The following is a 57671-nucleotide window of genomic DNA, read 5'->3' as shown; positions in this document are numbered from 1 at the left end:
AATTTATAAGAATTTTTCTTTTTTAGGTATTGATACCTTGATTATAACAAAATTTGATGAAACAAAGGTTTTTGGTAATATTTTTTCATTGATTTATGAAACAAATATTCCTATGAGTTTTTTCTCTATAGGTCAAGAAGTACCAGATGATATAGAAGTAGCCAATAGTGATTTTTTGGTCCGTTGTATCTTAGAGGGCTTTCATAAAGGAAAAATAGATGAGCAATCAAGCAAATAGATTAAAAAATTTAATGAGTGAGTCAAAAAATAAAAATACTAAAAATACCCATTTTATCGCTATTACAAGTGGCAAGGGTGGGGTTGGAAAAAGTACTATTAGTGCAAATTTAGGCAATGTCTTAGCAAACAATGGCTACAAAGTAGGACTATTTGATGCAGATATTGGTTTGGCAAATTTAGATGTTATCTTAAATGTTCGCATAGGCAAAAATCTTTTGCATGTGTTAAGAGGTGAGTGTTCACTTGGGGATATTTTAATAGAAGTAAGGCCAAATTTATGGTTAATTCCCGGTGAAAGTGGAGATGAAATTTTAAAATACAATGATAAAAATATTTATGAAAGATTCTTAAATCAAGCAAGTGTTTTAGATGAACTTGATTTTTTAATCATAGATACAGGGGCTGGAATAGGAGGAAATATCTTAAATTTCTTAGAAATGTCTGATGAGGTCGTGGTTGTAACGGTGCCTGACCCTGCTGCTATTACCGATGCTTATGCGACCATTAAAACCACTTCAAAGACAAAGGAAAATTTATTAATGATTTTTAATGTGGTTAAAAATGAAACAGAGGCCTTAAAGGTATTTGAAAATATCAAAAAAGTAGCCGATGCTAATATTAAAAATCCTTTAAATTTAGAATTTTTAGGTTTTTTAAGTGCGTCAAAGGAAGTAAGTTTAAGCATTAAAAAAAGAACCCTATTTAGCGATGAAAATACAGCTTCAAGCGATGAGTTAAAAGCCCTAACTTCTAGGCTTTTGTATAGATTGGAACAGAAAGTGCTTGATAATACGCAGTCTCGTAGTTTTTCTAGCTTTTTTAGAAAAATTATAGAGAGATTTTAATAAAAGAAGTGTGTATGAGACCAGAAAATTATGTAGCATTTTTTACAGCTTGTGGCTTTTTTGTAGGCATTATTTTTAGTGTTGCAAGTCTTGATGATGCCTTTGATATTTTAATGTTTACCTTGTTTATAACCTTTATGTTTTATGTCTTTGTTCATATTTCTATTATGAATTTTGTGGATATGAAGAGGATAAGTGGACGTATTTTTGATAAGCATGATTATGAAAAGACAAATAATTCTATTATAAATGACCTAGTTTTACGCGAAAAAAGAATGGATATAATCTTAGAAAAATTAAACGAAGAACGTGAAGAATTAAAGAAAAATGAGCTTAGGGAAAGAAGGAAGAATGCAAAACGAAACGCCTCATAATCCTTATACACAAATCATTAAAAAGCAGCAAGATGACCTTGTTTTAGCTTATATGCCAGCCCTTAGGGCTATGGCCTTTCGTTTAAAAGAACGTTTGCCATCAAACATAGATGTTAATGATTTAATAAGCGTGGGTGTTGAGGAAATGATAAAATTATCGAGACGTTATGATAAAGAACAAAATGATAATTTTTGGGGTTTTGCAAGAAAAAGGGTTAATGGTTCTATGCTTGATTATTTGCGTAGCCTTGATGTAATGAGTAGAAATAATAGAAAGATTATAAAGGATATTGATAATTTAATAAATGAGTATTACCAAGAACATGAATGTGAGCCCGATGATGAGTATTTAGCTAAAAAGCTAGACTTAGAACTTGATAAGATTAAAGAGGTAAGAACAGCCCATGCGATTAGCTATACCTTGCCTATTGATGAACAAATGGAACTTTATAATGAAGATGATACTTTAGAAAAGATAGAAAAAGAAGAGCTTATAGATAAGATAAATGAAGTTTTAGATGATTTAAAAGAAAGAGATAAGTTAATTATTCAGCTTTATTATTATGAGGAGCTTAATCTTAAAGAGATAAGTGAAATTTTAGAGATAAGTGAAAGTAGAATTTCACAAATTCATAAAAAACTTCTTAAAAAGCTTAGAGAAAGGTTGTCCTAATGGCAGAAATACTCTCCCAAGAAGAAATTGACGCCCTACTTGAGGTTGTCGATGATAATTCTGACACGCCCGTTGCTTCAAAAGAAGAAAAAGATGCCAGAAATATAGTAGTATATGATTTTAAACGTCCAAATAGGGTTTCAAAAGAACAGCTTAGAACGATTAAGGGTATACACGATAAATTGGCAAGAAATCTAGCTTCTCAAATTTCATCTATGATGAGAAGTATAGTTGAGACAAAATTACATTCTGTGGACCAAATGACCTATGGTGAATTTCTTATGTCCTTGCCAAGCCCTACAAGCTTCAATGTTTTTTCTATAAAACCTCTTGATGGAAACTGTGTTTTAGAAATAAATCCAAGTATAGCCTTTCCTATGATAGATAGGCTTTTAGGAGGACAGGGTGATAGTTACGAGGCATCTAGAGAACTTACTGATATTGAGTTAAATTTATTAGATAGTATCTTGCGTATAGTTATGCAAAGATTAAAGGAAAGTTGGTCAACCGTAACTGAAATTTATCCAAGTATAGAGGCAAAAGAATCAAGTCCAAATGTTGTTCAAATCGTATCACAAAACGAAATTATTATAATGGTTGTTATGGAGATTATCATAGGAAATTCAAGTGGTATGGTTAATATTTGCTATCCTGTCGTGCACTTAGAAAGTATTTTAAGTCGTTTGGCAAATCGCGATATTATGATGGGTGAAACCTCGGCTAAAAAATCAAGAAATAAAGAATTAAAAACATTAATCGGTCGTGCAGAAATCATTTATGAGGTTATTTTAGGCAAGACTATAATAAATGTAAATGAATTTTTAGAATTGCAACAAGGAGATATTTTAAGGCTTGATAGACAAGCTGATGATAAGGCCATTGTAAGTATCGATAAAAAGGATGTTTTCTTAGCACAAATTGGACTTCATCGTTTTAGAAAGACTATTAAGATTATAGAATTAATACGTACTGACAAAGATGAGATTAAAGAAATCCTTGAACAATACGAAGAAGAAAGAAGGGCTAAGGCAAGTGGATATAACGAAGTTGATGAAAGCGAGGAAGAAGAAATATGACAAGTGATTTTTTAACATTATTTACAAATGAATGTACTAGTACTATTGAGGGATTGACCGGAAAATCGGCTGAATTTAGTGATTATAAAGAATTTGATGTATCATCGCAAGATACTTTAAAACCACCTCTTGTAAGGGCTAGTTTTAATGTAAAACCTAAGGGCAAAATGACTATTTTAGCAGGTGCTGTTTTAATGAGTGCTATAGGTGAATGGATGATGGGCGAAGAAGAAATAACTAAAAATGACAAACTTGGGGCTGATGAGATGGATGCAGCTAAGGAAGTTTTTCAAAATATAATCTCAGCCTTTACTACCTCAGTTGGTGCACAAAAAGATATTCCTAAGCTTGAATTTGAATTGATTGAATGTTCTTTTATAGAAGAACAGCCTGATTTAAAAGATTATATAAAATTATATTTTTTTGATGTAAAGGTAGAAGATTTAAACGAACAGCTTTCTTTAACGGTTGACCAAAAACTTTATAATATTATTAATAATATCCAGGAAGAAAATAGTGCACATAGCGATAAAAATGGCGATAAGGGCATAAATATAAGCGAAGAGTTAAGAAATATCGGGCTTATTATGGATGTTCGTTTGCCAGTTCGCGTTCGCATAGGCAATAAAAAAATGCTTTTAAAAGATGTGCTAACAATGGATATAGGTTCAGTTGTGGAATTAAATCAACTTGCAAACGATCCTTTAGAAATTTTAATAGGAGACAAAAGAATAGCCTATGGCGAGGTTGTTATAGTCGATGGAAACTTTGGCGTTCAAATCACAGAAATAGGTAGCAAAAAAGAAAGGCTTGAACAGCTAAGATGAGGGAATTTTACGCGGATATTGATAAATTCAAAGAAATTCCTAAATTTTCAAAAGCCGTTACTTTTTTTGGTTCTGCAAGATTATCAAAGGATAATATTTATTATATTAAATCAAAAGAACTTGCAAAAGCTTTGGCTGAGCTTGGAGTTTGCATTATTAGTGGTGGGGGTGGTGGCATTATGCAAGCTGCAAACGAGGGTGCAAATTCTAGGGATAATCACAAAGATAAAACCCTTTCTGCTGGTTTTAATATAATTTTACCCCACGAACAACATTCTAATAACTTTTTAGAATATAATATGATTTTTAAAAGCCTAACCATTCGCAAAATGGCTCTTATCGAAAAGAGTCTCGCTTTTGTGATTTTTCCCGGTGGCTTTGGAACACTTGATGAATTATGCGAAATTCTAACTTTAAAGCAGTTAAATTTCAAAAAAGATGTTCCTATTTTCTTAGTTGGGAAAGAATTTTGGCAAGGCTTTGACGCGTTTGTCAGGAATTCTTTACTTAAACTAAATACTATCTCAAAAGGAGACGAGTTAAAGTATGAAATCACTGACGACTTAGATTTTATAATAAAAACTTTAAAGGAAAAATTATGAAAATTCTAGTCGCTATGAGCGGTGGTGTGGATAGTTCTGTGAGTGCTTATAAACTTAAAAATGCAGGACATGAAGTAATAGGCTGTTATATGAGATTGCACGGCAAGCCAAATTATCACGAAGAAAATATACAAAAGGTTCAAAAAGTAGCTTCTTATTTACAAATTCCTTATCATGTATTAGATTTGCAAGATGATTTTAAAGAACTAGTCTACATGCCCTTTGTAAATACCTATAAAGAGGGCAAAACGCCTAATCCTTGTGCCTTATGCAATCGTTTTATAAAGCTTGGAAAGCTTTTGGAATTTGCAAAAAGTCTAGGTTGTGATAAACTAGCTACAGGGCATTATGCAAGGATTGAAGATGGCTTTATTAAAACTGCCTTTGATGAAAGCAAGGACCAAAGCTATTTTTTAGCAAATGCTCAAAAAGAAGCCCTTGAAAGCCTTATTTTTCCACTTGGTGAATTAAAAAAAGAAGAGGTTAAAAAATTTGCAGCTGGTATTGAGATATTAAAAAGTTTTGCTACTCAAAAGGAAAGTTCTGAAATTTGCTTTGTTGAAGATAGCTATGTAAAGGTTTTGGATGAGTTTATGGATACTAAAATTCCTGGTAAGGTTTTAAATTCAAAGGGCGAGATTATAGGAAAGCATGAAGGTTATATGCACTATACTATAGGAAAAAGAAGGGGTTTTGAAGTAAAAGGGGCACACGAACCTCATTTCGTGCTTAAAATAAATCCACATAAAAACGAACTTATAGTAGGCAATAAAGAAGAATTAAAGATAGAAAATTTCATACTTGAAAGTATTAATCTTTTTACGCCTTTAAAGGATTTTGAGTGCGAAGTTAAGATTAGATATCGTTCAAAAAGCGTTCCTTGTGTGGTTAGCGTTGATGAGAATTTAAGAGCTAAGATAGAGTTAAAAGAAGCACTTTATGGTTTAGCAAGTGGTCAAATGGCAGTATTTTATGATAAAGATAAGGTTATAGCGAGTGGTTTTATTAGTTAAAGGCAAAAGGTGACAAGTTTAGCCCTTGAATTTAGACCTAAAAATTTAGATGAAATTTTAGGACAGGAAAGCTTGGTTGAGGTTTTTGAAAAATTTATTGATATGAAAAAACTTCCTCATAGCATTTTTTTTGGTCCTGCAGGTTGTGGAAAAACTACCTTTGCTAGAGTTGTCGCTAATGCCTTTGGGCTTGATTTTTACGAATTTGATGGAGGAAATTTTAAGCTTGAAAGCCTAAGAACTATCATAAATCGTTATAGCGAAAGCCTTTATAAGCCCTTAATTTTCATAGATGAAATTCACAGACTTAGCAAAACTCAACAAGAAATGCTTTTAATCCCTATGGAAAATTATCGCTTCATTATCATAGGGGCAAGTACGGAAAATCCTTATTTTGTGCTAAGTTCAGGCATAAGAAGTAGGAGTATGCTTTTTGAATTTAAGCCCTTAAATTATACGCATTTAGAAAAACTACTTTTAAGGGTACAAAATAAATTAAATTTTAGCATGGATGAAGATGCAAGGGAATTTTTATTAAAGAGTGCAGATGCAAGGGCTGTATTGAATTTGCTTGAATTTGTGCTAGTTTTTGATGACAGGCACATAAGCCTTGCAAATCTTAAAAGATTGCGTCCTACTATGCAAAGCGAGGGTGTTTCAAGTAAGGATACGCATTATATTTTAATATCAGCTCTCATTAAAAGCATGAGAGGAAGTGATGTTGATGCGAGTTTGTATTATTTGGCTAGACTTATAAATGATGGGGAAAGTGCTGATTTTATAGCTAGACGTTTGGTAATTTTTGCAAGTGAAGACATAGGAAACGCAGATACAAACGCTTTAAATTTAGCCATTAATACCCTAATAGGCGTAAAAAATATAGGCTATCCAGAGGCTAGAATATTACTAGGTCAATGCGTGGTTTATCTTGCAAGTGCTATAAAATCAAATTCAAGTTATATGGGAATTGATGAGGCCTTAAATTTTGTAAAAAACAATAAAGCACTTGAAATTCCAGCCTATCTTGATAATAATAGCCCTCAAAAGCAAAAATACCTTTATCCTCACGATTTTGGAGGCTGGGTTAATCAAAAATACATAAGCAAGGATATTCGTTTTTATAAAAGCAAGGGCAAGGGCGATGAGTCAAGGCTTTTGGATAATTTATTTTTTATGAAAAATCAAGGCATAGATTAAATGAATTCATTGGAAATAATTACTTCGTTTTTAAAAGAAAATCCTATCCAAATTCTAAGTACTAGTAGTGATAAAAAACCTATTTCAAGACCTATTGGGAGTTTTTTATTAATAAAAAATAAGCTTTGTTATTGTATGAATAAAAATAAGGCAATGCATGAACAACTTTGTCAAAATCCCTTTATATGTATTTGTGTTTGCGCTAAGGATTTTACATGGCTTAGACTTCATGCTAAGATTAAATTTAGCGATGATTTAAGCTTAAAACAAGAATTTATCAATCAAAATAAAACTCGCTTTAAAGACCCAAAAGATATAAATTTTGCTGTTTTTTATCTAACTCACATTAAAGCCGAACTTCATAAGGGCTTAGAAATTCAAAAATTTGAGTTTTAGCTTGAAATGTGTGTATCAATATTATGTTTTTCATAAACCTTTAAAATGTCTTCTAAAAAAGCTATAAGTTTGTTATGTCCTGCTTTTTTAGCATTTTTTAACATTCTTATAAATATTTTTTTGCCAAGTTCTGTTTGTTTGTAATTTTTCTTTAAAAAATTATGTTTTGAATAAAGTGTTTGCCCATTTTCTAGTAGCGTTGTGCCACCTAAATCCTTAGCTTTAATGTAGGCTACTTGAAGTTCTACCCCTTCTTTTATGCTCATTCCACAAACCATGCATTTATAATTATCTAGTTCTAAAATTTGTTTTTTAAGTTTTGGGCTAAAATCTTTTAAATCATTACGCAAATTTATAGAATTTGGGTCATACCTATAAATTCCCTTATCAATCTTTTTTAAATATCCCTTTTGATATAAACTCCTAATTCCTCTATCAGGGTCGCGAAAAATTTTACCGGTTCGTTTTAACCACTCTTTATTAACCCAATCAACTACTTCTAGGGTATGCAAATTTTTATTTGGGTTGTTTTTAAAAAATTCCATTATTAAATCAAGTTGAGACATTTTTATTTAATTATTTGCATAGAATTTTCAAATCTTTGCTTAGATAACTTGCAACACTTCTCATCAAGTTCAATTCCTATAAATTTCCTATCGTTATTATAGGCTTCTATCATTGTAGTACCACTTCCACTAAATGGGTCGCATACTAAATCATTCTTGTATGAAAAAAAGCTTTATGCACCTTTTTGGAAGTTCTCTTGGAAAGGGTGCTGGGTGTCCTATACGTTTTTTAGATTCTCCATTAAAACACCATAAGCCATTTGTCCAAGCCATAAATTCATCCTTTGTTATAGTACTTATCCCCTTATTTTGCTTTTTCCATTCATCTTTGTAAAGTACAACTATAAGTTCTACAGGTGCTATAACATCAGGTGCACTAGCATTTAGCCAACTTCCCCAAGCCGTACGCCTTGAAATGTTTCCTTCGTTCCAAATAATGCTACTATGATATTTAAAACCTATTTTTTTAGCAATTTGAGTAAGGTCAGCTTCCACGCTTTGCTGGCCTCCTTTATTTTTATCAAGGGGTATATTGAGGCAAAATCTACCACCACTTTTTAACCAAAAATAACAATTTTTAATCCACTTGCAAGACCATTTTAAATAAGCATTATAATCCTTTGTATCATCATCTAAGCCATATTCAATGCCTACATTATAAGGTGGGGAGGTAATGATTAAATCAAGCAAATTTGGCGATATAAGATTTTTATTTAAAACATTATCATTATAAAGAAATATATTTTCAAAGCTAAAAAATGGTTTTATTACTTAATTACTCTATAATCTCAAATTCTTTAAAAATAATCTTATAATCATTTTGACAAGATAAACAAGTTTGTCTTAAAAAATTTTTATTATTAATATACTCGCTTAAACCCCTATAATAAAGCGTTTTAATCTCATCTTTTATAATAAAGGGCATGATATTATTTTTTAGACATTCTTTAAACATTAACAAACGTCCTACCCTGCCATTGCCATCTTCAAAGGGGTGTACGCGTTCGAATTTATAATGAAAATCTATTATACCATTTAAGTCTATTTGCTTTTTATTATACTCATCTAAAAGCTTTTCAAGCTCGGCTTGTACGAGTTTTACAGGGGTGGTTCTAATATTTCCCATTATATTTTCGCACTGCTTAAAATCACCTATAACCTTTGCATTGTAGCAATTTTGCTTTATTATAAAATGAAGTTCTTTTATAAATTCAATGCTTAGATTATTTGTGATATTATCTAGTATAAAATCAAAGGCTTTAAAGTGATTAATAGTTTCAAAAATATCGTTTAATTTAATAATCTGGGCATTATCACTAGTAAAAAAATCCTTATCAAAAAGCTCAGCCACCTGATAAAAATCAAGCTGACAACCCTCAATCTTATTAGAATGATAGGTAAAATTTACCTGTGTATAATCATACAAACAATTTTTTATAAAAAGCTTTTTTTCTTCTAGCAAGGTAGTTAAAACAGCTTTCATTTTTAAGCCTTTTTAGCAAATTCTTTCATAAATTCGCATAGTGTTTTTACATCTTGCAAGGTTAAGGCATTGTAAATACTAGCCCTAATGCCACCAAGCAGTCTATGTCCTTTTAATCCTATCATGTTATTATATTCTGCTTCTTTTACAAAGATTGCCTCTAAGTCTTTATTTTCTGGTATATTAAAGCTAACATTCATTAAAGACCTACTATCTTTTCTAGCATGACCCTTATAAAAGCCATTACTTTCATCTATGCAATCATAAAGCATTTTAGCCTTTTCTTCGTTGATTTTATTAATCTTATCAAGTCCACCTATTGATAAAAGCCACTTCATTTCAAGATTAAACATATAAATAGCAAAGGTTGGCGGGGTATTAAATAAGGATTGATTTTCGCTATAAGTTGAGTATTTTAACATGCTTGGTATATTTTTATTTTTACATCTTTTAATCATATCCTTTCTAATGATAACGCAAGCAAGGCCAGAAATTCCAGCGTTTTTTTGCACCCCTCCATATAAAAGACCGATATTTTTAAAATCAAGTTTTTTTGAGAAAAAGTCACTTGATGCATCTATGATTAAGGGAGCCTTTGTTTGAGGCAAGTTTTTATACTGGGTACCATATATAGTGTTATTTGAACAAATATAAGCATAATCAGCATTATCGCTAAATTTAATCTCAGGGATATAGCTAAAGTTTTCATTTTCGCTACTTGCTACTATATTGTGATTTATATTTAAAATACTTGCTTCTTTTAAGGCCTTTTTAGTCCAAATGCCAGTGTTTGCATACTCACACACGCCATTATTTGCTAAATTCATAGGCACCATGGCAAATTGTAAACTAGCACCTCCTTGTATGAAAAGCACTTCATAATCATCTCCCAAGCCATATAATTTTTTAGCCCCATGCATAGCACTAAAATGCACCTCTTCAAAGATTTTTGTCCTATGGCTAATCTCCATTATAGAAAAACCTTGTTTTTGATAATCAAATAATTCTTCTTGTGCCTGTTTTAAAATGCTAACTGGCAGGGTAGAAGGACCTGCACTAAAATTAATTTTTCTCATCTTTTCTCCTTATAAAATTTTAGCCTTTTTATGCTCATTTTGTGAGTGAAGTTCTATCTCATCGCCTGTTTTTAACTTACTTAAATTTAGCACCTTGCCATTTTTTGTAATGGATATTAAATCCTTGCTTTTTTTAAAAAAGCTTTCATATTGCAAAAAGGCATTTTCTAAGCTTTCAAGTTTAAATTCTGTTTGTTTAAGCTTGTTATTTATTGCACATTTCATTTGTTTAAATAAATTTTCATTGTAGTTTAATTGTGCTTGTATACTCTTTGGCAAAGAATTAACCTTGAAAAATTTCCATAAATTTGCAAGTTCACTTTCTCTTTTTTTAATGAAAATTTTAAAAACATTGTCTAAATTATTATACATTAAATCTAAGCCTTGTTCTAAGTCATCCCTTGAAGTAATTGCCACATTTATAGCAGCACTTGGAGTTGGTGACCTATAATCAGCTACAAAATCGCTAATCACATAGTCAATCTCATGCCCAATAGCTGAAATTATAGGTGTTTTAGCCTTAAAAATTTCTCTAGCCAAAGTTTCATCATTAAAGCAAAATAAGTCTTCCCTGCTACCTCCTCCTCTTGCTATAATGATTAAATCAAGATTAAAATTATCAGCCTTTTGAAGTGCTTTTATCAAAGAATTTGGGGCCTCGTTTCCTTGAGTTAGGGAGTTAAAAATATAAATTTTTGATAAAAAATTATTTTTTTGCCTTATGATTTTTAACATATCTTGCAATGCTGCCGAGGTCTTTGAAGTAATTATTCCTATGCTTTTTGGAAATTTTGGCAAGGCTTGTTTTTTCTCAAAAAGCCCTTCTTTTTCTAATCTTTTTTTAAGGGCTAAAAAACGAGCCTCTAACTCGCCATTGCCCGCCTTTTGTATATGTGAAACTACAAATTGATAGGTTCCACTTGCTGGATAAACACTCAATTTTCCATTAAGTTCTAATAACTCACCAATACTAGGTACAAAATCCATTTTATAATTAAGAGAACTAAACATTACGCAACTAATGCTAGATTCTTTATCTTTTAAGGTAAAATACCAGTGATTTGAAGAATGGATTGTAAACTTAGAAACCTCGCCTTGTAAATTTATGTTATTAAAATTTGATTCTAAGTAGCTTTTTGCCCTTTGATTAAGCTCACTAACTGTCATTTTTTTCTCGCTATAAACATAGAACTTATGCCAAAACTAAAATTTTTAGTTTCTAAAATTTCAAAGCCTATTGATTTAAGTTCTTCGATAAATTCATTTTCACTTAAAAATTCATCAATGGAATTTGGCAAATATTCATAAGCATTTTTATTTTTACTTATAAAAGCACCTAAATTTGGCAAAATATTTTTTAGATAAAAGTCCCTACACATAGCTATAAAGCCACCCTTTTCGCGTTTTGTAAACTCTAATACTAAAAAAATTCCATTTTTTGATAAAACCCTGGCAAATTCAGTTAAGGCCTCTTTTCTATCTACAACATTGCGAATTCCATAGCTTATACTCATAATATCAGCACTTTCGCTTTTTAAAGGTAAATTTTGTGCCATAGCCTCGATAAATTCTATATCTTCAAATTTTTTACTTGCAACACTTAACATAGCACTACTTGGGTCAACTCCACGTAAAGAACTTATTTTTTTACCTAATTTTTTTACACTTTCTTGCCAAATGGCTATCATATCCCCCGTTCCACAGGCTACATCTATGATATGTAAATCATCTTTTTCATATAATTTTAAGACCCTATTACAAGCCTTTTTTCTCCAACTTATATCAATGCCAAAACTTAAAATTCTATTTGCTTTATCATAAGTCGGTGCGATTTGATTAAACATTTGTATGATTTTATCTTGCTTTTGCATTAAAGTCCCTTGTAAATTCTTAAATATTTATTTGTTTTGCTAATGAGAGTAAAAAACTTATCTTGCCTAGTTTGCATTTTATTTAAAAATTTTTTCATACTTTTTGAAAAATATTTTTTATGCAGTTTATTTAAACTTTTTAAATCAAAAAAATAAGCAAAAAATTCAAGTAAAATTTTTAACTCACTATATTTAAATTCTAGGTCAAAATTTATATCATCCTTAAGGGTCTTTTTGAAAATAATCAATTTTTTACGAATTTGCAAGGCTATTAAATTCTTAAAAAAATAATCCTTTTTTTGTCCCTCGTAAAACAAACCCTCTTTTATAAAGGTATCAAAATCACTAAATAAGTCATTTAAATTATCAGAACTTAGCAAAAAAAGCAGGGCCTCTTCTTTTTTTTCATTTTGATTTAAAATGCTTTTTGTTTTTTGAGCTAGGTCTTTAAATTTAAGTGCTAAGTTTTGACTTAATCTTTTATCAAAGATATCATCAAAGCTTGAAAGAACGATAAAAAGCTTCTTTGCGTATAATTGCAAATTTGCAAAATCTTCTTCTTTTTTTTCTTGCAAAGAAGTACTCCAAAAAAATTTAAGCTTTTTAAAAAGGTAAAATAAAAAGATTCTAAAACCATCAAAGGCCTTAATTGAACTTGGAAAATTTAGGGTGAAATTTTGATTTTTTTCTATTATTTTAAAGCATTTGTCTATGTCAAAGTCTATAAACTCATTTCCATATAAGCTTAATTTTTTAGAACAAAACTCATTTAAGCTTAATTTCTTTTTTGCCTTAAATTCACTAGGCAAACTAAAATTTTCACTATCCTTTAAATTTGAAAAAAATACACGCAATAAACAAAGATTTAAACTCTCATAAACTTCAATAAAAGCCTTAAAAGAACAAAAATTAAACATATAGCTTATTTTATTTAAAGGCTTTGTAAGAGCATTTTTCTTAGCGTCTTTAAATTCCTTTTTTGTTATTTGGTTTCTTTCTTCTTCTAAAAAATCGCCTTCAAAGATATGTTTTTTAAAGTATTTATCATCAATCTTGTAAAATTTCAAACTTTCATTTTTAGAAATTTTTGTATAAAAAAAGTTAATATTACAAGTTTTAAAGTTAATTCCATCTTTATTTAAATTTGTAATCAAAGAAAAATCATTAAGCAAAAAAATCTTTTGAATTTCATAAACCATTAAAATAACCTAAAATAAATTGCGTTATTTTAACCTTTTTTCCTTAAAGCTTATTGACATTTTTTGCAAGTTTTCACATAGGCACAAAGTCCTAAGTGTTCTATAAAATTTCCTATTTTTTTCTCTAATTTTTCTTGATAAGCATCAAGTTGAGCCTCTTCAAAACTCATATCGCTAATATGCCCACAACTTTGGCAAATGATATGTATGTGCTTTTCTTCATAAATATCATAGCAAGTTTTTTGATTGGCTACATTTATCTCAACTACTAAGCCTTGTTCTTGCAGGGTATTAAGATTTTTATAAACAGTGGCTAAGGAAATAGACGGATACTCTTTTTTAATCTCACTATAAAGTTCATCTATATTTGGGTGTTCGTGCCTTTTTAAAATCTTTAAAACGCAAAGACGTTGAGGCGTTGCCTTTAGCTCACAAGACTTTAAAATTTGTAATAATTCCATAATTTTTACCTTTTTTTTAATTTTAAAATGATATAGAAAAAATATTAAAATAAGTTTATATTAAAAGATATTTTTTATCCTTTAATAAATTTTTATTAAGAATGATTAAATTTTTGCTATTATTCTAGCTTAAATTTTAAGATTAAGTATAAAAATGAAAGAATACACACTTTTTTTCTTGCTTGTTTTGGCTATGTTTTTATGGGGTAGTTCTTGGGCTAGTTCTAAGATTTTAATATCCTATACAAGTGCTGATATAGTTACCTTATGGAGATTTTTCTTTGTTTTTATAGGCAGTATTTTTTTAGCATTTATTTTTAAAATTAAACTTCGCATAGATAGACATATTTTTAAATGGGTTCTTTTGGCTGGAATTTTTAATAGCCTTTATGTTTTATTGCTTTTTACAGCCTTAAATTACGGGGCATCTGGTAGGGGTGGAGTGATTGTAAATACCATGATTCCTATTTTTTCTTATTTATTTTTTATCTTTCATGTAAAGCTTATCAAAAAGGAAAAAATAGAACTTAAAAAAAGTGAAATTTTTGGACTTTGCCTTGGCTTGATATCAGGGCTTTTTTTATTTGATATTAGCAAATTCAACGAGCTTTTTGGTCCCTTTAATATGCTTTTTTTATGTTGTGCCTTAATTTGGTCAGGTGGGACAATTTTAACTTACAAAACAAACAGTACTAACGCTTTAAGTGTAAATTTTTATGTTAATCTCATTTCTTTTTTGATTTTTAGTCCACTTTTATTTAAAGTACAAAGCTATGAAATTTTTTCTTATGATTTTAAATTTTGGCTAGCTATGTTTACTTTGGCTTTTTTATCTACTATAATTGGTACTAGTATTTATTATTATGGCGTTCATAAACTTGGTTCAAAAAAGGCAAATTCCTTTGTTTTAATCACGCCTATAAGTGCTTTATTAATTAGCTTTATAGTGCTTAATGAGGTGCCAAGCACAAGCACTATAATAGGTTGTTTTTTTGCCATTTTAGCAATTTACTTTATAAATATCTTTTCAAAGAAAATAAAACATTGATTTAAATTTGTTATAATTTTTAAAGATTTTTCATAAGGATAAATTATGCTTAAAACTTGCATTTTTCCAGCTGCTGGTTATGGAACTCGCTTTTTACCAGCAACAAAAGCACTACCTAAGGAAATGTTACCTATTTTAACAAAGCCTTTAATCCACTATGGAGTTGACGAGGCCTTAGAAGCTGGTATGGATAATATGGGTTTTATTACGGGGCGAGGCAAAAGAGCATTAGAGGATTATTTTGATATATCTTATGAGTTAGAACACCAAATTTCAGGCACTAAAAAAGAATATTTATTAAGTGAAATTCGCACTCTTATTAATCGTTGTTCTTTTACCTTTACTAGACAAAATGAGATGAAAGGCTTAGGAGATGCTGTTTTAAAGGGCAAAATTCTAGTAGGAGACGAGGCCTTTGGGGTTGTTTTGGCTGATGATTTATGCGTTAATGAAGAAGGTGTGGGTGTAATGGGGCAAATGGTTAAAATTTTTGAAAAATATCGTTGTACGATAGTAGCTGTTATGGAGATTGAAAAGGACCAAGTTGGAAACTATGGAATCATTAGTGGAAACGAGGTAGAAGAAAATTTAATAATGGTAAATTCTATGATTGAAAAGCCAAGCATTGAAGAAGCCCCAAGCAATCTTGCAATCATAGGTCGTTATATCTTAACCCCTGATATCTTTGGAATTTTAGAAAATACTAAAGCTGGTAAGGGTGGAGAAATTCAACTAACTGACGCACTTTTAGCACAGGCTACTAATGGCATGGTTTTAGCTTATAAATTTCAAGGAAAACGTTTTGATTGTGGAAGCCTTGATGGCTTTGTAGAAGCTACTAATTATTTTTACAAAAAAAATGTTTAAAAATACCCTTTATTTTGATAATTTTCCACTAAGTACAATAAGTGCTTATGCAAGTCGCATAAATGATGAGTTAAAAAGTGGGGAGGTGGGGTATTATCATTTAACAGATACAAGTCAAATTTTAGTTAATGAAAGCTTAGAATTTATCAAAGGTAAAGAACATATTAAAAACATAGTTTTAGTTGGAATGGGTGGTTCTAGCTGTGGTGTAAAGGCTTTAAGAGATATGCTTTTTGATGAAAAGCAAAATGATAGAAAACTTTTTATACTTGATAATACCTCTTCTCATTCTTTTTTAGAGATCATAAAACAAATTAGCCTTGAAAATAGCCTTTTTTTAATCACTTCAAAGACAGGTTCTACCATAGAGGTTATTTCACTTTTTAAATTAATTATCGCACATTTTAATATAAAAGAAGTAGATTTTCATAAATACTTTGTCTTTATCACAGATATAAATTCAAAACTACACAAAGAAAGCGAGAATTTAGGCATTAAATGCTTTTTTATCCCAAATAATGTAGGGGGTCGTTTTAGCATACTTTCAGCTGTTGGGATTGTGCCACTTTGTTTTTGTGGCTATAATGCAAATAGTCTTTTGCAAGGAGCTAAGGCTTGTTTTGAAGATTTTTTTAAGCATAAAAAAGATGAGCTGTTACAAAAAGCTTATCATTATTGTACGCATAAAAACGCAAATATCAATGTATTATTTAGTTATAGTGATGCCTTTAAGGGCTTTAATGAGTGGTATATACAGCTTATTGCTGAAAGTCTTGGTAAAAAGCAAGGCTATAAAAGGATAGGTTTAACGCCTATTGCATTAATAGGGGCAAGGGACCAGCATAGTTTTTTACAGCTCATAATGGATGGACCAAAAAATAAAACTATAACCTTTTTAAAGATTAAAGATTCTACAAAATCCTTACATATTCCTAATATTTGCTTTAAATTTTTAGATTCTTTAAGCAATAATGTAAGTTTGCATGATTTATTAAATGCCCAATGTGATGCTACTATGCATGCCTTAATAGCTGAAAATTTAAGCGTGGATGTTATAGAACTTGAAAGGCTTGATGCGTGGCATTGTGGGTATTTAATGTATTATTATGAACTTTTTACTTCACTTTGTGGAATAATGCTTGGCATTAATACCTATGACCAGCCAGGCGTTGAAATAGGAAAATTAATACTTAAAAATTTATTAGAAGGCGTTAAAAAAGGATAGTTATGAGATATGGTGAAAAAGAGATTAAAGAATTTAATGTTGATAAGGATTTAGAAACCTGGCCAAGTGACATGAAAAGCGATTATTTGATTAAAATTACCCTGCCTGAGTTTTCTTGTTTATGTCCAAGAAGTGGTTACCCTGATTTTGCTACTATTTATTTAGAATATATGCCAGATAAATTAGTAGTTGAGTTAAAGGCCTTAAAGCTTTATATAAATTCTTTTTTAAACAAACACATAAGCCACGAGGCTAGTATAAATGAAATTTATGAAACATTGAAAAATAAATTAAAACCAAAATGGATTAAGGTAGTAGGGGATTTTAATCCAAGAGGCAATGTAAAAACTATTATTGAGTGTAGAAGTGATTTAATTGTGCCTTAAATTTTTATGCCTTATAAAATTTAATCCCGGCTAAATCTAAAATTTTTATTTTTTCTTCTTTTATTAAAAGTTCTAAATTTTGTTTTGATTTATCGCTAAAAAGGGCATTTATATCAAGTTCGCTTTGTGGTCTTAAGTGTAAGGATTTAAGCAATTCTTCCTTACTAAATTCAAGGCTTTGTTTATTATAAGTTCTTTTTGCTATTAAAACAGGCACTGAGTTTATAAGGGTGGCTAATTCGTTTAATCTTTCTTCACTAACCCTCTTTACTGCATAAGCTGGAGGCCTATCAATTGAACTTATATCAACCCTTAAAGGCTTTATTTTTGCTAGGGCTTTATTGAGAGCTAAAAATTCTTTTTCATTATCATTTAAGCCCTTAACTACTAAAATTTCCATTACTAACTCGCCTTTGAAAGTTCTTTGAAAATCAGCCATTTTTTTTATTAAAAGTTCTAAATTTATCTCTTTTAACGCCCTATCAATCCTATAAAAAGTTTTTTGTATTGCGCTATCAAGGCTAAATTTAACCACGTCAAATAAAAGCAAGGTATTAAATTTATTCTCATCTAAAACAGCTGTTCCATTACTTAATATTAAAATTTTTTTATTCTTTAAGCTTTTTTTTAAGGATAGAATTAACTCTTTTAAATGTGGATAAAGGCTTGGTTCTCCATTTGCAGTTAGGGTTAAAAAATCAAATTCTACTCCACTTTTTAAGGTATCATTGATTTGTTTTAAAATTTCATCTACTTCTACTACTTGATTTTGTGCAATCATAGGCTTTTTAGGGCTTAGCTCACAATACACGCAATCAAAATTACATTGTTTAGTAAAGGGGCTTAAATCAACCCCTAAAGAAAGCCCAAAACGTCTTGAATTTACAGGTCCAAAGACAAGTTTCATCTTTGCGATTTTTCTTGTACTAGCTTTATAAAATACTTTGCATGTTCAACAGGAATATCAGGTAAAATTCCATGCCCTAGATTAAAGATATGATTCTTACCTTTCATTATCTCTAAAATTTCTTCAACCCCATTTTTAATAGCCCTTTTATCGTATAAGCGACAAGGGTCCATATTGCCTTGAAGTGTGTATTTATCGCTTAATAAATCCCTTACTACATGTAAAGGCGTACTCCAATCAATGCCAAGTACGTCAAAATTCCCATGTATCCTATCTATAAAGCCACTAATGCCCTTTGGAAACAAAATAACAGGTACATGTGGATATTTATCCTTAATAAATTTTGCAATATCAAGCATATAAGGAAAAGAAAATTCATAAAAGGCCTTTTCTTCTAAAGCCCCTGCCCAACTATCAAAAATTTGAATAGCATTTGCCCCGGCGTTAATTTGTTCTTTTAAAAAAAGTTTAAGTGCTAAATTTATCTTTTGTAAAAGTTCGTGTAAAAGGTGAGGGTGGTGATAAAGCATTTTTTTACATTTTGCATAATTTTTTGAACCTCTTCCTTCAATCATATAAGTAGCAATGGTCCAAGCTGACCCACAAAAACCAATCAAGGCCTTATCTTCTGCTAGTTTTTCCCTTGTTAATTTTATAGCATCATAAACATAATGCAACTTTTGAACGCAGTTTCCAACTTCAAGCCTTTCTATATCACTTTCTGTGCTAATTGGCTTTTCAAAAACGGGTCCTTCGTTTTTTTCAAAACGCAAATTCATTCCCATTTCAAGTGGTACAACTAAGATATCAGAAAAAATAATAGCAGCATCAACGCCTAAAATTTCAACAGGTTGCAAGCTTACTTGACTAGCTTTTTTATAATCCTTACAAAGAGATAAAAAATCCCCTGCCTTATGCCTTACTTGCATATACTCAGGCAAGTACCTACCAGCCTGTCTCATCATCCAAACAGGCGTATAAGGTGTTTCTTTTTTAAAACATGCATCTACGAAAATCATAATTTTTTCCTTTATTTTGAAACATTTAAATTTTTAATACTATCAAGATAATTTTCAATCTCCATTTGTTCGTCCTCGTCCAAATTTACAAAAGAAAGTTCTTTAAGTCTATATAAAAGCGAATTTTCAGGGCTTATCAAGCCTTTTCCTATCTCCAAGGTAGTTAAGGCACTTTTTGCAATCAAAAAACGTCCATGCCCCATTGAACCTCTTCTTAAACCCCAAACACTATGCAAAACAGAGGGTTCGTTGTCTATCTGGCCAATATAAAGCATAATATGCCCCTTTAAGTACATTAAGGTCAAATAAGGCTTTGCAAACATTCTAATAAATTCTTTTTTTCTTTCATTATCTAAAAAACTTATATCATAATTTTTTGCAAATTTACTTTGCGAAGCTGAATTTCTAGGTAGATAAATGCCAAAGGCTGTAAAAAATTCACGAGTTAACATAGAACAATCCCTTTCAAATGCATAACCTCCCCAGCCATAAGGCAAACTTAGCATTTGAGAAATTTGATTTTTAACATTTAATTCTTGAAAGCTTATAGGAAATTTTTGAGCATTTTTTTTAGAAATTTTATATTTTTTAGGTCCTATTTTTCCATAATAAAATTTATCATCGCTTTTATAATACGGATAAATGGCGCCTATTCTTGTTTCAAAAAAGAATTTATTATTTTCAGAATAAACTGGTACTTTTTCTTTTATAGGCGTTATAAAATTTAAATTCTCATAGGTATTAGCCCTAGTATCAGTAAAAAGTTCTAAATTCTTTGTTAAAACAAAGCCAAAGCCACTTTCTGCCATTACATAAGCAAATTTTTTATCCTTTGTATAATGAGAAATTAATACAGGCGAACCAGCATTTAATACATTATCATTTGCATAATCAAACGGAATTCCTTCATTTTCAAAGAAAGGATTTTTTAAAATAGCTTGAGTTGTAGGAAAATTTTTAAGCATGGTATTTTGTATAATCAAAGCCTTTTTATTAACGCTACCAAAGGCCTTTATATTTGCGTTATTAATCTGCGTGTTAAACCAGGATTTTGGAATTCTTTGTTTATTAAAGAAAAAATATCTATTTTTAGGATTTTTATATGATTTAAAGGACCAAAAGAGATTTTTTGACTTAATATTTTTAAAGCTACTATGCCATGGTCTAAAAAAATAGCTTTTGTAATTTTGTGAATTATTTTTAAAACTAGTTTGTAGTATTGGTAATATCGAAACATTTTGTTCAAATTCTAAACCTGTATAGTGCTTTTTTTCTATTTCTTTTTCTTCTTCACTTAAAATCTCTTCAGCTTCTTCTTGTTGGCTAATTTCTTCTAAACTTACTTCTTGAGTGGTGTTTAAACTTAATTCTTGATTTTGCGTAGTTTTACTCGAACAAGCTACGAAAAATAGTAAAAAAAATAATAAAAAATATTTCATTAAAATCCTTTGGTTACAAAAAATAGTTATAATTATACTATAAGGATTATAATGCTTGATAAACTAGATAAAATTTTAAAAGAAAATAATGTTTTTCTAAGTGGTGGTGTTGGTGTTGGCAAGTCTTATCTTGCACAAGAGATAAAAGAAGAGTATAAAAACAATGGTAAAAAAGTAGAAGCACTAGGTTCAACTGCTATGAGTGCTGTTAATATAGGTGGGAAAACCCTACATAGATTTTTTTATTTTGGTATTTGTAAGAATTTAGATAAGCTTTTAGTACAAGATAAAAATTATAAAGATCGTATAGATGATTTAAACAATTATTTAGAAAGTATAGATTTAATAATCATTGATGAAATTTCAATGGTAAGCAAAGAACTTTTTGATATGATAGCTTACCGTTGTGATTCTTGTTTTAAAGGTAAATTTTTAATAGTGGGCGATTTTTATCAATTACCACCAGTGGAAAAACAATATAAGGAAGAAGAAAGTGATAATATAGAAAAAAATTATGCCTTTAATTCTGATTTTTGGGAAAAATTAAATTTAGTTTATTTGGGACTAACCACTTCAAAAAGAACAAAAGACAAAGAATTTTATGATTATTTATCTCAGTTAAGAAAGTACGAAATAAGCCTACAATTAATAAATTATTTTAAAGAACGTGTAATTCATCCAACTTGTACAGATAGCTTAGATAATAATTTTACTATTCTTTATAGCACAAATAAACCTGCTGATTTTATTAACGAACAAAAACTTAATTCACTTGAAGGTACTTGCTTTATATTTGAACCTAAAATATTTGAAAAAATTGACAAAAAAGACCTTTATAAGTGGATAGATAAGAATTTAAAAATACCTATCGAACTTAAATTAAAAAAAGGGGTTAGAATTATTTTTTGTGTGAACAATCTTGAAGAAAATTATTATAATGGAGAACAAGGCGAAGTTATTGAAATTTGTGAACAAGATGAAGATGGAGAAGCTTGGATTAAAATTAAAAAATCAGATGGCACTATAATACAGCTTGAAAGATATGCTTTTAAAATGACAAAGGATGAAATAGGTTCTAGTGTTAGTTTTTCACAATTTCCAATAAAATTAGCATATGCTTTAACCATTCATAAATCTCAAGGCATGAGCATAGAAAAATTAGCTTGTAATATTAATAATATTTTTGATTTTGGTCAACTTTATGTCGCACTTTCAAGGGCAAAGGATCCAAATCCAGATTCTTTTAAAATTATTTTTCCAAATTCTAATAAATTTGATTTTATTTTTAGTAATAAAAAAAATGTTAATCCAAGCGTACAAGATTTTTATAAAATACATAAGTTTAAAAACTTAGATGTAGATGAGGATTTTCAATGAAAAAAATTATTATAATGCTTGTGTTTTGCCTTTGTGCTTATGCTAAGCTTAATACCTTAATAATCAATGATTTAAGAACTGATTTATACTCAAAGAGTGGAACAAATTCACTTAAAAAAATTTCAATATCCTTAGAATTTGAAGCAGATAATCTTAGCAAAGATGATAGAAAAAAGCTAATTGATAGCGTTAATACGGTGATTTCTGGCTTCTTTTATGAAGATATCTTTACTGAACTTGGCAAGAATAATTTTAAAAAAACTCTAAGTAAATTTATAGAAAAAAAGTATAAAATAAAGCTTGAAGATATGTATATTTTGGTCTTAAATGGGATTGAAAAATTTGATATTGAAGAATTTAAACGTTTTTTGGAAAGTAGTGAGGCGGTTGAAAGTAAAAAAAGTACTGAACTAAAAAAGACAATAGATAATATAACTATCCCACAAATTCAAAGTCCAAAGGTACCTGATATAATCACTGATGAAGATAGTAGCGATATAAGTGCTGATTCTTTAAATATACCTAAGCTTACCCCTGAGATGAAAGAAAAAATTCAAAATCAAGACCCAAAGGATTATGATTTTAGCAATTTAAATCCATCAAAAAATAAAACTAAAAGCCTAGCTGATTTGCCTCAAGTTGATGATAGTAATGTGCTTGACGTAAACAAGCCTTTAAATTATTTGGAACTAGAAAAAAGTTTTGGAAATTAAAAAATTTTGAAACTTTTTAGCATTTTTCTTAAGTATGCTTATAAATTATGTGAAATTTAAATAAAATATACTTATATAAATTAGATTTTAAGTTTTTTGATATAAGATAAATTTATATTTTTGTTTTGTAGTTTTTAATTTACAAGATTTTGAAAAAAAGCTGTTTTAAAAATTAAATTTTTATTTATCTTTTATCAAAATTTCATTAAAAATGAATTTACTTATATTATTATTCTTTTTAGATATAATATAAAAAAAGTCCTATAAATAGGGAGTTTTTTTTATTCTTTTCTTGTAAATTTAAGCTAGAATTTAAATTTGATATTTTAAAATATTTTACTATCAAAATTTATTCAAGAAAGGTTAAAAAACGATGATGAATAGAAGAGATTTTATAAAAAACACTGCTGTTGCTAGTGCTGCAAGCGTTGCAGGACTTAGTGTACCAAGCTTTGCAGCAAGTACAAAGGAAGATTGGGAGTGGGATAAGTCAGTTTGTCGTTTTTGCGGAACGGGTTGTGGTATTTTAATAGCTAGAAAAAATGGTAAGATTGTTGCAGTAAAAGGAGACCCTGCTGCACCAGTAAATCGTGGTTTAAATTGCATTAAGGGTTATTTTAATGCTAAGATTATGTATGGTGAGGATAGAATCACTACTCCTTTATTGCGTATGAATTCAAAAGGAGAATTCGATAAAAAAGGTAAATTCCAACAAGTTTCTTGGCAAAGGGCTATTGATGAAATGGAAAAACAATTTAAAAAGACCTATAACGAACTAGGACCTACAGGCATTGGTGTTTTTGGTAGTGGTCAATACACTATACAAGAAGGATACGCTGCTGCCAAGCTTATAAAAGCTGGTTTTAGGTCTCACAACATAGACCCAAATGCAAGACACTGCATGGCTTCTGCTGTTGTTGCTTTTATACAAACCTTTGGCGTTGATGAACCATCAGGCTGTTATGATGATATAGAATTAACCGATACTATTGTAACTTGGGGGGCTAATATGGCTGAAATGCACCCTGTTCTTTGGTCAAGGGTAAGCGATAAAAAGCTTAGTAATGCTGACACGGTTAAACTTGTAAATTTAAGCACCTTTTCTAATAGAACCTCACATATTGCAGATATAGAAATTATTTTTAGACCAAGTACGGATTTAGCTATTTGGAATTATATAGCCAGAGAAATTGTTTATAATCACCCAGAAGCCATTGATCAAAAATTCGTAGATGAACATTGCATTTTTACTACGGGTTTTGCTGATATTGGCTATGGTATGAGACCTAATCCAAATCACCCAAAATTTAAAGAAAGCGAAAAAGATACAGTTGCTAAACAACTTGCAATAACCCTTGATGAAGAAGAAGCAGTTGCTTTATCTCACCTTGGTTTAAAAGCTGGTGATAAGCTTGAAATGAAACATGCCGCACAAGCAGCAGCACATTGGGAAATTAGCTTTGAAGACTTTAAAAAAGGCTTAGCCCCTTATACGCTTGATTATGTAGCAAAGGTAGCTAAGGGCGACGATAATGAAAGTTTAGAAGATTTTAAGAAAAAATTACAAGAACTTGCAAATTTATATATAGATAAAAAACGCAAGGTTGTTAGCTTTTGGACTATGGGTTTTAATCAACACACAAGAGGAACTTGGGTAAATGAACAAGCTTATATGGTTCACTTCTTACTTGGCAAACAAGCAAAACCAGGAAACGGGGCGTTTTCTTTAACAGGACAACCAAGTGCCTGTGGTACTGCAAGAGAGGTTGGTACTTTTTGTCATCGTTTGCCTGCTGATATGGTTGTTGTTAATGCTAAACATAGAGAAATTAGTGAAAAAATTTGGAAGGTACCAGCTAAGACTATAAATCCAGTGAATGGTGCCCCTTATCTAAAAATCATGCGTGATTTAGAAGATGGAAAAATTAAATGGATTTGGGTACATGTAAATAATCCTTGGCATAATACTGCAAATGCTAATCACTGGATAGCAGCAGCTAGAGAAATGGATAATTTTATAGTAGTAAGCGACCCTTATCCTGGCATTTCTGCAAAGGTAGCCGATTTAATCTTGCCAACTGCTATGATTTATGAAAAATGGGGTTCTTATGGTAATGCAGAAAGAAGAACTCAACACTGGAAACAACAAGTTTTACCAGTGGGTTCGGCCATGAGTGATACTTGGCAAATAATGGAATTTGCAAAGAGATTTAAGTTAAAAGAAGTATGGAAAGAACATAAGATTAACGATAAGGTTACTATACCTAGCGTTTTAGAAGAGGCTAAGGCTATGGGATATAACGAAGAAGATACACTTTATGACGTACTTTTTGCAAATAAAGAAGCAAAAAGTTTTGTTGCAAATGACCCTATCATGAAAGGCTATGATAATACAGAAGTAAATGGCGATGATAGAAATGTTGTAGGACCGGATGGTAAGGTATTTAAAGGATATGGCTTTTTTGTTCAAAAATATCTTTGGGAAGAATATCGTAAATTTGGCGTAGGACATGGACATGATTTAGCAGACTTTGATACTTATCATAAGGTTAGAGGATTAAGATGGCCTGTTGTAAATGGTAAAGAAACACAATGGAGATTTAATACTCGCTTTGATTATTATGCTAAAAAGGCTGCTCCAAATTCAGACTTTGCCTTTTATGGAAATGCAAATGCTGCTTTGCAAAGAGGGGATTTAACTAAACCAACAAGTGGCGATGAAAAATTCCCACTTAAAAATAAGGGTAAGATATTCTTTCGTCCATTTATGAAAGCTGTTGAAAGACCTGATGAAAATTATCCTTTCTGGTTATCAACTGGTCGCGTACTAGAACATTGGCATAGTGGTACTATGACTATGCGTGTGCCTGAACTTTATAGGGCTGTGCCTGAAGCCTTTTGTTATATGAATGAACAAGATTGTGAAAGATTAAAATTAAATCAAGGCGATGTAGTATGGATAGAATCTCGTCGTGGTAAGGTAAAGGCTAAGGTTGATATGCGTGGTAGAAATAAGCCACCTGTTGGGCTTGTTTATGTGCCTTGGTTTGATGAAAATGTTTTCATTAATAAAGTATGCTTAGATGCTACTTGTCCACTTTCCAATCAAACAGATTTTAAAAAGTGTGCGGTAAAAATAACTAAGGCTTAAAAATATGAGCGATAGAAGAGAATTTTTTAATTTAGCTTTTAAAGGTCTATGTCTTTATGCTGGTGGTGGATTTTTAGCTACACTTGCCTTAAATGGCGATGATAGCTATTATCTAAGACCACCAGGTGCAGATGATGAAGAAAAATTTATTAGCAAATGTATTAGGTGTGGGCTTTGCGTAAAGGCTTGTCCTTATGATACATTAAAACTTGCTACTATGTTAGATAGCCCAAAAACAGGCACTCCTTTTTATGAAGCTAGAAAAGTTCCGTGCCGTTTGTGTGATGATATCCCTTGTATTAGGGATTGTCCAACGGATGCCCTTGATAAAAAATACCTTGAAAAACCAAAGGGAATTTTTGCAACAAAAATGGGAATAGCCATAATAGATAGTGCAAGTTGTGTTGCACATTGGGGAATTCAATGTGATGCCTGTTATAGGGCCTGTCCTTTGATAGATAAGGCCTTAAAGGTAGAAACAAGAAGAAACGATAGGACCTCAAAACACGCATTTTTATTGCCTGTTGTAGACCATGAATTTTGTGTAGGATGTGGACTTTGTGAAAGGGCCTGTATTACTGAACTTCCTGCTATTAGAGTTTTGCCACGTTCTTATGTGTTAGGTAGGGCTGGTGCTCATTATGTAAGGGGTTGGGATGAAGAAGACCAAAAAAGAGTAAAGGATGCTGATACTACAAAAAATTTGAATGAAAAAAAGGTTCAAGATTACCTTAATAGTGGAGATTTGTTATGAAGTACTTAATTTTGAGAAGAATAGTGCAAATTTCACTACTTGCCTTATTTGCTTTTGGGGCTACTGATTTTATTTTAAAAGGAAATTTAAGCTCATCAAAGCTTTTTTCTACAATCCCATTAAGTGATCCTTTTGCTGTTATACAAATACTTCTTGCTTCTTTTGGTATAAATGTAACAGCTTTAATAGGAGCCTTTATTATCTTTGTTTTTTATGGTTTATTTGTAGGTCGTGCTTTTTGTGCTTGGGTTTGTCCTATAAATTTAATTACAGATTTTGCAAATTTCATGCGTAATAAATTTAATTTTAAAAGTAGTAAATTTGCCATTTTAAGTAAGAATTTGCGTTATTATATTTTAGCTTTGGTTTTATTAATGTCCTTTATTTTAAGTATGCCTGTTTTTGAAAATCTTTCTTACATAGGCGTAGTTCATCGAGGCATTATTTTTGGAGAAGCATCTTGGGTTTTTGTAGCCTTTATCATTTTTTGCATTGATACCTTTATATCACCTAGGGCAACTTGTTCGCATTTTTGTCCTTTAGGTGCTTTTTATGCAATTATCTCGCGTTATGCTTTTTTAAAGATTAAATATGACGCAGAAAAATGCACTAAGTGTTATCATTGTATTAATATTTGTCCTGAAAAACAAGTATTAAATATGGTAGGCAAGGAAAGTAAGAGTGTGAGTTCTGGTGAGTGTATTCGTTGTGGACGTTGTATTGAAGTGTGCAATGATGATGCTTTGAATTTTAATTTATTTTATCTAAGGAGAAAATGATGAAAAAGAATAAATTGTTTATATTTTTATTGGTAATAGGATTGTTTTTATCATCTTGTAATGATGCTAATGCTAGTAAAAAAACTGCAAAGATTTCAAAGGCACAAGAAGAAATGAATTCCGATACCCTAGGCTTTAGAAAAGGTGACTTAGCAGATGAAAAAGTTGTTTTTACAGATATTAGCTATGCTGGAAAAGAAGCAGGAGAATCAATACTTTATGAAAGGGCCTTTGAAAATGCTCCACCACTTATTTCTCACGCGATAGAAGATATGCTTCCTATTACAGCTGATAATAATCTATGTTTAAGTTGTCATGATAAGGCTATAGCTGGTGATGTTGGAGCTACTTCTTTACCTGCTACTCATTATTATGATTATAGAAATAATAAATCAACAGGTGATATACTAAGTGATTCTCGCTTTAATTGTACTGCTTGTCATGTTGCACAAAGTGATGCTAAACCTATAGTGGCAAATGTGTTTAAGGCGGAATTTAAAGACGATGATCTTAAAAAGAAGTCAAATCTTATTGATGTTATGAATGAGGGCGTTGATTATAAATGATAAGAATTTTTTTCATTATAAGCTTTATTTGTAGCTTGGTTTTTTCTTATGAGTTGCGTATAAATTCTAATGTTACAGCTTTAAAGCTTGATGATAAAAATTTATACATAGGCACAGATAGTGGAGAAATTTTACTTTACACTATCGATGATAAGGTTTTATCAAACCTTATCGCTTTGCCTAGTATAGAAAATTTTTATGGAAAATCAGCTGCTTCTATTTTTTCTATGGATGTTTTTAAAGATAATTTAAGTATTTTAAGCGAATCTTCTTATGGTAAAAAAGATGTACATATTTATAAAAATGCTACACTTAAAAAAATAGGTCAAAAAGATGATGAGATAAAAAAGGTTTTTTTCATAGATGACAATATCTTACTCGTAGTATATTTAGGTTCAGAAATAATATTATATGATTTAACAAATTCTAAGATTACTAAAAGTTTTAAATTTTCTCATTCAAGTTTAAATGATGCTGTTTTAAGCAAGGATAGGAAATTTCTTGTGGCAGGTTTTGAAAGTGGGGAGGTTGAAATTTTTGATATTAAAAAATGGGCTTTGAGTGCTAAATTTAGTGGGGTTCATAAAGATAATATATATCAGGTTGATTATAAAAATAATGTTATTGTAAGCTGTGGTACAGATAGACGCATAGGTATTATTAAAAATGGCAAAGAAAATTTTTTACAAAAAACCTTTTTAATGTATGATTGTGCCTTAAATCCAAGTGGTAGCATAGCTGCGTTTAGTGATAATAGTACTAATGTTACAGAGTTAGTTGATACTAGTACGCTTAGTACCATTGTTAAATTTGATGATATTAATTTATTAAGTGAGTTTATAGTATTTATAAACGATAATGAATTTATTATTGCAGGTTATGGAGATGTGATTTTATTTAGGAGTGTAAAATGAATTTATCAAGTGTTTTAATTGTTGCAAAGGAAGAAAATATTCCTAATTTAAAAAAAGATATTGAAGGGATTGAAAATTGTTCGATTGAGTTAGTTGAAAATGGCAAGATTGTAGCTGTTATTGAAAGTGAGGATTTTGATAGCCAGGTTGGTACTTATAAAAAGCTTGAACAATTACCAAATATCATTGATATAAGTATGATTTTTACTTATCAAGACTTAGAAGAAGATATTGACAAGGCACAAAATAGCGACGCAGCTAGGGTGATTAATAAGGACCAAAAGGCAGAAGATATAGTTTATGGTGGTTCTGTACCCGATGAGTTTGCTTAAAATTTGAAAAAATTTGCTACAATGCTTTTTTATTTTTTTAAAGAAGTGTTGTATGATTTTTTTAATCCCTATTCTTATAATTATTGCAATTTTATTTGGCATAGATTATTTATATTTTAATGATGATAAAAATACAAACAAAACAAAACAAGAATTAAATATTAGCATTGATGATGAAAAACAAAAACATATTAAAGAACTTTTTAAAAAGCAGTAATTTTTTGATTTATTAAATTAAATTTGATAAAATAAGATTTAAATTTATTTAATGGAAAATAATGAAAAATACTATCACAGAGGCTTCAATTTACGAGGCACAGGGCTTAAAACAAGAGGCCTTAGAAATTTATAAAAATATACTAAAAAAAGACCCGAATAATCAAAATGCAATTGATGCTATTCGTCGTTTAAGTGGCTTTCGCTCAAAACATGAAGATTTAAATATACAAATGCTTGATTTTTTTATAAAAATGAAAAGCGAAAAAGAAATTAGTGAATTTAAAAGGTGGTTGATTAGGATATGAAAAAGGATTTACGAGATTTAGCAAAGCAAACTATTAGCGAAGTTGAGTTGCACGAGGCAAAAAGAAAAAGTGAGCTTGAGTTAAAAGAAGAAAATAAAAAAAAAGAGGAATTAAGGCTTAAAGAAGAAAGACTAAGAAAAGAACAAATTCAAAGACTTGAAGAAGCTAAAAAGGCTGAAAGTGTAAAAAAAGAAATTCAACTTGAAAAGCCTATTTTGCCTAAGATAGAAGATGAGATTCAAGTACTTGAAAGTGAAATTTTAAATCCTAGTATCACAGAACAGGTCCAAGTTTCAAAAGAAGATATGTTTTTAAGAAATCTTAGAGAAAGGATTTTAGTGCTTTTTGAGGGTTTAAATAGCGTTGAAAAGGATCAATTAGAACAGAGATTGCAACTTACTACGAATTTTTTAGAGTTTTTACTTGCAAATATCGAAGATAAGCTTAAAGACTAAACCCGAACTTGCCTTTATACGTGATTTTTTAAGATCCTATACAAAAAGGGCTTTTTTGGTTGGGGGCAGTGTAAGGGACTTGTTTTTAGGCTTAGAGGTAAATGACTTTGATATAGAACTTTATGATTTAAGCATTGAAGATTTTGAAAAGCTTATGCAAAAGCTTGGAGCAAAGGGCTTTGGAAAAAGCTTTTTTGTGTATAAGTTTGAAAATTTTGATCTATCCCTAGCAAGAATTGAAAATAAAATTTCTTACGGGCATAAGGGCTTTGAAGTTAGCCTTTGTCAAGATGAAAAAATAGCAGCAAAAAGGCGAGATTTTAGTATAAATGCTTTAATGATAAATATTTTTAATGATGAATTACTAGATTTTTATAACGGGCTTAATGACCTTCAAAATGGCATTTTAAGGCATATTGATGATGATAGTTTTAAAGAAGATAGTTTAAGAATTTTAAGGGCTATTTATTTTGTATCGCGTTTTAATTTTGATATAAATGATTTAAGTTTAAAATTAATGCAAAGTATGGATATATCGGACTTAAGTTTGGATAGAATAAATAGCGAACTTTATAAATTTTTTAAAGGACAATACCTTTCAAAGGCCTTTTTTTACTTGCAAAAATTAAATTTAGAAAAAAGGCTTTTTAACCTTGATACAAATGATGAAAATTTTATAATCTTACTTGAAAAATATAGAAAATTTATTAAAGATGATAGCTTTTTTTTATATTTTTACCTAAATTATTTTAATATAAATAAGAAAAATTTTTTTAAAAGAACAAGGCTTAAAAATTCTTATTTAAAGGCAAGTTACGAGCCTTTTTTTAAAGATGATATGAGCGATTTTGATTTTATGAAAATTTCTACTCTAATGCCTTTAAAAACATGGCTTGGACTTTGGGATGAAGAAAGGATTAAAAGGGCTAGGGAGTTAAAAATTTATAACGAGAGTTTTAAAAGTGAAATTTCTTCACAAAGTTTAATGCAGCAGGGCTTTTATGGTAAAATGTTAGGCGAAAAACTTGCTAGTTTAAAGGAACTTGAACTAAAAAATTATTTAAAAAAATTTAAGGATTAATGATGATTTATATATTAAAAATTTGCACAAATGATGAAAAAGGCTTGATATATAGAATTTCTGATGTGATTTTTAAATATCATATAAATATTATTAAAAATGATGAATTTGTCGGTGAAAATATGTTTTTTTTTAGGGCTATTTTAGAAGGGGACTTTGATAAGGATGCTTTTATTGGGACTTTAAGTGCAATGTTGCCTGCAAATTCAAAGATTGAAGTACATTTAAAAGTTAAAAAAAATATTGTTGTTTTTGCAACTAAAGAAAGCCATTGTTTAGGGGATTTGTTAATAAGGCATTATAGTGATGAGTTAGGGGCAAACATTAAAGCTGTTATTTCAAATCATGAAGTTTTAGCTAATTTAGTAAAAAAATTTGATATAGATTTTCATAGTATAAAAAGTGAGAATTTAGACAGACAAAGCCACGAAGAACTTATTTTACAATGCTTAAAAGAATATGACTTTGATTATTTGATTTTAGCAAAGTATATGAGAATTTTATCGCCAAATTTTGTTAGTCATTTTGAAGGAAAAATTATAAATATACACCATTCTTTTTTACCTGCTTTTATAGGTGCAAACCCTTATAAACAAGCCTTTGAAAGAGGAGTAAAGATAATAGGGGCTACGGCTCACTTTGTAAATAATAACCTAGATGAAGGTCCTATTATAACCCAAGATGTTTTATCGATTAATCATGAATTTAGCTGGCAAGATATGCAACAAGCTGGGCGAAATGTAGAAAAAAATGTACTTTCAAAGGCCTTAGATTTAGTCTTTGATGATAGAATTTTTATTTTTCAAAATAAGACTATTATTTTTTAATTTTTTATAAGAGAATTTTTGATAAAATCAACGTTTATTTTTTTATGAAAGGACAAAAGATGTTAGAAGGTATCGTTAGAGAGAGTATCGGTAGAAAAGCTTCTAAGGCTTTAAAAAGAGATGGTTATCTAATCGCAAACATCTATGGAAAAGGCTTAGACAATATCAATGCAGCCTTTAAAGTAAATGACTTTATCAAAGAAGTGCGTAAAAAAACTACTTTAGCCTTTGATGTAAAGATAGGAGATAAGGTTTTAAATGTGGTTGTAGTTGACTATCAAAAAAACCCTGTTACAAGCGATTTAAAGCATGTTGATTTAAAGGTAGCTCAAAAGGGCGTTGTTTCTAAATATATGATACCTGTTAAGGTAGTAGGAACTGCGATAGGGCTTAAAAATAAGGGTGTTTTAATACAATCAAAACGTAGATTAAAGGTAAAATGCACAGCTGAGGATTTACCAAATTTCTTTGAACTTGATGTAAGTAAATTAGATGTTGGAGATGCCTTACTTGTAAGAGATGTCGTAGCTCCAAAGGGTGTAAGCATAATAGACGCACAAAGGGTAGCTGTAGTTGGCGTAGAAAAAGCTAGATGATTTTAGTCGCAGGACTTGGCAATATAGGCAAGGAGTATGAAAATACTCGCCATAATGCCGGTTTTATGCTTGTGGATTTGTTTTTAGAAAATTCACAAGCTCCTATAATCTCAAATTCCAAATTTCAAGGCGAAGTTAGAAAGTTAAATTCCACTCTTTTTTTAAAGCCTCACACTTATATGAATTTATCAGGCAAAAGTATTAAAGCCGTATATGATTTTTACAAATGTCAAAGACTTATAGTAATACACGATGATATAGATTTAAGCTTGGGTACCTTGAAATTTAAAAAGGGTGGAGGCAATGGTGGGCACAATGGGCTTAAAAATATAGACTTGCTTTTGGGAAATAGTTACGAGCGAATTCGCATAGGCATAGGTAAAAATGACAATGTTTTAAACTATGTTTTGGGCGAGTTTAAAGAAGAAGAAAAGAAAATTTTAGCCCCTGTTTTAGAAGCAGCTTGCAAGGCCTTAAATGAGCTTTTAAAAAATGATGATTTAGCTTATATTGCTTCTAAATTTAGCTTAAGGGCTAAAAAGGAAGTTTAAGCATTAAAAACTTTCATACTTACAAAATATTGTATTTTCTATGCTAAGATTTACAAAAATCTTTAAAGTGTTGTAAATGTGGATATTTTTTCGTTTTATTTCAAGTATTTATCTTAAAAATTTTTTCATACTTTTTTTTGCTTTGCTTGGTTTTTATTGTGGTATTGATTTACTTTTAAATTTTAAAGACTTACCAAATTCGGCAAACTTAGGCCTACTTTACACGCTTTTTTTGGCCTTTAGTGCAATTACTTATGTTTTACCTATATCTTTGATTTTTGCCCTTGTTTTATCCTTGCTTAATATGATAAGAAACAATGAATTTGTAAGCCTTTACGCTTTGGGGCTTAGTAAAAATTTGGTGATTATTTTTCCCTTTATTTGGGCGATAATTTTTTGTTTTATATATATTATCTCAAATTTTACCCCCTTTGCTTATGCAAATGATTATAAAAGAAATATATTAAAAAATGGCACTTTAAGTAAGCAAAGTACTGACCTTTTTTTAAAATTTGATGATAGCTTTATTTATATTTCTAGCTTAAATGAACAAAATACATTAAACGAGGTTAAAATTTTTAATATTAAAGATTTAAATTTAAGCTCTTTTATAGTGGCTAAAAAGGCTGTTTTTAAAGATGAAACCTGGACCTTAAAAGAAACAAATGCTACTAGCTTACCAGACACGTTTTTACTTGGTGAAAATGGCTTTGTTAAGGAAAATTTTGAAAGTATATCAGGGCTTGTTGGTTTTAAACCAAAGATTATTGAAAATGTGGCAAATAACCGCGATTCTTCCATTAAAGATAGCCTTGAAAGCCTTATTTTATTTAAAGAACAAGGTATTAACATTAATGCTATTAAAATCTCGCTTTACAAGCAAATTTTTACGCCCTTTTTTGCCCCTTTTTTAATGTTAATAATGTATTATTTTTTTCCTATTATTAGTAGATTTTTTAATCTCGCCTTTGTAGCCTTTGTAGCCTTTATCGTAACCTTTGCTGTGTGGGGTACTTTATTTATAGCTATGCGTCTTAGTGAAAATGGCGTGATAGCTTCTGAACTTGCCATTGTTTTACCTATACTTTGCCTTGGATTTTTTGCCTTTTTTATTTTTTATAAGCATCGCTAAGTTTTTTTATAGTAAAATTACAATTTTTAAGGATTAACAATGGATTATAAAGCTTTAAGAGATACTTATCAAACCCCCTTTTATATATATGATTTTGACGCTATAAAAGAAAGATTTTTACATTTAAAAGAAGCCTTTAAGGCAAGAAAATCACAAATTTTTTATGCCCTAAAGGCTAATTCAAATTTAAGCCTTTTAGCACATTTAGTAAGACTTGATAGTGGCTTTGATTGCGTTAGTATAGGCGAAGTAAAAAGGGCCTTAAGGGCAGGTGCAAAGCCTTATAAAATAATATTTAGTGGGGTTGGAAAAAGTGAAAGTGAGCTTAAAGAGGCCCTAAATTTAGATATTTTATATATAAATTTGGAAAGTGATGCTGAAATGCTAGTGCTAGAAAAGGTAGCAAAAGCCTTAAATTTAAAGGCTAGAATTAGCATTCGTGTTAATCCAAATGTAGATGCAAAAACTCACCCTTATATTGCTACTGGCTTAAATGAAAATAAATTTGGCGTTAAGCTTGAAGTGGCTAAAAAAATGTATCTTTACGCACAAAATAGCGATTTTTTAGAACCTGTTGGTATTCATTTTCATATAGGTTCTCAACTCCTTGACACAAGCCCTATAATAGAAGCAGCAAAGATTATAGCCTCCTTGGTTAGGGAACTAAAATCAGCTAATATTGAGCTTAAATTCTTTGATGTAGGTGGGGGTTTGGGCGTTGTTTATGAAAACGAACAAGAACCAGATTTATACGAGTACGCACAAGGAATTTTATCTTGCTTAAATGGGCTTGATGTAACCATTTGTGTAGAACCTGGACGTTTTTTAGTGGCAAAAAGTGGGGAATTAGTAAGTAGCGTTTTATATGAAAAAATCACTCCTTCTAAAAGATTTATTATAGTTGATGCTGCTATGAATGATTTAATAAGACCTAGCTTGTACGAGGCCTATCACGAAATAGTTTTACCCTATAATGATAATGAAAAAAGTCTTTGTGATGTGGTGGGTGGAATTTGTGAAAGTGGGGATTTTTTTGCTAAGGATAGAATGCTACCAAAGAGTAAGAGTGGGGATATTTTAGTGATTAAAAATAGTGGGGCGTATGGCTTTAGTATGAGTAGTAATTATAACTCACGTCCTAGAGTTTGCGAACTAGCCATTGAAGATAAAAAAGTAAGATTAATAAGAAGAAGGGAGAGTTTTGAGGACTTAATAGCTTTAGAACTTTTAGGGAGTAAAATTTAATTGAAAGATTGTAAGTCTTATTTAGAAACCATACTTGAAAAAAGTGAAAAGTATTTAAAAAAACATTTTAAAGCAAAAGAATATAAAGATTTTTTGCAAAGTATTTCTTATATAAAAAATATAAAAGATAAAAAAGAAGTTGTTAAATTTTTTGAAAAGCACTATTATAAATTTATAAAAGAACTTTATCAAGCACAATATAAATACGATGAAAAATTAGAAAATTTTTTACAAGAAAAAGAAGATAAAAAGATTATTTGGGGAGATTGTTTAAGGGCTTTAAGGCTTATGAAAAGTGAAAGTATATCTTGCATGGTAACTTCTCCTCCTTATTATAACGCAAGAAACTATGCTAAATGGAAAAATTTAGATGAATATTTTAAGGATATGGAAAAAATTTTAAAAGAGTGTTATAGGGTTTTGGATAATCACCGAGTTTTTGTATTTAATGTTGGTGATATATTCGACAATGACAATTTATTTACAAGTTCTACTTGGGGAAAAAGACGTTTACCACTTGGGGCGTATTTTATAATCTTATTTGAAAAAATAGGTTTTACCTTTGTAGATGATATTATTTGGGACAAAGGAGAGGTGCAAAGTCAAAGGCATAAAAATGGCAACAAGCCTTATCCATACTATCAATATCCTATGAATTGTTATGAGCATATTTTGATTTTCCATAAACACAGATTAGATGAAAATCGCTATCCTTGTCCAGTTTGTGGTTGTTTGCAAGTTAATGGCAATGCTTATACAGAAAGAGGTTTGAAAAGTTGGGAGTGTAAAAATTTAGATTGCTTTGAAAGAAGTAAGGCAAATAGGGGCAAAAGATTTAGTGCAAAAACCTTTATCACTCAAAATGATGAAAATAATATTAAAAATGAGATTAGCAAAGATTTTATTTATGCTTGGCGTAGGGATATTAAAAAAATAAATCCTGTGATTAAGATAAATTCTAAGGGACAAAATATCTTAGGACATAGTGCCCCTTTTCCAACGCAAATTCCAGAATTTGCCGTAAGAATGTTTAGCTATAAAGGTGAAAGAGTCTTAGACCCCTTTGCCGGTCTTGGTACAAGTATAATAGTGGCAAGTAAGCTAGGACGCGTAGGAATAGGAATTGAACGCGATTTAAGTACAAAAGAATATGTTTATAATTTTTTAGGCAAAGAAAATTTAAAAGAATTTATTTTATGAGCGAAAATATAGATAAGAAAAAACAAGTTATTGGACTTTATGGTGAAATGCAACTTGCAATGAAACTTCACGCACTAGGTTGGCAAGTACATAGAAGTTATATTGATGAGGGCATAGATTTTGTAATTTCAAAATATTTTTGCAAAAAATGTAATAAATTTAGCAATCAATTTATAAGACAAGTACAATACGAAGGAAAGAATTCAAAATGCGTTACAAATTTATGCGAGTTTTGTAAAATACAAAAACTAGATATTATCACAAAGTATTTACAGGTAAAAACTAGCGAAGGAAAACCTACCAATGAAGAAACAATAAGAATGTTTAGTTTTCATCCAAAAATTCGCTATGATTTAGATAGAAATGTTTTTTATGTGTGGACTGCTGTTTTTGGGGAAGATGATTTACAAAAAGCTACTATACATTATTATATTTTTAATACAGATGAAGTTTGTAAATTTGATAATTTAGCCTTAGATACCTATCAAATAACTGATAATCAAAAAACAAGTTTGCGTATAAATTTACAAGGAAAAGTGTTAAATAGTAGTAAAAAATACAGCTATGAGTGTTTTAAAGATTTTCATAATAATTTTATGATTTTAGAAAAAGTTGATTATTAAAATTTCACTACAAATTTTTACGCCTTTGCGAGTATTTTTAAAATTATTCTTATCAATTAAATATTTACAAGTTAGCAATAAACAAAATTTAACAAATAGCTTGATACAATAGCGAAAATTTTTGATTGTTTTAAGGATTAAAATGCAAGAAAGAATTGATTATATAGTTAAAATTTTAGATGAAAAAAAGGCTGAGGATATTCAAATTTTTGATATGCAAGAGTATTTTGTAAAATTTGTAATTATTGCTACTACCTTGGGCGAAAAACATGCTTTGGGCTTGGTTGATGAGCTTAAAGAAAAATTAAAGGCAAAAAATGAGCAGTTTTTAGCCATCGAAAGTGGCGAAGAATGGTGTGTGCTTGACCTTGGTGATATATTAATTCATCTTTTAACGCCTGTAAAAAGAGAACTTTTTAAGATAGAAGAACTTTTAGAAAGTTTAAAGAAAAAACAAAATTAATTATTTTTTAAAGGAAAAAATTATGGAAAAAATATTATTTATAGACAGAGATGGAACACTTATAAAAGAACCAAAGGATAATTTTCAAGTAGATAGCCTTGAAAAATTAAGCTTTGAAAAAGGGGCTATAAAGGCATTAATGAGACTTAAAAATTTCGGTTTTAAATTCGTTCTTGTTAGCAATCAAGACGGGCTTGGGACCTCTTCGTTTGCTTTGCAAGATTTTAAACTTCCGCAAGAAAAAATGCTTGAAATTTTAAAAACTTGCGATATAGAATTTAAGGATATTTTTATTTGTTCTCATTTTGAAAATGAAAATTGTGAGTGTAGAAAGCCTAAAACAGCCTTGCTTAATGAGTATATTAAATTTAATCTTTTTGATAAAGACCAAAGTTTTGTAATAGGCGATAGGGACACTGATATGATACTGGCTTCAAATTTAGGCATTAAAGGGCTTAAATATGGAGAAAAAAGCTGGGATGATATTACAAATGAAATTTTATCTTCTTTTAGAATGGCAAATATTACTAGAAAGACAAAGGAAACTGATATTAATGTTAAACTTTGCCTAAATGGTGGCAAAATAAGTATTAACACGGATATAGGTTTTTTTGACCATTTATTAGAACAAATCGCTGTTCATTCTGGCATAGGGCTTGAAATTTCTTGTAATGGTGATTTGCACATAGATGAACACCATAGCGTTGAAGATGTTGCCCTTGCACTTGGAACTGCCATAAAAAAGGCCTTAGGTGATAAGATAGGCATCGGGCGATATGGCTTTGTTTTGCCTATGGATGAGAGTTTGGCAAGTTGTGCTATTGATTTTTGCAATCGCCCACATTTAGTTTATAAGGCTAAATTTAAAAAGCAAAAATTAGGCAAACTTAGTACAGAAATGATTTATCATTTTTTCTATTCCCTTGCTTATTCAATGGGTGCTAGTTTGCATTTAAAGGTTAAAGGCAAAAACGAACACCATAAGGCAGAAGGCTTATTTAAGGCGTTTGCAAGAGCTTTTAAAATGGCTATTAAAATAGAAAATGAAAAGCTTTCAAGTTCAAAGGGCGTTTTATAAATTTTTTATATTTTTTTTCTAAATCCCTTTAAAATACTTAAATTCTAACTATTTAACGCATAATCCTTTATTTAAATTTCAATTTAAATTTTTAATTTTTAAAATAAAGGGCTAATTATTATTTAAATTTTTGTGTAAATTTTTAATAATACAAAAATATTTTTTTAATTTATTTATTTTTAATATAAAAAATCTTGCTAAATTAAAAAAATATGTGTATAATTTCAAAACAAATTAACACAAGGAGATAAAATGCAAGTAGATAATATCCTTGATAATAACAAAGATATAGGACTTTATAGCCCAAGATACGAACATGATGCCTGTGGTATAGCTGCGGTTGCAAATATTAGAGGTATGGCTAGTTATAAGGTGGTTTGTGATGCCTTAGAAATTTTAATGCAGCTTGAACACAGAGGTGGGGCTGGTGCAGAAGAAAATTCAGGCGATGGGGCTGGTATTTTAATACAAATTCCACATGATTTTTTCTTAACCCAAGAATTAGGTTTTGTTTTGCCTCAAAGGGGCAATTATGGGGTTGCACAAATGTTTTTATCTCCAAATTTTGCCGCAAAAGAAGAAGCTAAAGAAATTTTTTTACAAGCTTTAAAAGACATAAATGTTGAGTTTTTAGGCTTTAGAGAGGTGCCTGTTAATCCAAGCGATTTAGGGGCAACTGCACTAAAGGCCATGCCTTATTTTTTACAAGCCTTTGTTAAAAAGCCTGATAATATACAAAGTGGCATTGAATTTGAGCGTTTACTTTATAAATTGCGTCGTTTGATTGAAAAACGTACCTTTAATGTGCCAAAATTTTATTTTTCTAGTTTTTCATCGCGTACTATTGTTTATAAGGGAATGTTACTTTCTACTCAATTAAGTGATTTTTACCTAGATTTTAAAGATGTAAATATGAAAAGTGCAATAGCCCTTGTTCATTCTCGTTTTTCTACAAATACCTTCCCAAGCTGGGAAAGGGCACACCCAAATAGATATATGGTGCATAATGGAGAGATTAATACAATCCATGGTAATGTCCATAATATCATGGCTAGAGAAGGGCTTATGCAAAGTGATTATTTTGAAGATTTACAAGATATCTTTCCTATAATAGCTAAGCCAAGTAGCGATTCTGCAATGTTTGATAATACCTTAGAATTTTTAGCTTTAAATGGTCGCACCTTAGAAGAGGCCTTTATGATGATGGTACCTGAACCTTGGCATAAAAATAGCACAATGGGGCCTAAAAAAAGGGCCTTTTATGAATATAATTCTATGTTAATGGAACCATGGGACGGCCCTGCTGCAATTATCTTTACAGATGGCATCGTAATGGGTGCTAGTCTTGATAGAAACGGCTTTCGCCCAAGTAGGTATTATCTAACAAAGGATGATTTTTTAATACTTTCAAGTGAAACAGGGGCCTTAAAACTCGATGAAAAAAATATTAAGGCTAAAAAACGTTTAGAACCTGGAAAATTATTGCTTGTGGATACTGCAAGGGGTAGGCTAATAGCTGATGAAGAGTTAAAATCTCATTATGCAAATGCAAAGCCTTATGAAAAATGGCTTAAAAATTTAATACACCTTGATAAACAACATAGCAAAAATTATAAGCATGAATTTTTAAGCAAGGAAGAAGTACTAAGACTTCAAAAGGCCTTTGCTTATAATTATGATGAGTTAAGTCAAAGTATTTTACCTATGGCACAACACGGAAAAGAAGCCTTAGGGGCAATGGGCGTTGATACCCCATTAGCCGTGCTTTCAAAGCAATATCAACCCCTTTATAATTATTTTAAACAACTTTTCGCACAAGTTACAAATCCCCCACTTGATGCAATAAGAGAAGAAATAGTAACTTCTACTAGAATTTATTTAGGTAGAGAAGGAAATTTATTAAAGGCTGATGAAAATAACGCTAAAAGAGTGAAAATTTCACTGCCTATAATTAGCAATGAAGAACTTTTTGAGATAAGGTCTTTGAAGAAATTTCAAGTTAAGGAATTTTCTTTGCTTTATGATTATAATAAAAAATCGCTTGAAAATGCTTTAAGCGAGCTTTTTGAAAGGGTTGAAGAAGAGATTAAAAAGGGCGTTTCAATTATCATTTTAAGCGATAAGGGTGTAAATGCAAAAAATGCTTATATCCCTTCTTTATTAGCTGTTTCAGGTCTTCATAATTACCTAGTTAGAAAGTCCTTAAGAACACATGCTAGTATTATTATACAAACTGGTGAGGCTAGAGAAATTCATCATTTTGCTTGTTTGTTAGGATATGGGGCAACAGTTATTAATCCCTATTTAGTTTATGAAAGCATTTATCAATTAATAGAAAATAAAAATTTAAATTTAAGCTATGAAGATGCCATTTTAAATTTTATAAAGGCTAGTTCAAAGGGTATTGTTAAGATTGCCTCAAAAATGGGCGTTTCTACCTTGCAAAGCTATAATGGTTCAGCCCTTTTTGAATGCTTAGGTTTAAACTCACAAATGATAGATAAATACTTTACCCTTACAACTTCAAGGATTGAAGGCATTAGTTTGCAAGATTATGAAAAAGAATTGATTAATATACATAAAAACGCCTTTACTATGCCTTTAAAAGCACTTGATTCTATGGGCGTTCATGAGTTAAGGAGCCAAAAAGAAGAACACCTACTTGACCCTCTTGTGATTTTTCATTTGCAAAATTCTTGTAAAAATAATGATTATAAGGAATTTAAAAAGTATAGTGCTTTAATTGATAAAAAGCAGCTTAATCTTCGTTCTTTAATGGAATTTGATTTTAGCGAGGCTATTGATATTGAAAAGGTAGAAAGCGTTGAAAGTATAATGAAACGTTTTAAAACAGGGGCTATGAGTTATGGTTCTATCTCAAAAGAAGCCCATGAGTGCTTAGCAATGGCTATGAATTTAATAGGGGCAAAGAGCAATTCTGGCGAAGGTGGGGAGGATGAAAGTCGTTATGTAAATGATAAAAACTCAGCCATTAAGCAAGTAGCAAGTGGTCGTTTTGGCGTTGATTTAAATTATTTAGTACATGCTAAAGAAATTCAAATCAAAGTAGCACAAGGTGCAAAACCTGGCGAAGGCGGGCAATTAATGGGCTTTAAGGTTTATCCTTGGATAGCTAAGGCTAGGCATTCTACGCCGGGAGTTACTTTAATTTCTCCTCCACCTCACCATGATATTTATAGCATAGAGGACTTAGCTCAATTAATCTATGATTTAAAAAATGCTAATAAAGATGCAAAAATTTCAGTAAAACTTGTTAGTGAAAGTGGCATAGGAACCGTGGCTGCTGGGGTTGCAAAGGCCGGGGCGAATTTAATCTTAGTTTCAGGCTATGATGGAGGAACTGGGGCTAGTCCTAGAACTTCAATAGCAAATGCTGGAATTCCTTGGGAACTAGGACTTGCTGAAACTCATCAAACTTTAATTTTAAATAATCTAAGAGAAAGGGTACGCCTTGAAACAGATGGAAAATTAATGAATGGTAGGGATTTAGCCATTGCTGCATTGTTAGGGGCTGAGGAATTTGGTTTTGCGACTGCCCCTTTAATAGTTTTGGGTTGTACTATGATGAGAGTTTGCCATTTAAATACCTGTCCTTTCGGTATAGCGACGCAAGATACAAAGCTTAGGAATAGGTTTAAAGGAAAGGCTGAACATGTAGTAAATTTCATGCGTTTTATAGCACAAGATTTACGTGAATATATGGCAAGGCTTGGCTTTGAAAAGCTTGATGATATGATAGGTAGGGTTGATAAATTAAGACAAAAAGAAATACAAGGAAAGGCTAGTAAGATAAATTTAGATAGAATTTTAAAATCCTTGCCTACTTATAATAAAAATGCCGTGCATTTTCAAGGTTTTAAGGATAATAAGCTTGAAAAGACTATTGATTATAGAATTTTATTGCCACTTTGCAAGAGTGCTTTGGCAAAAAAAGAACCTATAAAATTATCCTTACAAGTTAGCAATCTAAGTAGGACCTTTGCTACCATGCTTTCAAGTGAAATTTTAAAGCATTATGGTAAGGATAGCCTTAAAGAAGATAGCATCCATATAAATGCTATAGGCAATGCTGGAAACAGCTTTGGGGCTTTTTTAGCAAGAGGAATTGTACTAGAAATAATAGGCGATAGCAATGATTATTTAGGTAAGGGCTTAAGTGGCGGTAAGATTATAGCAAGGATCTCACAAGATGCTACCTTTAGCCCCGAAGAAAATATAATAGCTGGTAATGCTTGTTTATATGGGGCTACTGAAGGCGAGGTGTATTTAGATGGCATTGCAGGAGAGAGATTTTGCGTTAGAAATTCAGGGGCAAAGGCCGTTGTTTTAGGAACTGGTGTTCATGGTTGTGAGTACATGACAGGAGGGCTTGTTGTGGTACTTGGTGATGTGGGTGTGAATTTTGGTGCTGGTATGAGTGGAGGAGAGGTCTTTATCTTTGGAAGGCATAATGAAGCTCATGTAAATACTGAACTTGTGGATATTAAGGCATTGAGTGCTAAGGATGAAAAGGTTTTAAAAGCCATGATTGAAAAGCATATTTTTTATACAAATTCTAAAAAGGCAAAAAATATCTTGCAAAAATTTGATAAAAAAGATTTTTTCAAGGTTATGCCAAGGGACTATGAAAAAATGCTTAAAATGCTTGAATTTTGTAAAAAAGAAGCAGACCCTGAACTTAGTGCTTTTTTAAAATTAAGCAAGAAAGGATAGAAAATGGGCAATATAAGAGGATTTTTAGATTTTAAAAGGGTGAATTTTAAAAAGCTTGATTCTAAGCAAAGAATTAAAAATTTCAAGGAATTTAGTCAGGCTTTAAGCAAGGAAGAACAAGAAATTCAAGGCGGAAGGTGCATGAATTGTGGGGTTGCTTTTTGTCAAGCTGGTTTAATCGAAGAAAACAAAGAAATAGGCTGTCCTTTGCGAAATTTAATCCCTGAATGGAATGATTTAATCTATAAGGGCTTATGGGAACAAGCTTATGAAAGACTTGATTTAACCAATCCTTTCCCTGAATTTACAGGCAGGGTTTGTCCTGCACCTTGTGAAGATTCTTGCGTTTGTGCTATAAATGGGGCTAGCGTTAGCATTAAAAATAATGAATTTGCTATTATTGAAAATGCTTTTAAGGAAAAATTTATAAAAATTTCAAAGCCAAATTTAAATGGTAAAAAAATGGCCATTGTAGGAAGTGGACCGGCTGGACTTGCCTGTGGATATCGCTTAAACGAACTTGGCTTTAAGGTCAGTATCTTTGAAAGAAGTGATAGGATAGGTGGGCTTTTAATGTATGGAATTCCTGATATGAAATTAGAAAAAAGCGTTATAAATAGGAGAGTTGAATTACTCAAAAAAAGTGGCATTGAGTTTCATTGTTCTTATGATATCAATAGCAAGGAAAAAGCAAATAAGCTTTTAAAAGATTATGATGGGGTTGTGCTTTGTACTGGTGCGAGTAAGGCTATTGATTTAAATATTAAGGGTAGGAATTTAAAAAATATCATGTTTGCTGTGGATTTTTTAACTATGAATACAAAGTCCTTACTAGATAAAAATGCACCAAATGATTTAGCTAAAAATAAGGATGTTTTGATTATAGGAAGTGGGGATACAAGTGTTGATTGCGTGGCAGTTGCACTAAGGCAGGGAGCAAAATCAATAACTCGCTTTGAAAGAAGTCCAAAAAGACCATTAAAAAGGGTCCAAAATAATCCTTGGCCTTTAAAGGCTGATATATTTAGTACTGATTATGGTTTAGAAGAAGCCATTGCTGTTTATGGCAAGGATGTTAGAATGTATCAAAAATTAACTAAGGAATTTGTGGGTGAAAATGGCTTTGTAAAGGGCGTTTATGCAAGTGATTTAAAAAGAGAAGCGATAAATTCAAAAATGGTAAATGTTGAAATTGCAAATTCAAGTAAATTTTATAAGGCTGATTTAATCTTGCTTGCTATGGGTTTTAGTGGCAGTGAAAATGAGCTTAAATCAAATTTTAATATTAAATTTGATGAAAAAAATAATATTTTAACAAATGATTATCAAACCTCTCATAAAAAAATCTTTGCTTGTGGTGATGCTAGAATGGGACAAGCTCTTGTCGTATGGGCTATAAAGGATGGCTTAGAATGTGCTAATAGTATTTATAAAAGCTTTTTTGCATAAAAGTGAAAGTTAAATTTTAAAAAAAGTAGTTTTAAATTTCACATTAACTTCACTAAATTTTAGTTATAATTTCGTAAGTTTTTAAAAAGGAGTTATTATGAAGAAAAAAATTGCAACTTGCTTACTAGCTTTATCTTTGACAGGTGTTTTATATGCAGATAGTGGTACTTATGGTACTATCGTTGATATAAATGATGCTGCAAAGACTATTTTAGTAGAAACTACTTATGGTCAAAGGATAAATGTTAAAATTTTGCCAAATACTGAAATAGACATGGAAGATTGTGGCATTTTTGGTACGGATAAACAAGGTACTTTTAGCGATTTACAAGTAGGTACCTTTATAAAGGCTAAAACCTTTTATGGCTATGGTTATGATGCAAATCAACAACAAAACCCTCAACAAATTCAAAACGCAACTGCAAGAGAAATAGAAATTGAATGCAAAAAAAGGGCATATTAAAGTACAGCAAAAAGGCTGTGCTTTAATTTAGCTTATAATCTTTTTTAAGCTTTCTTAGTTCAAAAATAAATTTAAAAAAACCACCCTTGTAACGATTTTTATAAGCCTTTATTAGGGCTTGTCCTAATTTATAAGAAAAGAAATTATTACAACTTATACTTTCATTGATTTTATTTTGTTTAATCAAAGAAATACAAGCATTTATCACCTCTTCATAAAGTGTGTTATTTATTATTAAATTTGTAAAATCTCGTTCTTCTAACATGCTTTGCTTATTTAAATTTGTAAAATCTATATTTTCTTCATCATCCTTTATAAGAAAAAAGGCTATTAAATCAAAATAAGCAAGCTTTTTACTATCCTTATAATTACTTAAACAAGCGTGAAAATATTCTGTATTTGGCTTATTTTTATCATTAAAACTAACTATACTTTCATCATCTACAATAAAATTTGTGTTTAAAATTTCACAAAACAAATTCAAAGCAGCCATTTCTTTAACAAGTTCGTATTTTTTATTTTTTATATAAATGCTTGAATTAATTTTAAGGACGTTTTCACTAAATTTTTTACTCTCATTCCAAGAATGAAGCCCGGCTAATCTATAACCCTTTGAATTTGGTGGAAATTTTAAGCTTATGTCTTTATCAAGTCTATAAGTTAATTCTTCAAAGGCTGAGTTTTTAGCTATATTTTCTTTGGGTTTTTTTGATAGATTTATCATATCACTTGGTTTTATTATTAAAAAATTATCTATGTTATTGTTATTTTCAATTTTTTTTGGATAATGATAGTTTTTTAAATTTGTCATCATTAATTTTCCTATCTTAGCCATGATATTTGCAGGTTGGTGAACCTCAAACATATTAGCAAATTCAATCAAATTCATCTTACTAAATGCCTTTTGTAAATTTATGATATTAAAGCCAAAATTATTTGCGTTTAGAATGTGTAGGTTATTTATTATTTGATGATTTGCCTTGTAAAAGGGCAAGATAAGCACGACTACCTTTTTTTGCAAGGAGTGTAAATAACGATAATAATAAAAAATGTGTCTAGCTATTAAGTTAAGTGGCAATTTTTCTCGTGGGGCTTGATTATTATAAATTTCATTTACATTACTTTCTGTGATTATTAAACTAGCATTTGCAAAAATTTCCTTATGTCTTATTAATTCATATAAATTTTGCAAAGAGGTGCAATATCCAAGGGAAAAATTATAAAAGTTTAATTCTTTTTCTTTAGCTACTTCTTTTATACCTTTTTGCAGTCCATTTACCATAACGCAGTTTGAACCACCAAGTAAGATAATATTACTCACCATTGCCCTTTAATAAATTCTTAGCTCTCTCCCAAAGTCTAAGTCCAAGCTGTTTACTTTGTGCTAGATTGAAATTTTTATATTTTTCGCTATTAAGCCTTTCAAGTTCTGAAATTTCTTGCTTAAAGCCGTCAATCTTTCTTTGAGTAAGCTTGTTAAAATTATCAATTGCCGGGCTTTTTTTAAGTTCATTTAAGGCAAGTTTTATTTGTTCTCTACTTTCATTTGCAAGACGTTTAAATTTAGCAAAAATGCTATCTAATTCATTTTCAAGTAAGGTTAAAACGATTTTTTTGCAAGGGTCCTTTTGTTTTTGTATTATAAGCTTTAAAAGGGCTATAAATTCATCTTCTATGCCTATTAATTCCTTTTCATTTATCTGTAAATTTGCATAAGGCAGGGTATTTTTTAGTTTATCAATGGCTAACTCAATTCCTTCTTGAGTTCCCTTAATAGCACCCAAACTTAAATCCTTTGCATAAATTATAGAGGTATTTGCTAACTCAAATGCCGTTTCTAGCACCACTTCAGAAAGTTGCATTATCCTTTTTTTCTCAAATTGAGCTTCATTTACAGCATTATAAACTAAATACTTAGCTATTTCACCACTTGTAAACTCAATATCCTCAGCCTTTTCAATGGTCGTTAAAAAAGCACTTTCGGCAGTTTCTTTTAAAATTCCTAATGTTTCTAAATCAAATAAAATAGCATCATTTAAACCACTTTTAAATTCATCCTTATAAGGACTATCTTGCAAGGCCTTTTCAAATTCTAAAAAATAATTACTAGTTTGATTTTTAATGGAATTTTTTTGATTTTGAATTTGTTTGCTTAAAAGTTCTAGTTCATTTATCATAGCATAAAGCTTATTTTGTGATTCTTGCATACTTGCCTTAATTAAGGCCTTTATCAGCCTTGAGGTATTTTCATCATTTAATAAATCAAGCCTTTTTAAAATGGCTAAAAAGTCCATTAAAAGAGCATTTAAAAGGCTTTCTTTATTGCTTGAATTTACAAGTTGCTTATAAGCTAAACTAAAGCTTAAATCCTCGATTAAATAACTAATCTTGTCTCTATCAGCATTTACAAGCGAATTTTCAAAAATCATTAATGTATTTTGCATATTTTTTCCTTATAAGACAAATTGTGCTTTTGCTTTTAATCTTTCAAATATATCAAGCCTATCTTTTTTACTATTAACAAAGACGCTAAGCAAGTAGCTTTGATACTTACCATTTTTACTTGAATGGCTGTGCTGGTATTTGTATTCTCTTTGTACTAAAAGTTCTTCAAAAATTTCTTTTGCTAAAATATGACTTTTCAAAATAACCTTATATTCCCAAAAGGTAGGATAATTAATAATAGGTTCTTGCTTAATTTCGTTCAAATTTACCACTTTTGCCCCCTTCTTTGCTTAAAAGCATAATATCGCTTATTATCATAGTTTTATCAATTGCCTTTACCATATCATAAATGGTTAAAAGCCCTATACTAACGCCTGTTAAAGCTTCCATTTCAACGCCTGTTTTATTTTCGCATTTTACCCTAACAAAGAGTTTAAAACTATAATCTTCTTTGCATTCTTCAATATTTGTTTGAACATTGCTAATCATTAAGGGGTGGCACATAGGGATTAATTCGCTAGTTTTTTTTGCCCCCATAATGGCTGCAACAATGGCAGTTTCAAGGACAGCCCCCTTTTTGTTTGTATGATTTTTAATGGCTAAAAAGGCATCCTTACTCATAGAAATTCGCCCACTTGCAAGGGCTATTCTTTTTGTTATATCCTTAGTGCTTACATCTACCATTTTTGGACGATTATTTTCATCTAAGTGCGTTAAATTCATAAAAAAACCTTGAAAAAATTTTAAAATTATAACTAAAACTTTGAAATTTTAGCTAAAATAAGTTTTCAAATTCCAAATTTAAAGGAGAAAATTATGGCTTATGATGATGATGAAATTTTTGATGATGAGAATTTGGATGATATAGAAGACAATGAAGATAACGAAGATTATGAAAAGTCTTATAGGCATAATTACGATGATGATGATTATAGCTACGACGATGATGATGAGAGCGATGATTTTTATGAAATGGACTAAAAAAAGTTAAATGCGTAATTTAGGCAAAGGAGATATTAAAATTCTAGCCCTTTCCTCGCTTGGTGGGACCTTAGAATTTTATGATTTTATTATCTTTGTATTTTTTGCAGAGTACATTTCTAGCAATTTTTTTCCAGCAAATTTAAGCGATTTTTGGAAAATGTTTAATACATATGGAATCTTTGCTGCAGGTTATTTAGCAAGGCCAATTGGTGGCATAGTAATGGCACATTTTGGCGATAAATTTGGTCGTAAAAATATGTTTATGCTAAGCATTTTATTAATGGTTATTCCTACCTTTTGTTTAGCCTTTGTACCAAATTTTCAAAGTATAGGCTTTGCTTGTATTATTTGCTTAGTGCTTATTCGTATCTTTCAAGGCATAGCAATAGGAGGAGAATTACCAGGTGCTTGGGTCTTTACCTTTGAACACGCACAAAAACATTTAAAACACACATATTTAGGCATTTTAACCGCTGCCGTGGTGGGTGGAATTTTGCTTGGGAGCTTAGTTTTTTTGATTATGAATTTTTTATTTTCTCAAAATGAGCTTTTTGAATGGGCTTGGAGAGTGCCCTTTTTTCTAGGTGGAATTTTTGGCATAATCTCTGTTTATTTGAGAAAATTTTTAAGCGAAACGCCTATTTTTGAAGAGATGAAAAAAAGAGGGGAATTAGAAAAATTCCCACTTAAAGAAGTGATTAAAAGGGCAAAACTAGGGGTTTTAACCTCTATGCTAATAACCTGGGTATTAACAGGCTGCATAGTTGTTTTAATCTTACTTTTACCAAGTTATATAGCCCAACTTTTACACATTAGCAAAGTCGAACAAACATATTTGCAAATGTTAGCCATTGTAGTTATTGCAAGTTCTTGCGTAGTAGTTGGAATTTTAAGCGATAAAATAGGTATTTTTAAAACTAGCCTTATTTTTTCTATATGCTTTCTTGGTGTTTGTCTTGTATTTTTTAACGCACTTTATAGCTTAAATCCTATCTTTTATGTAGTTTGCATTCTTTATTTACTGGCTTGTTTTTGTGCTGGCATTATGAATTTATGCCCTAGTATAATGAGCGAGGTTTTTGATGCAAGTATTAAATTTTCAGGTCTTTCCTTTGCTTATAATATAGCTTATGCAATATCAGGAGGTTTTACCCCTCAACTTGCTTATTTCTTACATGATATAGCTATAAAAAATATGGATAATATTTTAAGCTTAGCCCTTGGAGCGTACATGCTTTTAATAGCCTTAATTTCTATTTTTTCTGCCTTTTTATATCTAAAATGTAAGATTAAAACGGCCCGCTAGTTTCGTTGTTTAAATTCCTTAAATCATCAATGTTAATATGAATTTGTTTAAGCACTTTTTTTAAGGATAGGCAAAATTGTTCTAAATTTGCTAAATTTTCTTCGTTTTTTATAAGGTTTAAAAAATCAAATAAAAACTCACAAAGTTCATTTTCATTTAATTCTTTTTTGAATTTAATTAAATTTTTATCCAAAAGATTAAGAATTTGTTTTTTTAAAATAAGTAAGGGTTCTTTTACTAAAATGCTATTAAAAAAGCTTAAATTTACCTTGAAAATGCCTATTAAATAGGTGGCATAATTATTCAAATTTCTAAAATTTTGAAGTCCAAATTCCCTTATTTCGCTATCATTTTCATCCATATTTTGCAAGATTTTAAGTAATAAATTTTTATGCTTAAAAAAGTTTATATCGCTTATTTGATTAAAATCTTCTCTTGCTTTTTGAGATTTTTGTAAAAAAGAAAATACTTCAAATTCGGCTAAATTTTTATTATCATAGCTTTGAATTTCAACGCTTTTACTCTTTCTTTGTCTTTTGCTAAGCTTAACTATATCTTTATTTACCCCAAGAAGTTGAGCCACTAAATTCTCGTAAGAATTTGCTATTAACTGACCTAATAAAAAGGTATAATTTTGCACGCTTTCCAAGGCCTTTTGTTTTTCAAAGCTTGAATTTAAAGGTCTGTTAAGCAACATTCTTATATAAAATTCCACTATATCAATGCCATTATCTAAAAAATCATAAAGCATTTTTTCTTGTTTGTTTGCTACTAATTCCGCTGGGTCCTTGCCCCCTTGCAATAAAACTACCTTGCCATCAATCTCATTAGTACTTAGCAAAAATGCCGATTTCATAGCTGCATTAATACCTGCTGTATCATTATCAAAGCATAAAATCACTCTTGCCTCGTGTCTTTTTATGAGTGGTAAATGATGCTGGGTAAGTGCAGTCCCTAGCACAGCAACTGTGTTTTTAAACCCAGCCTTATGCATACAAATAGCATCCATGTAACCCTCACAAATTATCATTTCTTTTTTTTTGTTAATCTCATCCTTTGCAAGATTAAAGGCATAAAAAATTCTTGACTTATCAAATAAGATGCTTTGAGGGGAATTTACATATTTTGCTAAATTTGCACTATTTAAACTTCTACCTCCAAAACCAACCAAAAGTCCCTTATAATCATATATAGGGAAGATAATTCTTTTTATAAAACTTGCATAAAGTTCTTTTTCATTTTTTTTTATAATGCCAACCTTTAAGGCATCATCAAGTTCTATTTTTTCATTATTTAAAAGCCTTAAATTTTCTTCATTACTAGGTGAAAAACCTAGTTCAAATTTGCTTATATCCTCATCTTTTAAACCCCTATCATAAAGATAATGTAAGGCCTCTCTATTAAGGGTTAATTTATGTTTGTAAAAGGCGTTAAAGATAGGTAAAATTTGTTTTAAGTTATTGTTATTAAAGCCTCTTTCATTTGTGTAAGTTAGTGTAAAATTGCTTAAATTTGCTACCTTTTCCACGGCCTCGTTAAAATCAACTTTTTCAAATTCCATTACAAATTTAAAGGCATCCCCACCTGCCTTACAAGCAAAGCAATGATAAAAGCCCTTTTGTACATTTATATGCAAACTTGGATTTTTATCACTATGAAAGGGGCATATACACACAAAACTAGCCCCCTGTTTTCTTACTTCAATATAATGTGAGATAATATCAACAATGTCAAGTTTTTGTTTTAAATCTTCTATGCTTGATTTTGCTATCATTTTATAAACCTCGTTAAAATTATACAAAGATTTAGACACTATTTAGCTATAATTGCAAAAAATTTAAAAAAGTTAGGATATGGATTTTTTCTTTGTAGAGTATAGAGACCCTTTGGTTGGCTTGATTTTACTTACCATTTTAATTTTAGTTGTTGCCTTGTCGCATTTTATATGGAAAATTTTTGCTTCAAAGGATGAAGAAGAAAGGCTTGGAAGATTTATTAAAAAATTTGAATTAGACACAGCACACCAAGATTTATTAAGAAGTAACGCCCTAAGTATAAGTAATTTAATCTTTTTAGCTGATATTTTTACAAAAAGTGGCGAATTTGAAAAGGCTACGCAAATTTATTTAATAAGCCTTGAAAAAACAAAGGATAAAAACGAGCAAGAAATGATTTTTCTATCACTTGCAAAGGTTTATTTTAAGGCTGGTTTTTTAGAAAGAAGCAAGGAAGTTTTATTAAATGTTTTAAAAATTCGCCCACGAAATATTGAAGCCTTGAAATTATTAAAGATTGTTTATTTAAGACTTAGAATGTATAAGGAAAATTTAGAACTTTTAGAATGCTTATTTGAGTTAGGCATTGACATAAAGGATGAACAAGAATTTTTTAAGGCCCTAATCATTGAAGCAACTAGTTTAAATCCAAGCAAGGAAGCCTTTTTACATTTAAATTATCAAAACAATACCATGCTTAAAAGGTGGCTTTTTGAAAAATATAAACTTTATTTAGAACAAGATTTTGAAAGTATTATAGACTTACTTTATAAAAATAATAGCTATTTACAAACAAAGGATTTTAATTTTGAGGAATTTTTTTATGCCTTGAATTTAAGCGATAAAGAAGTAGTTTTTAAGGACTCAAATTTAAAAATGTTGCATATTTTAAACACTCACAATTTTAAGGCAAGGCTTGAATTTTCTTATCTTTGCTTAGAATGTAAAAGTATTTTGCCTTTGTTTTTTTATCATTGTCCTATGTGTTATGAATTTAATAAATGTAAGATAATTTGCGAGGTTAAAAACGATGAAAGAGATTGAACTTTATACTGATGGGTCTTGCTTAGATAATCCAGGCTTTGGTGGCTGGGCCTTTATACTTAGATATAATGGCCATGAAAGGATTGAAAGTGGAGCACAAAAGGATACTACAAATAATAGAATGGAACTTTTAGCTATAATTAAAGCACTTCAGGTGTTAAAAGAACCTTGCAAAATTTCTTTATTTACTGATTCAAATTTAATGGTACAAAGCATTAACGAATGGCTTAAAAACTGGGTCAAAACTGATTTTAAAGATAAAAAAAATGTGGATTTGTGGAAAGAATACTTAAATTTAGCAAAAAATCATAAAATCAAGGCCTTTTGGGTAAAAGCACACAATAATCACGAAGAAAATGAAAAATGTGATAAATTAGCAAGAAATGCAGCCTTAAAATTAAAAAAGGAAGTTTTAAATGCCTAGTAAAAACGATATTTTAGAACAAAATTTAAATTATATTTTCAAAGATAAAAATCTACTTCGCCACGCCTTAACGCATAAAAGTTGCAAGAAAGATTATAATAACGAAAGGCTTGAGTTTTTAGGCGATGCGGTGCTTGCTTTAGTTGTTGGTGAGTTTTTATTTGATAAGTTTAAAAAAAATGCAGAAGGGGATTTGACAAAATTAAGAGCAGCCCTAGTTAGCGAAAAATCCTTTGCAAAACTAGCTAATAGCATAAATTTAGGGGATTTTATATTAATGAGCGAGGCAGAGGAAAAAAATGGAGGTAAAAAAAAGCCTTCAATACTTTCTGATGCCTTTGAGGCTGTTTTTGGAGCTATGTTTTTAGACACTGGCTTTGAAAAAACAAAGATTATAGCTAAGAAGTTAATAGAATTAAATTATCCAAAGATTGATGCTAAAAATTTATTAAGGGACTATAAGACAAAATTACAAGAACTAACACAAGGAGTAATGGGACAAACGCCTGTTTACGAGCTTTTGCGTAGCTTTGGACCTGATCATTTAAAGCAGTTTGAAATAGCCTTAAAATTAGATGGAAAAGAGATGGCAAGGGCTATTGCAGGAAGTAAAAAAGAGGCCCAGCAAATGGCAGCAAAGCTTACCTTGGAAAAATTAAAGGAAAAATAATGAACACTTTTGGTACAAGATTAAAATTTACAAGCTTTGGAGAATCGCATGGTAAGGCCATTGGTTGCGTGATTGATGGAATGCCAGCAGGGATTAAATTTGATTATGAGTTTTTGCAAAATGAACTTAATAAAAGAAGAGGAGGGCTTAATAAATTTTCAACGCCTAGAAAGGAAAACGATAGGGCTGAGGTGTTAAGTGGGGTTTTTGAAGATTATACCACAGGAACGCCTATTGCCATAATAATTTTTAATGAAAATCAACATAGCAAGGATTATGAAAATATTAAAAATTTGTTTCGCCCAGGACATGCTGATTTTACCTATTTTCATAAATTTGGGGTAAGAGATTATAAAGGAGGAGGTAGGACAAGTGCTAGAGAAACAGCTGTAAGGGTTGCAGGTGGGGCAGTTTGTGCTATGCTTTTAAGGGAATTTAATATAAGTGTTGAAAGTGGAGTTTTTGGGGTAGGTAGTATTAAAAGCAAGTTAAAAGAAAGCGAATTTGATTTTAATCTTGCAAAAGAAAGTGAAATTTTTGCCCTTGATAAAGACTTAGAAGAAGAATTTAAGACTGAAATTTTAAGGGCAAAAAATGCTAAGGATAGCGTCGGGGCTAGTGTTTTTACAAGGGCTTTAAATGTTCCTATAGGACTTGGAGAAACACTTTATGATAAGCTTGATAGTAAATTAGCCCATGCACTTATGGGGATAAATGCTGTAAAGGCTGTTGAAATAGGTGATGGCATAGAGGTAAGTTCTAATTTTGGTTCGCAAAATAACGATGAATTAAGAAATAATCATTTTTTAAGCAATCACGCAGGAGGAATTTTAGGTGGGCTTTCAAATGGCAATACAATCACGCTTAAAAGTCATTTTAAGCCAACTCCGTCCATTTTTTTAAAACAACAAAGTATGGATATTAATGGGGAAAATGTTATTTGCGAGTTAAAAGGAAGGCATGACCCTTGCGTTGGGGTGAGAGGTAGTGTAGTTTGTACGGCTATGGTTCGTTTAGTTTTGGCTGATTGCTTACTTTTAAATTCAAGTTCAAGGATAGAAAATTTAAAAAAGATTTATAATTTATAGTCTTAATTAAATTTTAATTTATATCTTTGTATAATCTGCCTTTAATTTTATTTTTAAGGAATTTTTTAATGGCAAATCATAAATCTGCTGAAAAAAGAGCAAGACAAACGATTAAAAAAACTGAGAGAAATAGATTTTATCGTACTAGGTTAAAAAATATTACAAAGGCTGTTAGAGAAGCTACTAATAATAACGACAAAGAAGCGGCCACACAAGCTCTAAAAGTAGCTAATAAAAGCATTCACGCTATGGTAAGTCGTGGATTTTTAAAAAAAGAAACTGCATCTCGTAGGGTAAGTCGTTTAGCCCTTTTAGTTAATAAACTTTCATAATCCTTAATGCTAGCAAATAAACTCAAACCTTTTTTACAACGTTATGAAGAACTTGGCGTTCTTCTTAGCGACTCAAATATCCTTAGCGATATTAGTAAAATGACTACTCTTTCTAAAGAACAAAAAAATTTAGAACCCATAGCTATAAAGGCAAAACTCTATCTTAAAACCTTACAAGATATAGAAGAAAATAAGGTATTGCTAGAAGATGCTGAATTTAGCGATATAGCAAAGGACGAATTAAAAAGCTTGGACGAACTTAAAAATACGCTTGAATATGAGCTTAAAATTTTGCTACTTCCAAAGGATGAAAATGATGATAGGAATATTTTTTTAGAACTTAGGGCTGGTACTGGTGGGGACGAGGCCTCTTTGTTTGTGGGGGATTTATTTAAGGCCTATGCAAGATATGCTGAACTTCGTGGCTATAAGCTTGAAATTATTTCTCAAAGCGAGGGAAGTGCTGGTGGTTTTAAAGAAATTATTTTACTAGTAAAGGGCGTTGGGGCTTATTCTAGGTTTAAATTTGAAGGAGGGACTCATAGGGTACAAAGGGTCCCTCAAACTGAATCACAGGGCAGGGTTCATACCTCTGCAATCACGGTTGCTATTATGCCAGAGGTTGATGATATAGAGATTGAGATTAACCCAAATGACTTACAAATTGATGTTATGCGTTCTTCTGGTCATGGGGGGCAAAGTGTTAATACTACTGATTCTGCTGTGAGAATTACTCATATTCCAAGTGGTTTAGTAGTGGTTAATCAAGATGGCAAATCTCAACACAAAAATAAAGAAAATGCTATGAAGGTTTTAAAAGCTAGGCTTTATGAATTGCAAAATAGCGAAAAACTTGCACAAGAACGAGACGCTAGGAAATCGCAAGTTGGAAGTGGGGATAGAAGTGAGCGAATTCGCACCTATAATTTTCCACAAAATAGAATCAGTGACCATCGCATAAATTTAACCCTTTATCGTTTAGATACTATTATGGAAAATGGCAACTTTGATGAGATAATAGAGCCCTTAATCGCTCATTTTCAAGCCCTTGCCTTACAAGAACAAAATGTCTAAAAAAAAATTCCTTGTTTGTGCTTTAGAAGCATCTGCAAATTTACATTTAAAAGAACTTTTAAACGCGTATAAAAACAGCTATGGGGAATTTGAATTATATGGAATTTTTGATGAAAAATTATGTGATGAATTTAAGCTAGAAAACAAGCCTTTTTATAGTTCGCATGAATTTAGTGCTATGGGTTTTGTTGAAATTTTACCCTTAATTTTTAAGGCAAAAATGGCTATTAAAAAACTTGTAAGTTTTATCTTAGAATATGAAAAAAATCTTAGCTTAAATTGTGTTTTGTTTATTGACTCACCAGCCTTTAATATACCACTTGCAAAGGCTTTAAAAAAAGCAAATTCAAAGACAAAGCGAATTTATTATATATTGCCTCAGGTTTGGGCTTGGAAAAAGGGAAGAATTCCTATTATAGAGTCTCATTTTGATAAGCTAGCCTCAATACTACCCTTTGATAATCAATTTTTTTCAAAAAGTACCTATGTGGGTCACCCTCTTTTAGATGAGATAAAAGACATTAAAAGCGACAAGGATAAAGAAAATTTACTTGCAAAAAAGGATGATGAAAAGATTATAGCCTTTTTGCCAGGGTCTAGAAATTCAGAAATTAAACGTTTAATGCCTATTTTTAAGGATTTAGCTAGAAATTTCAAAGGAACAAAACTTCTTTGCGTACCAGAATTTAAGCTAAATAAGCTTGAAATTTATGGAGATATTAGTGGTTTTAA

62 protein-coding genes and 1 pseudogene (2 of these 63 running past the window's edge) are annotated in these 57671 nt (G+C 30.5%); 47 read left to right on the top strand and 16 right to left on the bottom strand.

All coding sequences use genetic code 11. The annotated features are described in order from the left end of the window. The 10 genes in view from flhF to FMM58_RS08340 are tightly spaced (at most 14 nt apart) and all read left to right on the top strand, a layout consistent with a single transcriptional unit that may run on beyond the window. Positions 1 to 238, top strand: the end of a protein-coding gene (gene flhF / locus FMM58_RS08385) for a flagellar biosynthesis protein FlhF (protein WP_150140476.1). Its footprint begins 1151 nt before the window's first position; only the last 238 of its 1389 coding nucleotides appear in the window; its start codon lies off the left edge, out of view; its stop codon occupies positions 236 to 238. After that, complete coding sequence (gene flhG, locus FMM58_RS08380; protein WP_150180568.1) at positions 219 to 1085, top strand: flagella biosynthesis ATPase FlhG; 867 nt, start codon at positions 219 to 221, stop codon at positions 1083 to 1085. The genes flhF and flhG overlap by 20 nt, the downstream gene beginning before the upstream one ends. Before the next feature lie 14 nt (positions 1086 to 1099). Continuing rightward, complete coding sequence (locus FMM58_RS08375; RefSeq protein ID WP_150140480.1) at positions 1100 to 1459, top strand: hypothetical protein; 360 nt, start codon at positions 1100 to 1102, stop codon at positions 1457 to 1459. After that, positions 1437 to 2132 carry an RNA polymerase sigma factor FliA gene (locus FMM58_RS08370; RefSeq protein WP_150140482.1) on the top strand — a complete coding sequence of 232 codons (696 nt, stop codon included), beginning with the start codon at positions 1437 to 1439 and terminating at the stop codon, positions 2130 to 2132. Before FMM58_RS08375 ends, FMM58_RS08370 begins: the two co-directional genes overlap by 23 nt. Beyond that, positions 2132 to 3208: a flagellar motor switch protein FliM gene (gene fliM, locus FMM58_RS08365; RefSeq protein ID WP_150140484.1), complete on the top strand. Its 1077-nt coding sequence runs from the start codon at positions 2132 to 2134 to the stop codon at positions 3206 to 3208. Before FMM58_RS08370 ends, fliM begins: the two co-directional genes overlap by 1 nt. Beyond that, positions 3205 to 4035, top strand: coding sequence for a flagellar motor switch protein FliY (gene fliY, locus FMM58_RS08360; protein ID WP_150140486.1), 831 nt, complete (start codon positions 3205 to 3207; stop codon positions 4033 to 4035). Before fliM ends, fliY begins: the two co-directional genes overlap by 4 nt. Next, a complete protein-coding gene (locus FMM58_RS08355) occupies positions 4032 to 4637 on the top strand; it encodes a TIGR00730 family Rossman fold protein (protein WP_150140488.1) in 606 nt (201 codons plus the stop codon). The genes fliY and FMM58_RS08355 overlap by 4 nt, the downstream gene beginning before the upstream one ends. Beyond that, on the top strand, positions 4634 to 5650 hold the full coding sequence (gene mnmA / locus FMM58_RS08350; RefSeq protein WP_150140490.1) for a tRNA 2-thiouridine(34) synthase MnmA: 1017 nt from the start codon (positions 4634 to 4636) through the stop codon (positions 5648 to 5650). Before FMM58_RS08355 ends, mnmA begins: the two co-directional genes overlap by 4 nt. 9 nt (positions 5651 to 5659) lie before the next feature. Continuing rightward, entirely contained in the window at positions 5660 to 6847 is a 1188-nt protein-coding gene (locus FMM58_RS08345) for a replication-associated recombination protein A (protein ID WP_150140492.1), read from the top strand. Next, on the top strand, positions 6848 to 7243 hold the full coding sequence (locus FMM58_RS08340) for a pyridoxamine 5'-phosphate oxidase family protein (RefSeq protein WP_150140494.1): 396 nt from the start codon (positions 6848 to 6850) through the stop codon (positions 7241 to 7243). Here the strand turns inward: FMM58_RS08340 and FMM58_RS08335 are convergent. The 8 genes and pseudogenes from FMM58_RS08335 to perR all read right to left on the bottom strand — a co-directional run bounded on the left by FMM58_RS08335 (position 7240) and on the right by perR (position 13899). Further along, positions 7240 to 7809 carry an HNH endonuclease gene (locus tag FMM58_RS08335; RefSeq protein ID WP_190317977.1) on the bottom strand — a complete coding sequence of 190 codons (570 nt, stop codon included), beginning with the start codon at positions 7807 to 7809 and terminating at the stop codon, positions 7240 to 7242. The two genes, FMM58_RS08340 and FMM58_RS08335, sit on opposite strands and share 4 nt — an antisense overlap. A 2-nt stretch (positions 7810 to 7811) precedes the next feature. Further along, a pseudogene (locus FMM58_RS08330) lies at positions 7812 to 8577 on the bottom strand (DNA-methyltransferase). Between the two features lie 7 nt (positions 8578 to 8584). Next, positions 8585 to 9292: a Fic family protein gene (locus tag FMM58_RS08325; RefSeq protein ID WP_150140498.1), complete on the bottom strand. Its 708-nt coding sequence runs from the start codon at positions 9290 to 9292 to the stop codon at positions 8585 to 8587. A 2-nt stretch (positions 9293 to 9294) separates the two neighbouring features. Then, positions 9295 to 10368 carry a phosphoserine transaminase gene (gene serC / locus FMM58_RS08320; protein WP_150151203.1) on the bottom strand — a complete coding sequence of 358 codons (1074 nt, stop codon included), beginning with the start codon at positions 10366 to 10368 and terminating at the stop codon, positions 9295 to 9297. 9 nt (positions 10369 to 10377) lie between these two features. Further along, positions 10378 to 11535, bottom strand: a complete 1158-nt coding sequence (gene xseA / locus FMM58_RS08315) for an exodeoxyribonuclease VII large subunit (protein ID WP_150140502.1) — start codon at positions 11533 to 11535, stop codon at positions 10378 to 10380. Then, positions 11532 to 12239 carry a bifunctional demethylmenaquinone methyltransferase/2-methoxy-6-polyprenyl-1,4-benzoquinol methylase UbiE gene (gene ubiE, locus FMM58_RS08310; protein WP_150140504.1) on the bottom strand — a complete coding sequence of 236 codons (708 nt, stop codon included), beginning with the start codon at positions 12237 to 12239 and terminating at the stop codon, positions 11532 to 11534. Before ubiE ends, xseA begins: the two co-directional genes overlap by 4 nt. After that, positions 12239 to 13438 (bottom strand): hypothetical protein, encoded by a 1200-nt coding sequence (locus FMM58_RS08305; protein WP_150140506.1) that lies wholly within the window; start codon positions 13436 to 13438, stop codon positions 12239 to 12241. Before FMM58_RS08305 ends, ubiE begins: the two co-directional genes overlap by 1 nt. A 50-nt stretch (positions 13439 to 13488) precedes the next feature. Then, a complete protein-coding gene (gene perR, locus FMM58_RS08300; RefSeq protein ID WP_150140508.1) occupies positions 13489 to 13899 on the bottom strand; it encodes a peroxide-responsive transcriptional repressor PerR in 411 nt (136 codons plus the stop codon). Between the two features lie 154 nt (positions 13900 to 14053). Between perR and FMM58_RS08295 the strand changes: the two genes are divergently transcribed. From FMM58_RS08295 to queF, 4 genes are read left to right on the top strand one after another with little or no spacing between them, the layout of a single operon-like run. Beyond that, positions 14054 to 14947 (top strand): DMT family transporter, encoded by an 894-nt coding sequence (locus FMM58_RS08295; protein WP_150140510.1) that lies wholly within the window; start codon positions 14054 to 14056, stop codon positions 14945 to 14947. A gap of 45 nt (positions 14948 to 14992) precedes the next feature. Next, positions 14993 to 15814, top strand: a complete 822-nt coding sequence (gene galU, locus FMM58_RS08290) for a UTP--glucose-1-phosphate uridylyltransferase GalU (RefSeq protein WP_150140512.1) — start codon at positions 14993 to 14995, stop codon at positions 15812 to 15814. Beyond that, on the top strand, positions 15807 to 17039 hold the full coding sequence (locus tag FMM58_RS08285) for a glucose-6-phosphate isomerase (protein WP_150151197.1): 1233 nt from the start codon (positions 15807 to 15809) through the stop codon (positions 17037 to 17039). The genes galU and FMM58_RS08285 overlap by 8 nt, the downstream gene beginning before the upstream one ends. Positions 17040 to 17041: 2 nt before the next feature. Further along, positions 17042 to 17425, top strand: coding sequence for a preQ(1) synthase (queF, locus tag FMM58_RS08280; protein WP_150140516.1), 384 nt, complete (start codon positions 17042 to 17044; stop codon positions 17423 to 17425). A 4-nt stretch (positions 17426 to 17429) separates the two neighbouring features. On the opposite strand, the gene FMM58_RS08275 is transcribed toward queF, so the two are convergent. Genes FMM58_RS08275 through FMM58_RS08265 form a run of 3 tightly spaced genes read right to left on the bottom strand, consistent with a single transcriptional unit; the run spans position 17430 to position 20790 of the window. Then, positions 17430 to 18332, bottom strand: a complete 903-nt coding sequence (locus tag FMM58_RS08275; protein ID WP_150140518.1) for a radical SAM protein — start codon at positions 18330 to 18332, stop codon at positions 17430 to 17432. Then, positions 18329 to 19351: a uroporphyrinogen decarboxylase gene (gene hemE, locus FMM58_RS08270; RefSeq protein ID WP_150140520.1), complete on the bottom strand. Its 1023-nt coding sequence runs from the start codon at positions 19349 to 19351 to the stop codon at positions 18329 to 18331. Before hemE ends, FMM58_RS08275 begins: the two co-directional genes overlap by 4 nt. An 11-nt stretch (positions 19352 to 19362) precedes the next feature. Further along, positions 19363 to 20790: an SH3 domain-containing C40 family peptidase gene (locus FMM58_RS08265; protein ID WP_150140522.1), complete on the bottom strand. Its 1428-nt coding sequence runs from the start codon at positions 20788 to 20790 to the stop codon at positions 19363 to 19365. 51 nt (positions 20791 to 20841) lie between these two features. Between FMM58_RS08265 and FMM58_RS08260 the strand changes: the two genes are divergently transcribed. The 24 genes from FMM58_RS08260 to FMM58_RS08150 all read left to right on the top strand — a co-directional run bounded on the left by FMM58_RS08260 (position 20842) and on the right by FMM58_RS08150 (position 45797). Next, on the top strand, positions 20842 to 22167 hold the full coding sequence (locus tag FMM58_RS08260; protein WP_150140524.1) for an ATP-dependent RecD-like DNA helicase: 1326 nt from the start codon (positions 20842 to 20844) through the stop codon (positions 22165 to 22167). Beyond that, positions 22164 to 22880 (top strand): hypothetical protein, encoded by a 717-nt coding sequence (locus FMM58_RS08255; protein ID WP_150151194.1) that lies wholly within the window; start codon positions 22164 to 22166, stop codon positions 22878 to 22880. Before FMM58_RS08260 ends, FMM58_RS08255 begins: the two co-directional genes overlap by 4 nt. Before the next feature lie 376 nt (positions 22881 to 23256). Next, positions 23257 to 26031 (top strand): periplasmic nitrate reductase subunit alpha, encoded by a 2775-nt coding sequence (gene napA, locus FMM58_RS08250; RefSeq protein ID WP_150180571.1) that lies wholly within the window; start codon positions 23257 to 23259, stop codon positions 26029 to 26031. A gap of 4 nt (positions 26032 to 26035) precedes the next feature. Further along, complete coding sequence (napG, locus tag FMM58_RS08245; RefSeq protein ID WP_150180567.1) at positions 26036 to 26785, top strand: ferredoxin-type protein NapG; 750 nt, start codon at positions 26036 to 26038, stop codon at positions 26783 to 26785. After that, positions 26782 to 27564 carry a quinol dehydrogenase ferredoxin subunit NapH gene (gene napH / locus FMM58_RS08240; protein ID WP_150180566.1) on the top strand — a complete coding sequence of 261 codons (783 nt, stop codon included), beginning with the start codon at positions 26782 to 26784 and terminating at the stop codon, positions 27562 to 27564. Before napG ends, napH begins: the two co-directional genes overlap by 4 nt. Positions 27565 to 27677: 113 nt before the next feature. Next, positions 27678 to 28130 carry a nitrate reductase cytochrome c-type subunit gene (locus FMM58_RS08235; protein ID WP_223810218.1) on the top strand — a complete coding sequence of 151 codons (453 nt, stop codon included), beginning with the start codon at positions 27678 to 27680 and terminating at the stop codon, positions 28128 to 28130. Beyond that, positions 28127 to 29044: a WD40 repeat domain-containing protein gene (locus tag FMM58_RS08230; protein ID WP_150140534.1), complete on the top strand. Its 918-nt coding sequence runs from the start codon at positions 28127 to 28129 to the stop codon at positions 29042 to 29044. The genes FMM58_RS08235 and FMM58_RS08230 overlap by 4 nt, the downstream gene beginning before the upstream one ends. Beyond that, on the top strand, positions 29041 to 29376 hold the full coding sequence (locus FMM58_RS08225; protein WP_150140536.1) for a chaperone NapD: 336 nt from the start codon (positions 29041 to 29043) through the stop codon (positions 29374 to 29376). Before FMM58_RS08230 ends, FMM58_RS08225 begins: the two co-directional genes overlap by 4 nt. Positions 29377 to 29428: 52 nt before the next feature. Continuing rightward, positions 29429 to 29593, top strand: coding sequence for a hypothetical protein (locus FMM58_RS08820; RefSeq protein WP_190317976.1), 165 nt, complete (start codon positions 29429 to 29431; stop codon positions 29591 to 29593). A 58-nt stretch (positions 29594 to 29651) separates the two neighbouring features. Next, positions 29652 to 29900, top strand: coding sequence for a tetratricopeptide repeat protein (locus tag FMM58_RS08220; protein WP_150140538.1), 249 nt, complete (start codon positions 29652 to 29654; stop codon positions 29898 to 29900). Beyond that, positions 29897 to 30355 carry a CiaD-like domain-containing protein gene (locus FMM58_RS08215; RefSeq protein WP_150180565.1) on the top strand — a complete coding sequence of 153 codons (459 nt, stop codon included), beginning with the start codon at positions 29897 to 29899 and terminating at the stop codon, positions 30353 to 30355. The genes FMM58_RS08220 and FMM58_RS08215 overlap by 4 nt, the downstream gene beginning before the upstream one ends. After that, entirely contained in the window at positions 30324 to 31436 is a 1113-nt protein-coding gene (locus tag FMM58_RS08210) for a CCA tRNA nucleotidyltransferase (protein WP_150180564.1), read from the top strand. Before FMM58_RS08215 ends, FMM58_RS08210 begins: the two co-directional genes overlap by 32 nt. 2 nt (positions 31437 to 31438) lie before the next feature. Further along, complete coding sequence (gene purU / locus FMM58_RS08205; RefSeq protein WP_150151172.1) at positions 31439 to 32263, top strand: formyltetrahydrofolate deformylase; 825 nt, start codon at positions 31439 to 31441, stop codon at positions 32261 to 32263. A 59-nt stretch (positions 32264 to 32322) separates the two neighbouring features. After that, entirely contained in the window at positions 32323 to 32859 is a 537-nt protein-coding gene (locus tag FMM58_RS08200) for a 50S ribosomal protein L25/general stress protein Ctc (protein ID WP_150140546.1), read from the top strand. Next, a complete protein-coding gene (pth, locus tag FMM58_RS08195; protein ID WP_150140549.1) occupies positions 32856 to 33410 on the top strand; it encodes an aminoacyl-tRNA hydrolase in 555 nt (184 codons plus the stop codon). Before FMM58_RS08200 ends, pth begins: the two co-directional genes overlap by 4 nt. A gap of 76 nt (positions 33411 to 33486) precedes the next feature. Beyond that, the gene (locus FMM58_RS08190; protein ID WP_150140551.1) at positions 33487 to 34542 is read left to right on the top strand and encodes an LptF/LptG family permease; all 1056 of its coding nucleotides are present in this window, start codon (positions 33487 to 33489) and stop codon (positions 34540 to 34542) included. A gap of 39 nt (positions 34543 to 34581) precedes the next feature. Further along, positions 34582 to 35787, top strand: a complete 1206-nt coding sequence (gene lysA / locus FMM58_RS08185; protein ID WP_150140553.1) for a diaminopimelate decarboxylase — start codon at positions 34582 to 34584, stop codon at positions 35785 to 35787. Beyond that, entirely contained in the window at positions 35788 to 36987 is a 1200-nt protein-coding gene (locus FMM58_RS08180) for a DNA-methyltransferase (protein WP_150140555.1), read from the top strand. Further along, positions 36984 to 37610: a hypothetical protein gene (locus tag FMM58_RS08175; RefSeq protein ID WP_150140556.1), complete on the top strand. Its 627-nt coding sequence runs from the start codon at positions 36984 to 36986 to the stop codon at positions 37608 to 37610. The genes FMM58_RS08180 and FMM58_RS08175 overlap by 4 nt, the downstream gene beginning before the upstream one ends. 142 nt (positions 37611 to 37752) lie before the next feature. Continuing rightward, positions 37753 to 38073, top strand: a complete 321-nt coding sequence (gene rsfS, locus FMM58_RS08170) for a ribosome silencing factor (protein ID WP_150140558.1) — start codon at positions 37753 to 37755, stop codon at positions 38071 to 38073. Between the two features lie 19 nt (positions 38074 to 38092). Further along, on the top strand, positions 38093 to 39151 hold the full coding sequence (gene hisB / locus FMM58_RS08165; protein ID WP_150151169.1) for a bifunctional histidinol-phosphatase/imidazoleglycerol-phosphate dehydratase HisB: 1059 nt from the start codon (positions 38093 to 38095) through the stop codon (positions 39149 to 39151). A 252-nt stretch (positions 39152 to 39403) separates the two neighbouring features. Continuing rightward, positions 39404 to 43885: a glutamate synthase large subunit gene (gltB, locus tag FMM58_RS08160; protein ID WP_150140563.1), complete on the top strand. Its 4482-nt coding sequence runs from the start codon at positions 39404 to 39406 to the stop codon at positions 43883 to 43885. A 3-nt stretch (positions 43886 to 43888) separates the two neighbouring features. Further along, the gene (locus FMM58_RS08155) at positions 43889 to 45334 is read left to right on the top strand and encodes a glutamate synthase subunit beta (protein ID WP_150140565.1); all 1446 of its coding nucleotides are present in this window, start codon (positions 43889 to 43891) and stop codon (positions 45332 to 45334) included. Between the two features lie 97 nt (positions 45335 to 45431). After that, positions 45432 to 45797, top strand: a complete 366-nt coding sequence (locus tag FMM58_RS08150; protein WP_150140567.1) for a hypothetical protein — start codon at positions 45432 to 45434, stop codon at positions 45795 to 45797. Positions 45798 to 45819: 22 nt separating this feature from the next. On the opposite strand, the gene FMM58_RS08145 is transcribed toward FMM58_RS08150, so the two are convergent. The 4 genes from FMM58_RS08145 to moaC are packed head-to-tail and all read right to left on the bottom strand — an operon-like array spanning position 45820 to position 48965. Beyond that, complete coding sequence (locus tag FMM58_RS08145) at positions 45820 to 47118, bottom strand: hypothetical protein (protein WP_190317975.1); 1299 nt, start codon at positions 47116 to 47118, stop codon at positions 45820 to 45822. Next, positions 47111 to 48241 (bottom strand): hypothetical protein, encoded by a 1131-nt coding sequence (locus FMM58_RS08140; protein ID WP_150140571.1) that lies wholly within the window; start codon positions 48239 to 48241, stop codon positions 47111 to 47113. Before FMM58_RS08140 ends, FMM58_RS08145 begins: the two co-directional genes overlap by 8 nt. Positions 48242 to 48250: 9 nt before the next feature. Further along, the gene (locus FMM58_RS08135) at positions 48251 to 48514 is read right to left on the bottom strand and encodes a DUF493 domain-containing protein (RefSeq protein ID WP_150140572.1); all 264 of its coding nucleotides are present in this window, start codon (positions 48512 to 48514) and stop codon (positions 48251 to 48253) included. Continuing rightward, positions 48492 to 48965, bottom strand: a complete 474-nt coding sequence (gene moaC, locus FMM58_RS08130; RefSeq protein WP_150140573.1) for a cyclic pyranopterin monophosphate synthase MoaC — start codon at positions 48963 to 48965, stop codon at positions 48492 to 48494. The genes FMM58_RS08135 and moaC overlap by 23 nt, the downstream gene beginning before the upstream one ends. A 93-nt stretch (positions 48966 to 49058) precedes the next feature. On the opposite strand from moaC, the gene FMM58_RS08125 reads away from it, so the two are divergent. Continuing rightward, a complete protein-coding gene (locus FMM58_RS08125; RefSeq protein WP_150140574.1) occupies positions 49059 to 49223 on the top strand; it encodes a highly acidic protein in 165 nt (54 codons plus the stop codon). A gap of 10 nt (positions 49224 to 49233) precedes the next feature. After that, on the top strand, positions 49234 to 50532 hold the full coding sequence (locus tag FMM58_RS08120) for an MFS transporter (RefSeq protein ID WP_150140576.1): 1299 nt from the start codon (positions 49234 to 49236) through the stop codon (positions 50530 to 50532). Here the strand turns inward: FMM58_RS08120 and dnaG are convergent. After that, positions 50516 to 52306 (bottom strand): DNA primase, encoded by a 1791-nt coding sequence (dnaG, locus tag FMM58_RS08115; protein ID WP_150151166.1) that lies wholly within the window; start codon positions 52304 to 52306, stop codon positions 50516 to 50518. The two genes, FMM58_RS08120 and dnaG, sit on opposite strands and share 17 nt — an antisense overlap. 79 nt (positions 52307 to 52385) lie before the next feature. Between dnaG and FMM58_RS08110 the strand changes: the two genes are divergently transcribed. From FMM58_RS08110 to lpxB, 7 genes are all read left to right on the top strand, one after another. Next, complete coding sequence (locus FMM58_RS08110) at positions 52386 to 53351, top strand: tetratricopeptide repeat protein (RefSeq protein WP_150151163.1); 966 nt, start codon at positions 52386 to 52388, stop codon at positions 53349 to 53351. Next, complete coding sequence (gene rnhA / locus FMM58_RS08105; RefSeq protein ID WP_150140582.1) at positions 53338 to 53775, top strand: ribonuclease HI; 438 nt, start codon at positions 53338 to 53340, stop codon at positions 53773 to 53775. Before FMM58_RS08110 ends, rnhA begins: the two co-directional genes overlap by 14 nt. After that, positions 53768 to 54445 carry a ribonuclease III gene (gene rnc / locus FMM58_RS08100; protein ID WP_150140584.1) on the top strand — a complete coding sequence of 226 codons (678 nt, stop codon included), beginning with the start codon at positions 53768 to 53770 and terminating at the stop codon, positions 54443 to 54445. Before rnhA ends, rnc begins: the two co-directional genes overlap by 8 nt. Continuing rightward, positions 54445 to 55533: a chorismate synthase gene (aroC, locus tag FMM58_RS08095; protein WP_150140586.1), complete on the top strand. Its 1089-nt coding sequence runs from the start codon at positions 54445 to 54447 to the stop codon at positions 55531 to 55533. The genes rnc and aroC overlap by 1 nt, the downstream gene beginning before the upstream one ends. Before the next feature lie 68 nt (positions 55534 to 55601). After that, positions 55602 to 55865: a 30S ribosomal protein S20 gene (rpsT, locus tag FMM58_RS08090; RefSeq protein WP_150140588.1), complete on the top strand. Its 264-nt coding sequence runs from the start codon at positions 55602 to 55604 to the stop codon at positions 55863 to 55865. A 6-nt stretch (positions 55866 to 55871) separates the two neighbouring features. Continuing rightward, complete coding sequence (prfA, locus tag FMM58_RS08085) at positions 55872 to 56939, top strand: peptide chain release factor 1 (RefSeq protein WP_150140590.1); 1068 nt, start codon at positions 55872 to 55874, stop codon at positions 56937 to 56939. Next, positions 56932 to 57671: the 5' portion of a lipid-A-disaccharide synthase gene (gene lpxB / locus FMM58_RS08080; RefSeq protein WP_150140592.1), read on the top strand. Its footprint extends 379 nt past the window's final position; only the first 740 of its 1119 coding nucleotides appear in the window; its start codon is at positions 56932 to 56934; the stop codon falls past the right edge of the window. Before prfA ends, lpxB begins: the two co-directional genes overlap by 8 nt.

Source organism: Campylobacter sp. LR291e, assembly GCF_008633915.1.
In the GTDB taxonomy this organism is placed as follows: Bacteria; Campylobacterota; Campylobacteria; order Campylobacterales; family Campylobacteraceae; genus Campylobacter_D.
The sequence above is the reverse complement of the archived record's forward strand: the minus strand, read 5'-3'. Positions and strand labels throughout refer to the sequence as shown.

Bases quoted from the DNA above. Each gene is read 5' to 3' on its own strand.
- FMM58_RS08355 (WP_150140488.1), top strand. From the start codon at position 4,032: ATGAGGGAATTTTACGCGGATATTGATAAATTCAAAGAAATTCCTAAA.
- FMM58_RS08295 (WP_150140510.1), top strand. From the start codon at position 14,054: ATGAAAGAATACACACTTTTTTTCTTGCTTGTTTTGGCTATGTTTTTA.
- xseA (WP_150140502.1), bottom strand. From the start codon at position 11,535: ATGACAGTTAGTGAGCTTAATCAAAGGGCAAAAAGCTACTTAGAATCA.
- rnhA (WP_150140582.1), top strand. From the start codon at position 53,338: ATGAAAGAGATTGAACTTTATACTGATGGGTCTTGCTTAGATAATCCA.
- FMM58_RS08375 (WP_150140480.1), top strand. From the start codon at position 1,100: ATGAGACCAGAAAATTATGTAGCATTTTTTACAGCTTGTGGCTTTTTT.
- prfA (WP_150140590.1), top strand. From the start codon at position 55,872: ATGCTAGCAAATAAACTCAAACCTTTTTTACAACGTTATGAAGAACTT.
- moaC (WP_150140573.1), bottom strand. From the start codon at position 48,965: ATGAATTTAACGCACTTAGATGAAAATAATCGTCCAAAAATGGTAGAT.
- FMM58_RS08335 (WP_190317977.1), bottom strand. From the start codon at position 7,809: ATGTCTCAACTTGATTTAATAATGGAATTTTTTAAAAACAACCCAAAT.
- fliM (WP_150140484.1), top strand. From the start codon at position 2,132: ATGGCAGAAATACTCTCCCAAGAAGAAATTGACGCCCTACTTGAGGTT.
- napA (WP_150180571.1), top strand. From the start codon at position 23,257: ATGAATAGAAGAGATTTTATAAAAAACACTGCTGTTGCTAGTGCTGCA.
- FMM58_RS08225 (WP_150140536.1), top strand. From the start codon at position 29,041: ATGAATTTATCAAGTGTTTTAATTGTTGCAAAGGAAGAAAATATTCCT.
- dnaG (WP_150151166.1), bottom strand. From the start codon at position 52,306: ATGATAGCAAAATCAAGCATAGAAGATTTAAAACAAAAACTTGACATT.
- FMM58_RS08340 (WP_150140494.1), top strand. From the start codon at position 6,848: ATGAATTCATTGGAAATAATTACTTCGTTTTTAAAAGAAAATCCTATC.
- rsfS (WP_150140558.1), top strand. From the start codon at position 37,753: ATGCAAGAAAGAATTGATTATATAGTTAAAATTTTAGATGAAAAAAAG.
- FMM58_RS08200 (WP_150140546.1), top strand. From the start codon at position 32,323: ATGTTAGAAGGTATCGTTAGAGAGAGTATCGGTAGAAAAGCTTCTAAG.
- FMM58_RS08255 (WP_150151194.1), top strand. From the start codon at position 22,164: ATGAAAAAAATTATTATAATGCTTGTGTTTTGCCTTTGTGCTTATGCT.
- FMM58_RS08190 (WP_150140551.1), top strand. From the start codon at position 33,487: ATGTGGATATTTTTTCGTTTTATTTCAAGTATTTATCTTAAAAATTTT.
- FMM58_RS08285 (WP_150151197.1), top strand. From the start codon at position 15,807: ATGTTTAAAAATACCCTTTATTTTGATAATTTTCCACTAAGTACAATA.
- serC (WP_150151203.1), bottom strand. From the start codon at position 10,368: ATGAGAAAAATTAATTTTAGTGCAGGTCCTTCTACCCTGCCAGTTAGC.
- ubiE (WP_150140504.1), bottom strand. From the start codon at position 12,239: ATGCAAAAGCAAGATAAAATCATACAAATGTTTAATCAAATCGCACCG.
- FMM58_RS08820 (WP_190317976.1), top strand. From the start codon at position 29,429: ATGATTTTTTTAATCCCTATTCTTATAATTATTGCAATTTTATTTGGC.
- FMM58_RS08230 (WP_150140534.1), top strand. From the start codon at position 28,127: ATGATAAGAATTTTTTTCATTATAAGCTTTATTTGTAGCTTGGTTTTT.
- FMM58_RS08175 (WP_150140556.1), top strand. From the start codon at position 36,984: ATGAGCGAAAATATAGATAAGAAAAAACAAGTTATTGGACTTTATGGT.
- perR (WP_150140508.1), bottom strand. From the start codon at position 13,899: ATGGAATTATTACAAATTTTAAAGTCTTGTGAGCTAAAGGCAACGCCT.
- galU (WP_150140512.1), top strand. From the start codon at position 14,993: ATGCTTAAAACTTGCATTTTTCCAGCTGCTGGTTATGGAACTCGCTTT.
- pth (WP_150140549.1), top strand. From the start codon at position 32,856: ATGATTTTAGTCGCAGGACTTGGCAATATAGGCAAGGAGTATGAAAAT.
- rnc (WP_150140584.1), top strand. From the start codon at position 53,768: ATGCCTAGTAAAAACGATATTTTAGAACAAAATTTAAATTATATTTTC.
- flhG (WP_150180568.1), top strand. From the start codon at position 219: ATGAGCAATCAAGCAAATAGATTAAAAAATTTAATGAGTGAGTCAAAA.
- FMM58_RS08110 (WP_150151163.1), top strand. From the start codon at position 52,386: ATGGATTTTTTCTTTGTAGAGTATAGAGACCCTTTGGTTGGCTTGATT.
- rpsT (WP_150140588.1), top strand. From the start codon at position 55,602: ATGGCAAATCATAAATCTGCTGAAAAAAGAGCAAGACAAACGATTAAA.
- FMM58_RS08260 (WP_150140524.1), top strand. From the start codon at position 20,842: ATGCTTGATAAACTAGATAAAATTTTAAAAGAAAATAATGTTTTTCTA.
- FMM58_RS08305 (WP_150140506.1), bottom strand. From the start codon at position 13,438: ATGGTTTATGAAATTCAAAAGATTTTTTTGCTTAATGATTTTTCTTTG.
- napG (WP_150180567.1), top strand. From the start codon at position 26,036: ATGAGCGATAGAAGAGAATTTTTTAATTTAGCTTTTAAAGGTCTATGT.
- napH (WP_150180566.1), top strand. From the start codon at position 26,782: ATGAAGTACTTAATTTTGAGAAGAATAGTGCAAATTTCACTACTTGCC.
- FMM58_RS08125 (WP_150140574.1), top strand. From the start codon at position 49,059: ATGGCTTATGATGATGATGAAATTTTTGATGATGAGAATTTGGATGAT.
- FMM58_RS08235 (WP_223810218.1), top strand. From the start codon at position 27,678: ATGAATTCCGATACCCTAGGCTTTAGAAAAGGTGACTTAGCAGATGAA.
- queF (WP_150140516.1), top strand. From the start codon at position 17,042: ATGAGATATGGTGAAAAAGAGATTAAAGAATTTAATGTTGATAAGGAT.
- FMM58_RS08120 (WP_150140576.1), top strand. From the start codon at position 49,234: ATGCGTAATTTAGGCAAAGGAGATATTAAAATTCTAGCCCTTTCCTCG.
- FMM58_RS08150 (WP_150140567.1), top strand. From the start codon at position 45,432: ATGAAGAAAAAAATTGCAACTTGCTTACTAGCTTTATCTTTGACAGGT.
- hemE (WP_150140520.1), bottom strand. From the start codon at position 19,351: ATGATTTTCGTAGATGCATGTTTTAAAAAAGAAACACCTTATACGCCT.
- gltB (WP_150140563.1), top strand. From the start codon at position 39,404: ATGCAAGTAGATAATATCCTTGATAATAACAAAGATATAGGACTTTAT.
- purU (WP_150151172.1), top strand. From the start codon at position 31,439: ATGATTTATATATTAAAAATTTGCACAAATGATGAAAAAGGCTTGATA.
- mnmA (WP_150140490.1), top strand. From the start codon at position 4,634: ATGAAAATTCTAGTCGCTATGAGCGGTGGTGTGGATAGTTCTGTGAGT.
- FMM58_RS08265 (WP_150140522.1), bottom strand. From the start codon at position 20,790: ATGAAATATTTTTTATTATTTTTTTTACTATTTTTCGTAGCTTGTTCG.
- FMM58_RS08370 (WP_150140482.1), top strand. From the start codon at position 1,437: ATGCAAAACGAAACGCCTCATAATCCTTATACACAAATCATTAAAAAG.
- FMM58_RS08215 (WP_150180565.1), top strand. From the start codon at position 29,897: ATGAAAAAGGATTTACGAGATTTAGCAAAGCAAACTATTAGCGAAGTT.
- FMM58_RS08140 (WP_150140571.1), bottom strand. From the start codon at position 48,241: ATGCAAAATACATTAATGATTTTTGAAAATTCGCTTGTAAATGCTGAT.
- FMM58_RS08325 (WP_150140498.1), bottom strand. From the start codon at position 9,292: ATGAAAGCTGTTTTAACTACCTTGCTAGAAGAAAAAAAGCTTTTTATA.
- FMM58_RS08275 (WP_150140518.1), bottom strand. From the start codon at position 18,332: ATGAAACTTGTCTTTGGACCTGTAAATTCAAGACGTTTTGGGCTTTCT.
- aroC (WP_150140586.1), top strand. From the start codon at position 54,445: ATGAACACTTTTGGTACAAGATTAAAATTTACAAGCTTTGGAGAATCG.
- lysA (WP_150140553.1), top strand. From the start codon at position 34,582: ATGGATTATAAAGCTTTAAGAGATACTTATCAAACCCCCTTTTATATA.
- fliY (WP_150140486.1), top strand. From the start codon at position 3,205: ATGACAAGTGATTTTTTAACATTATTTACAAATGAATGTACTAGTACT.
- FMM58_RS08155 (WP_150140565.1), top strand. From the start codon at position 43,889: ATGGGCAATATAAGAGGATTTTTAGATTTTAAAAGGGTGAATTTTAAA.